The sequence below is a fragment of the Candidatus Rickettsia kedanie genome (assembly GCF_045865205.1).
Taxonomy (GTDB): Bacteria; Pseudomonadota; Alphaproteobacteria; order Rickettsiales; family Rickettsiaceae; genus Rickettsia; species Rickettsia australis.
Map to the genome: position 1 here is coordinate 1 of NZ_BAABMM010000027.1, position 53312 is coordinate 53312.

A 53312-nucleotide genomic window follows, 5' to 3' on the forward strand; every position below is an offset into this window, starting at 1 on the left:
TACGCTCAAGGCATTCAAGGCGAAATGAGAATTATTACTGAAAATCTATTAGCATTTTAATACATAACATATACTACTTTGTAAACCTTCACAAAATAAACTCACAATAACTATTTGTAACAGTGCCTTTAATTGTAATTATGGAAGGCTATCCGCCTGCAATTATAAGACCTCAAGAACGATTGCCTTATATTACGTCTTTAGAAACTGCACAGTTTGGTGGTTCAAAAGAAAAATATGAAAAGATTATTTATAACGCAGCTAACCGTTCACTTAATATTTACTTAAAGGCAATAATAGGCAAAGAGCCGTCAGATATTGGAAAATCAGAAAGATTAATGAAAATCGGGGAAAACTAGCTAAAGCCGCTAACGAAAATGTTTCTACAATCCGCTTTTGGACTAAGATGGGGTTACTTGAAATTGCTGATATTACCGATTCAAATTATCAACTTTATTCTAAAGAAGCACTTGAAAGATGCAAAAAAATTCAGGTATTGAAAAAACAGAGAGCAACTATAAACGAGATTAAAGATAGCTTCTTAGTATAGTACTGGACATTTTTTAAAAAGCTCTCGATGTCATCCATGTGAAAGCAGGGATCTAGGCTAAAAAATATTTAAAATTAAAGATTTTTTATTGGATAATTTTTTAAATAATGCTTTAAAAAGCTGTATTTAATTGGATTCCCGCTTCCGCGGGAATGACATAAAGTAAAAATTGTACGGTACAATAGCCTCTTAGACATAAAAATATCAAGTTAAATATTGCTTATATATTCTAATTAGTGTATTTTCGCTACGGATAAGCATTATAAAAATTATAGATTGGTGGGTTTATCCCACCTTTTTTGTTATAAACATCCAATATGCAAACTATTGAACAACAAATAACAAACGTAATAGAAGAATCCTTGACTGATATGGGATTTGAGTTAGTTCTTGTGAAGTTTAAAGGTGTTAACCATAAAGTAGTCGAGATATTGATTGATAGCTTAAACGGTGCAAAAATATCTGTGGAAGATTGTACTAAAGCAAGTAGGATGATCTCCGCTATTCTAGATGTTGAAGATTTAATAGAAGATGCATATTCTTTAGAGGTAGCATCAAGCGGTCTTGAACGTCCGTTAGTAAAATTTGAAAATTATAATAGATTTTTAGGAAGAGAAGTTAAAGTCAAACTTAAAGCATTATTGAACGGCAAAACTCGTTATCAGGGTAAAATAATTAAAGCCGAAAATAATAAAGTATATTTAAAATGTGAAGAACAAGAAGTACTAATTGATTATGATTTAATTAAAAATGCTAATCTAGTTTTAACTGAAGAAGTATTTAAAAAATTACTAGGTTCTGTGCAGGTTTCTAATTGATTGTCTATTTTGAGCTATTTTTAAAAAATAACCAAAATTAAATCTTTTTAGAAATTGTACGCAAGACCCTAAAGCAATAAGAGATAATGTATGTCTAATATAGGTAATGTAGAAATTTTACAAATTATAGATTCTGTAGCTCGTGAGAAAGGAATATCAAAAGAAATTTTGATTTCAACGGTTGAACAAGCGGTACAAGTAGCAGGACGAAAAAAATATGGTAATGAATATAATATTAAAGCTCAGATAAATAGGAAAACCGGTGAGATAAATCTTTTAAGAATCTTAAAAATAGTAGAAGATGTAGAAGATTACTTAACGCAAATCTCACTTGCAGAAGCTTTAAGAAAGAATCTGGAAGCTAAAATCGGTGATGAGATATATGAATATTTACCACCGATTGATCATGCTAGAGTATCGGCTCAAGTTGCAAAACAAGTTATAACTCAACGTGTTATAGAAGCTGAACGTGAAAAACAATATCATGACTTTAAAGATAGAAAAGGTGAAATTATAAACGGGATAGTTAAGAGAATAGAATACGGTGATATAATAGTTGACTTGAGTCATGCTGAAGCAATAATAAAAAAAGATCAATTAATGCAGGGTGAGAATTTTAAACCTAATGATCGTATAAAAGCATATGTACAGGATGTAAGGCAAGAAACAAAAGGACCGCAGATTTTCTTGTCTAGAGTAGATAACCAGATGCTAATTAAACTATTTAAGTTAGAAGTACCTGAAATTCTTGAAGATATTATTCAAATAAAATCAGTAGCACGTGATCCCGGTTCAAAAGCAAAAATAGCGGTATTTGCTTCGGATAGTAGTATAGATCCCGTAGGCTCATGCGTAGGTATTAGAGGTAATAGAGTAAAAGCAGTAACAAATGAGTTAAACGGAGAGAAAATTGATATAGTATTATGGAGTAATGATCTTGCACAGTTTATAGTTAACGCTCTTGCACCGCTTGCACCTGGAGAAATTACAAAAATTTTGATTGATGAGGATAGGCATAAGGTAGAAGTAGTAGTTTCACAAGAAAATCAAAGTATTGCAATAGGTAGAAGAGGGCAGAATGTTCGTTTAGCTTCTAAGCTTACAGGTTGGAATATCGATATAATGACTGAAGAGCAAGAATCAAAAAGAAGAAACGAAGAGTTCTTAACTTCTACGCAATTATTTATGGAAGCTTTAGATGTTGAAGAAGTTATAGGTCAGCTTTTATCGGTAACGGGATTTAATTCGGTAGAACAAATTGCCAGTATTGAGATTAGTACTTTAACAAGAATCGAAGGTTTTGAGGAAGAACTTGCAGTAGAGATCAAAAATCGAGCTATTAATTACGTCGACCTTAAGAATGAAAAGATTATCAAAAAGTTAGAGGATCTAGGAGTTGAGCAAGAATTAATAGATATATTAGCATTACCGCTTGAATTAATATTAAAATTTGCCGAATATGGTATAAAGACCATAGAAGATTTAGGAGAGATGAGTGTAAATGAATTTAAAAATTTAGTTCCAAATTCTAATATAACGGACGAAAATATTAAATTACTGATTCAAACTGCTAGACAGCACGGTGAATTAAAGGATAGTTAGAGGATGGGAATGTACGTCATTCCTGCGAAAGGGTGGTTGTATGAATCAAAAAACACGCTCGATGTCATTCCAGCGTAGGCGGGAATCCAGCATAAAGTGAGATGAATCGAGCTTTTAATTTCAAAAGCTTGCTATATTTATACTTTTTTTGGATTTCCGATTTCGCGGGAATGATAGCTATGTGGATAACATTTCTACGGGAATGATGTAATAAGTATAGATGGAAAAAACAGAAACACAAAGGTTTTAAATATGACGGATAACCAGGAAATCAAACCCAAAAAGTTGACACTTGGCAATTCAAAATTAGCGCTTAATAAGTCTTTTGACTCTCTTACAGGAGCTCAAAGCTTTGTTAATGCTAAATCTAAAACGCTAGTAGAAGTTAGAAAAAGCTCTACCGGTAGTACTACCCTTTCATTAAATAAAGAAAGAAATAGCTTAGATCAAACTGCTATTGATGCTAATAAGGAAGAATTTAACAGACGTTTATCTATTCTTAAAAAAGCTGCTGAGCAATCTAAATTAAATGACCCTTCACAAATAAGCACTTTAAGTAAACTTGCAAGTATTAACCAGTCTGCTAACTCAAAAATAGAACAGCTAGAAACTGATAAAGAAGTTGAACAAAAACAGCAAAATACCGAAGAAAATAAAGTAGGAGTTAGTGATAAAATCCTTCAAGATAATGAAGATATACCGTCACAAATATCTAAAAAGAAAGAAGAATCTTTTGTAAAGTCTCCTTTAGTAGGCATGCGAACACGTTATGGTATAGAATCAGAGAAAGAATTAGCTAAAACAGCAGATAGTAAAGTAGTTGCTCCAAAGATTAAGTTAGAAGAGCCAAAAAAATTCAAAAAAGCCGATCTTTTCAATATGCTTGGCGATGATGAAAGCGGTAGAGGTAGAACTAGAAGTCTTGCTTCTATAAAAAGAGCTAGAGAAAAAGAAAAGCGTAAATTAGTATCACAAGCACCTGAGAAAGTATATAGAGAAGTGACGATACCGGAAGTGATCGGAGTCGGCGATCTTGCAAATGCTATGTCTGAAAGAGTGGCAGATGTAATTAAGGCATTAATGCAGCTAGGTATTATTGCAAATGCCAGCCAAACAATAGATACCGATACAGCGGAACTAGTTGCAACAAATTTAGGGCATACGGTAAAAAGAGTTCAAGAATCAGATGTTGAAAATGTTTTAATTAGTGATGATAAGGTTGAAGATTTGAGAACGCGTGCTCCGGTTGTTACAGTAATGGGGCATGTAGATCACGGAAAAACATCATTACTTGACGCTCTTAAATCTACGGATATTGCTGCAAGTGAAACTGGAGGAATTACCCAGCATATCGGAGCTTATAGAGTAACTCTTGCAGACGGTAGAGCGATTACTTTTATTGATACTCCAGGTCACGAGGCTTTTTCAGAAATGCGGGTAAGAGGTGCTAAAGTAACGGATATAGTTATTATAGTGGTTGCAGCAGATGATGGAATCAAAACGCAAACGGTTGAGGCAATTAATCATGCAAAAGCAGCGGGCGTTCCTATAATTGTAGCTATTAATAAGATTGATAAGCCTGATATTGATATTGAGCGTATAAAGAATGAATTATATGTCCACGAAATTATAGGTGAAGAGGCAGGGGGTGACGTTATGGTTATTCCTATCTCGGCACTAAAGAAAATTAACTTAGATAAACTTGAAGAAGCGATTTTATTAGTTGCAGAAATGCAGGATTTAAAGGCAAGCCCTTTCGGTTCAGCTGCCGGTGTTGTAATTGAATCGAAAATCGAACAAGGAAGAGGAACGCTAACCACTATATTAGTTCAACGAGGTACTTTAAGAAACGGTGATATTATAATAGCAGGTAGCTCTTACGGTAAAGTTAAAAAGATGACTAATGATAAGGGACTAGAAATCGTAGAAGCAACACCATCTGTTCCCGTAGAAATTCAAGGTTTAAACGAAGTACCTTTTGCCGGCGATAAATTTAACGTAGTACAAAATGAGAAACAAGCAAAAGATATAGCCGAATATAGAATGCGTCTTGCTAAAGAAAAGAAAATATCTATTGCACCGCGTTCAAGTTTAGAAGATTTATTTTTAAAAGCTTCCGGTAATAGTAAAATTAAGGAATTACCTTTAATTATTAAAGGTGATGTTCAAGGGTCAGTTGAAGCTGTTTCAGGTAGCTTATTAAAATTACCGAGTGATGAAATAAAGCTTCGTATACTTCATAGCGGCGTAGGTCCGATCACGGAATCCGATGTATCTCTTGCACATGCTTCTTCAGCTATTATTGTTGGCTTTAACGTTAGAGCAGGGGCAAATGCTTTAACTGCCGCAGAAAAAGAAAAAGTCGATATTAGATATTATAGTATAATATATAATTTAATTGATGACGTAAAAGCCATTATGAGCGGTATGCTTGATCCGATTGTTAGAGAGCAATATATCGGAAGCGTAGAAATTAGACAAATATTTAATATTACCAAAGTCGGTAAAATTGCCGGTAGCTATGTAACTAAAGGGATTATTAAGCAAGGAGCGGGCGTACGCTTATTACGTGATAATGTAGTCATTCATGAAGGAAAACTCAAAACTTTAAAACGCTTTAAAGATGCAGTTAAAGAAGTTAGAGAAGGATATGAGTGTGGTATAGCATGTGAAAATTACGAAGATATTAGAGCAGGAGACACAGTTGAAGTTTTTGAGCTAGTTAAAGAACAGAGACAATTATAGTAGAATTTTTATTATATGTCATTCCCGCTTTTGCGGGGATGACATAAACGAGCCATGCAGGCAACGCCACGTTTCCGTGGGAATAATATTTAGTAGAATATCCCTCTGTGATAAATTAATCAATTTTAAGTAAAATATAATAAAAAGTTAATAATTATTAGCCTTTATCTTGACCTCCTCATAATTTCTATTACAATGCAACGCTGATTATTATAATAAGAAATGAGGAAGTATTATGGCAATAACATCAATGTTTAATAAGTTACAAAATTTAATCCCATATAATACTTATCCAAAGCCAGCCTCCTATCTTGCTAACGATGAATTTGAGTTTATAACTTCTCCAAAGCAAACTACTAATCAAGAAGAAAATACTGATTTTTTAGCAGCGTTAGATAATTAAATTAAGCAGTATGATGAAAAAAGTGCAAGATGTAATAAAAAAATAGTAGAAGCTCAAGCTAAATATCCTTTTTTAAATTCTAAAATAATCTTCCAAGAAGCAGTAAAGGTCAGGCAGATGCTCTAGGCATCTCTCAAATCAAATATACTGACGCTGAAGAAACATTTGATCTCTTAGATCAACTTGAAACTCTTTCTGATAATGAGTTAGTAGAAGAGATTTTAAATATGCCTGAAAATGAATTAGATGAAGTTGTTGAAAAGATGACATATGTAAAATTGGCAGCATTAATTAATAATATTTCCAATGAGCAAGCACAAAAATTAGTTAATTATATTTTGCCTTGGCATCTTGAAAAAGTAATAGATTTAATCACACAAGATAAGTTGGATAAATTATTGAATGAAAACCCTAATAATCTTTCTTTAGAAGAACTTGCCGAGCAGGAACTAAAAAAATTATCAAATGAGGATATTTCTGATGAATGGTTTGAAAATATAATTATTTTAGCAGGAGAAGAAAAATTTGCAGCAAAGCTTGATATTATTCCAAATGAAAATTTAGTAAGCATCATCAGTAATATTTCAAATGATAAGCTAGCAACAATAATTTCTCACGCCTCAGATGAAAGTATAGTAAGAATCATTAATATTAACTTACCAAAGATATTGCCTTGGCTTCCTTTTGAAAAAATTAAACGCATAACAACCTTAATGGACGATGAAGAGGTTGTAGAGCAGCTTGAAAGACAAGGAGCAGAACAGTATAAAAGCTTCTAATGAAGTATATCATGAAAATTTTGTAAATAATAGTTCTAGTGTTGGATTGTTAGGTAATAGTGAAAAAACCGGATATAATTCTGATGATTCTGGCATTGAAAGTGATTTTGACCCTAACGATAATTGGATAGAATACTTCTAATAAATAGGCACAATTACAGAGGATAAGATTCTTTTAAAGCTTATCCTTTTTAGCTATTTTAGCATCAGGTGGGCGTATATAAAGTGGTTCAATAAAGCTATTTAACTTCATACCGCTCGATAATCTACTAGCAATATATCTACAAATAATCCATGCTTTAATTCGTGCAAAACGTGGTAAGGTTATTATATTTGGTAAATGCATAATTTGGTGATATATAAATTCAAGTCCGCTACCGCAGCACACTATATTACCTTTCTCATTTGCAAGCAGCTTTATAGCATACTCGAAATCTATCAATAACGGCTCTTCTATTTCTCCTGATTTATGAAAAACCTGCATATAGAGCTGTGAGCGATAAGCGTTTAAAAAGACATATATTTTATCATAGTCTTTAACTTGAGTTATTGCTCTAAAGTAAGCATATTCAAAATTGCTAACCACTACTGCTTTAATATTTTTCTTGGCGAATAATATACCTTTAGCACAAGCAAGCCCTATTCTAATACCGGTAAAGCTACCTGGTCCGTTAGTTACCGATAAATAATCTAGATCATCATATGAACATTTAGCTGATTTCATCACATCTTCTATCATCGGCATGAGATTCTCTGCTTGCATAGCAGGGCGTAATTCTTCTATATATGCCAAAATATTCTTATTTTCGGATATTGCTACCGATGCAATATTATTGGCTGTGTCAAATGCTAGTATTTTCATAGATTATTATATTATTTGTAGCTACAAGGTGTCATTCCCGTGAGGTATTGTTGCGTGGATACTACCACGTTATTGCGAGCAGCCCGTAGGCTGTGTGTGGCAATCTAGAAAAAATAATAAAAATGCTATTTTATAGCATTTTTAACTGGATTGCTTCGTCAATTACTTCATAATTTCCTCTCGCAATAAAAACCAGTCCATACAACAAGACCGCTTTTAGCTAGCTATAGCACCCATTAAGTATATACTCCATAAAAGCTTGGCGTGCTTCAGGCTGTCTATTATTATGAAATAAATATCTATTAAAAAAATAGTTTGTTAGAGTTAAAGCTTGTCTTTTTTCTTCTAATGTAATCTCACTATCATCTGAAAGTAAAAATTTTGGTAAAATCAATAATTTATCTTTGTAAGGCTTCCCTACTTCATATGATAATGCTCTAGCTGATTTAGGTGATACATAGGTTAAATCAGTTGTAACATGAGTCACGCCACACTTGGTAAGATCAAGCTTATAACCCGTCTTGGCAAGTAAAGCCAGCTCAAAATTAATATAATCACGAAAACAAAAATTTTTTGATAAATTATCTAAATAGTTAAGTAGAAATGAAAAAAAATTAGAATGTCCTTCTCTTTCATGAAATAACTCTTTGATTAAAGATATAACGGAATTAAAGGCATATAATTTAGCTTTATTTATGATCAAATAACCAGTGTAAGATTTGATGAGTTCACATTTAGCCATGCCGATATGTTCGTGTAGTCTTGCCTGCCAAAGGAAATCTACAATATTCCCTTCCTGATATATAAATTTGCTTTTTTTAGAAGATTCTTTTACAACTCCCGAATATAAACCATGATTTTTAGTACAAACCGTAATAATCAATGTATTTTCTTTCAAAGGTTTTTTAGCAATTATTACTCCTACATCTTTGATATTCATAGTTTTTCCTTGGTATCATACCGCGGCTTGACCGCGGTATCCAGTCTTTTTTAATGTTTTTTGGATACCGTGGTCAAGCCACGGTATGACATAGAGTGTTTTTCCACTCCACCCAATAACCCTCTAGCTTCCTTAGAATCCCCTGTATATAATATATTCTTGTATCCTAGTTTGATTGCAGTAAATAACGCGGCGTGATCCTCTCCTACATTTACGGTAAGCTCTAAAACTTTTTTCGGAAATTCTTTAATTAAAGTTTTAAATATGTAATTAATTGCTAGCATACCGTAATATTTTACGCTAGAGGCATGATTTGTTAATATCAGCTGTTCTTCTATACTAGATAAAAAATTACGCGCTTCTTCCAAATTTACTACAACATACGTTTTCATCTAATTAGCTCTTTTAAATCCTTTAAATGTGAGACGGAAGATATAAAGTCATACGTTAAATGCTCAAGTTTAGAGCAGATAATCTTATTAAATCCAAGCTTTACGGCTTCTTTTATTCTTGTTTCTGCTTTTGCAGTTTTTCTTATCTCACCCGATAAGCTTATTTCTCCAAAAAAAACTCTTTGTTCAGGAACTGGTTTGCCTGTTGCGGCAGATATTAAGCTCGCTGCTACTGCGAGGTCCGAAGCAGGATCGACAATTTTAAGCCCTCCAGCTATGCTTAAATATACTTCATAATTAGCAAGATTAAGTCCTATCCTACTACTAAGCACGGCAAGTATCATTGATAATCTATTGGCATCCCAGCCCACCGCAGAGCGTCTAGGAGTTACCATATTTGAAGTTACTATGAGGGCTTGTACTTCCATAAGTAATGGTCTTGAGCCTTCAATTCCTGCAAAAATAGACGTACCTATAACGTTCTGCTCTCGCTTCATCAAAAATAGTTCAGACGGATTTGTTACTTCAATAAGCCCGCTGCCGCTCATCTCAAATACTCCTATTTCACCAACACCGCCAAAACGATTTTTATATGAACGTAAAATACGGAAATGATTATTATGATCTCCCTCAAAATATAGCACGGTATCAACTAAATGCTCAAGTATCTTAGGACCTGCTAGCTGACCGTCTTTAGTTACGTGACAGCTTAATAAAATAATTATATTGTTTTGCTTAGAATAATTAACAAGTTCATTTGCACATGTACGAATTTGTGAAACAGTGCCTGGAGGGGATGATAATTCTTTTGTGGTAATTGTTTGAATAGAATCAATCACTACTAAATTAATATTATTTTTATTAGCTTCTATACTCGCAATAATATCTTCCACATTAGTGGCTGCTAAAATATCGGTATTATAGTTAGTTAGATTTAACCTTATGGCCCTTAATTTTATTTGGTCTAACGATTCTTCGCCCGTTATATATAAGCAATTCATCTTTGGTGCAAAGTTACTTGCTGCTAGTTGTAGTAACAAAGTAGATTTGCCTATGCCAGGGTCTCCTCCTATCAATATAGCAGAACCAAGCACCAAACCGCCCCCTAGTACTCTATTTAATTCACCTATAGGGGTAGGGATGCGTAACTGTGCGGCTACGTGACCTGAAAGTTTATCGAAATCTTGTTTGCTACCTGTTGTAACAATTGCTTTATTTGAACTTACTATCTCTTCGACAATACTACCCCATACACCGCAGTCAAAGCACTGCCCCGACCATTTAAGACTAGTATTTCCACAGTTAGAACAGATATAATGCTTCTTGTCTTTGGTCATATTTATTTTTTAATGTCTTGTTACGTGGTTCTATGTTATTCCCGCCTACGCGGGAATAACATAGAGTAGGTTTTTCGAACCATGCGACAATGCCGATCAAGTCGTGGGATGACAACCATATCGCAAAACCAATAGCTTACTCTTACCATATAGTCTTTCGCATAAAATTTCAATATTTTCATCTAAAACATAATCATCTAGTTTAGCCATCTCAATAACTATTATAGTACCGTCTTTAAGCCAGTTGTTTTTTATCAGCAATTTCATTACTTTAGGCACTATATCCTTATGATAAGGGGGGTCTATAAATACAAGATCAAAAGCCTTATTTGCTTGCGGTATATTTAAGGCATTAATATTAACAAAATTAACTTTATCTTCGATATTTAGAGATTTAGCGAATTCTTCGGCTATTCTTAATGAAGATGTATCAATATCAATTAAGGTAGCAAAATCTGCTCCTCTTGATAGGCTTTCAAAAGCAAGGCTACCGCTACCGGCAAATAAATCGAGAATGTGGGGATTCTCGTTAAATAATTTATTACCGGTAAACTCACCGGAGGTTAATATACTAAATATTGCCTCTTTGAGCTTACCGGTGGAAGGTCGATATTTGATATTTTTAGCGGTAGGTATAATTTGGTTTCTATATTTACCGGATATTATTTTTAACACTTATTTAGTTATATGCTTCTTTTGTTGAATTTGTTTTTTTTGTCTTTTATTTTTTCGATAAATCCTTTGCTTGTAGTGTTAGGCTGAAATTTTGCTGCAAATTTACCAGGCTCTGTTTGTTGTTTTTCTACAGTTTTATCTTTCTTTTCTTTTATTTCTACTTTTGGCGTTTCTTGGTTTAAATTATTTTGTGCTTGTTTTAAAATATCTTGTTCTTTAGCTTTATCAATATTACTATTTACATTATTTAAATTTTTGTCCCTTTCTTTAGATTTTTCTGTCTCAGCTTTTTGTCTTGCTTGTTGTTTTTCTGTTACTAATTCATCAATATTTTCAGGAGGCGGTGAGATATATTTATCTATACTACTAGTTAAGTTTTTAAATGATTTCTGAAGATTGCGTAAAGGTTTTTGAGTAAGTTCATAAGTGCCGATAGCGACTAGACCTCCAGCTAAAATACCTGCTCCTAGAATAACAGCTTTAGTAGCAAGGGCTGTGCCGGTGACCAATAATACAGGCATCGCTACGAAAGGTGCAGCTGCTACTACAAGACCTGCTACTACGGCAAGCCCTACTAAAAATTTCTTACTTGATAAAAAATTTGTTACGCTGCTAATTCCTGATGTAGTAGTTTTAGCAATTTTTGTACAAAGCTGTCCTACTCCGGTTTTCAGAAACCAACCGCTTTTTTCTCTTGCATGAATTTTATCTTGTAATTTAGCATACTCGTTAACATTTGCAGATGTTTTTTTACCGTCTTTATCTTGATGATCCAAATTCCCTTTAGCCTCACCTTTAGTATCATGCATCTTTGTAGCATCGTTGAGTTTTGCTTTATCAAAATCTGCTCCTTCTTTATTAATTCCAGCTAGATTGGCTGCTTTTAGATTTGCTTGTTTTAGAGTTGCTTCTTTAAATATAGCATCACGTGCTTCTACTGCTTGCATATCAGCATTTTCAAGTACCGCTTTAGTGAAATTGGCTTTAGTAAGATCGGCACGCTGCATAATTACATTTTTAAAGTTAGCTTCCTTAGCATTAATATTTTTAGCAATAACATCAGAAATATTTAATCCTTCAGCTTCTGCTTTTTCTAAAGTAGCATTACTTAACTTAGCAAATTGTGCAGTTGCATTAGTAAGCGTAGCGTTTGTAAGATCAGCATATTCAAGATTTGCTTTATCAAGCTTTGCTTTTGTTAAATCAGCATTCTTAAGTTTAACACGCTGTATTATAGCTTCTCTTAAGTCAGCTTCTTTTAAAGATAGTATATTTTCAAATTCAGCATCGCTAAAATAGGCATTCCTTGCAGTTATGCCTTGCATGTTACATTGCTCTTTGAATTTTGCTTCTAACGCACGTGCATTATTCATAAAAGCATTTTCAAGATCAGTAGAAACGATATTTGCTTGATCTAGAAGTGCATTATTTAAAACTACTCCCTGCATTTGAACTCTTTGCATATCTGCATAAACAAGTGATATACCGGTAAGATTAGAATTTTTCCATTCTGAATCTTGAATAATTAACTTTTCGGCATCGGCATTAACCATCATAACAGTATTAAATTTGCTATTTGTTACCTCTGCTTCAGATAAATCTACTTTAGGCATGTAAGCTCTCGACATATCGCTATTTTCAATTTTACTATTTTGAAGATCAGCAAAAAGAAATCCTGCGTTACGAGCCGTAACATCTTGAAAAACAGCATTGTGTAAATTAGCTCCTTCAAAATTAGTAAAATCTAAATTACAATTTAAGATGTTAATATTTTCTAAATTCGCTGAAACAAATAATGTATTCTTCAGGTTAAGATTAGTAAGAGTTTTACCTGATAAATTAATGTCTGAAAGATCAGGAACTATATTTAAATCTTCTGAAAGGTTTTTTTTCTTTCTAACAAAATCGGTAAGAGATAATTTTGTGTCAGATTGTTTTGCTGCTTCAACTAAATATAGATCAAATTCGGCAGAAGTTAATTTTATATATTCTTTTGGTATATCACGTTCTTTGGCTGGCAAACCTATAATATATGACGGATCTAGTTTTACTTGTATTTTTTCATCTTTTAACTGCTCAAAAATATCTGCAAGACCGTTACCGCAGAACATTCTAAGATTATCTAAAGCATATATTTCAGTTTCTAATTTATTTACTTCATGCTGTAACTTATTGATTTTTTTTAGTTTGTTTTGTCGGTTTTGAGCAATAGTTTCTGCACTATTCCAAAAAGCATTTAAAAGATTGGTAACAATCCCAGGATTATCTAGGTTTTGCTTTAGAGTTTCTAACTCTTCTTGCTTAGTCTGTAGCTCTTTTGATTTAACTGTATGTAAAGTTTCTTCGTCTTCCGTAGCTAGAATATATTTCTTTTTATTCGTAACTTCATCTATAACTATTTCTTTAACACGTTCTTTTTCTAAATCCTTATCTATATATTTATTTAATCTTTCAAGATTTGAAAAAGATAGTTTTATATCTCGTATTTTATCTTTTAGATTGGGGATTTTATAGTTATCATAATCTTTATAATTAAAGTTTGTGTAATGAAGATTTGCTCCTCTAAAGTCGGTACCGATAAATGTACAATCATTAAATTTTACATTTGTTAAATCTGAATCACATAATATGGTATTTGTTAAGTCACAATTATTAAATACGGCATCTGTTAATATTGTACCTTGGAAATTAGCATTGACTAAATCTGCGTTAATTTCCATATTTTCTAAGCTAGTAATGATAATTTTATCATTATCTTCAGCGAAATATTTAGCTTTGATAAAATCATTTAATGAGACACTAGGGTTATCTTTTATATAACCAAGATAATCGTTTAAGTCTTTTTCTTCACATTTTTTATATATATTAAGATTTGTCATATGTTTTCTATTATGATTAGTGAAAATACGTTAATAATAACACATTACTAATTATTTTTCCAGTACTTGATTATTTATTTCTTTATAAGCTCCGGGTTTTAGATTATCTATTGTAAAACTACCATATTGAATCCTAATTAATTTGTGCACTTTTAGTCCAAAATACTCGAATATTCTTCTAATTTCACGATTTTTTCCTTCAAATAAAACTACTTCAAACCAGGAATTACTCTTATTTTGCTTAAGTAACTTTATCGAATGAGGATTATAAAATATCCCGTCAATTTCTAAATTTTTATAATCGCTTTTTAGTAGCATATCAGACTGCCCATATGCCCTAACATGATATACTCGCTTTAACCTATTTGAAGGTAGCTCAAACTGACGAGCTAAGTCACCGCTATTAGTTAGTAATAACAAACCTTCGCTATTTAAATCCAGCCTACCTATTGAAATAACACGAGGTAAACCTGTTAGCTGTTCAAAAACCGTTTTACGAGATAAGGGATCTTTATGAGTAGTAATTAAACCCACAGGCTTATAATAAATCCAAAGCCTTGGTTTTTGTATATTATTGATTAATATGCCTGATACTTCAATTTGATTACTAATATCAACATTTGTAGCCGGTGATAAAATTGTAATGCCGTCTACTTTTACCTGTCCTTCAGCTATCAGCTTTTCAGCATCACGCCTAGAACATATTCCTGCATTACTAATTATTTTGGCTAATCTTTGCATTTTTAAATATAGTAAATTTCATAGACATCTTTCTAAACCGGCTTCTAGAGGTTATTTAGAAAGATGTCTAATAAAAACATAACCTTAAAAAGCAATATTAATAATTTGACATAAATAATTAATATAATTATACTACATTGTCAATTGTCACATATATTTTAACAAAATTACACGAATGTTAATTTTACTTATCAAAACCTTTTTCTTTAAAATCTTATCTTCTTTTTTTAGCTGATTTTCTTTTTAGCAAAAATTACATACTTTTTTTCTTTAATCTAAACTTCGTTAAATTATGCAAAAACTTATTGGTTCGATCCTGTTAATGTCCCTATCGGGGATGAGAAATCCCTCGCCTTTAGGCGAAGGGAAGATATAATGAAGTTGCCTTGGCAACGAATTTATAAAGAGATATGAGGAGTTATAGAAATAGTATTCTTATTGTAGTATATCATAATAATCCAACATTTTATCAACAAATGATTACCAGTAATGTAAAAGTCGGAGATTGAATTAAGGAATTAAGTAATATAGCAAAATGGCAGTACGTACAATTATTAGTTTAGATAATTTCAACTCTTGCTATCGCTACCTCAATACTCGGAGTAGGAGTAGGGCTATGTGATTCCCTTAAAACTATGTTTATGAATTCGATACTGAATGTAGTACTTCGTAATATGACCGCTTCTATTGTTACTATATTACTGGCTTATATTATAGCAGTAGTAGTACCTAATGCTTTTATTACAATTTTAGGGTTTGCCGGTATGATTCTTGTAATAATTGCAAAAACGATATCTAATTATTATATGCGTAATTATCGGAATGCTTATAATGGGCTATGAACTTGTTAATATAGTAACTAAATAAACTATTAAATACTATGATAGTAGAAAAAATATTAAAAACAATAAAACAAGTAAGAAATAACGGGCAAATCTCATTAGGAAAAAAATACGCAGGAAAACAGATACAAGTTTTAACCTTAAGTGATGGTACTATAATAATAAAGCCCGGTAAGTTTATTCCTGATAATGAGATGTGGCTTTATAATAACAATAATAATGAGTTGCTTGATAAAGCAATAAAATGGGTAGAAAAAAATAAACGACGTAAAAATTTTGATGAAATAATTGATATTCTCTGGCTTTCCGATGTCATTCCTGCGTAGGCGGGGATCCAGAAAATGACTTTCACCCCGTGGCTTGACCACAGGGTCCAGTTAAAAATACTAAAATTTAGTATTTTAAAGTTGTATTTTTGGATACCGCGATTAAGTCGCGGTATGACAACGGTGGCTTCCCGCGTCCGCGGGAATGACATAAATTGACCCATGCAACAACGCCTTTAGTCGTTCGCAATGACGTTAAGGCAATTCTGATTTAAACAGAATAAAAAGTTCTTTTCTTCAAATTACCAAATTTAGAAAATTGACTATCATAATAAAGCGGAACATTTCCAACCGGTCCGTTACGATGCTTTGCAACAATTATGTCGGCAATATTATATACTTTATTGAGCTTATCTAACCATTCGGCATGTTTAGCATCGCCTGCTGCCGGTTCTTTTCTAGTTAAATAATATTCTTCACGGTAAATAAACATTACTATATCTGCATCCTGTTCTATAGTTCCTGATTCTCTAAGGTCAGATAGCATAGGTTTTTTGTCCTCACGCAGTTCTACCGCTCTTGAAAGCTGAGATAAGGCGATCACCGGAATATTTAACTCTTTTGCTATCGCTTTTAAACCTTGTGTAATCTCTGAAATTTCGCTAACTCTATTTTCGGATTTAGTCGCTCCTCTAATTAATTGTAGATAATCGATAAATAATATACCAAGATTATGCTTGCGTTTCATTCTTCTAGCTCTTGTTCTTATAGTGGAAATAGATAGAGCAGGGGTATCATCGATAAAAAATTGTAATTCCGATAAAGTATTTGCTTCTTTGCGAAGACGGTTATATTTTTCTTCACCTAGAACCCCCGTACGAAGAGAAGTAGAATCAATTTCTGCACACATTGAAAGTAGACGTGTGGTTAGCTGTTCTGAGGACATTTCTAACGAGAAAAAACCTACCGACTGAATTTCTTGATTATCCATAATATTTTTAAGACGCATATTATTACAGGCGTTAAGTGCAAGATTTATAGCAAATGCCGTTTTACCCATCGACGGACGTCCTGCAAGAATTATAAGATCGGAATTATGAAAGCCGAATAATTTATTATCGAGATCAAGCAAACCGGTAGATATACCGATTACGTGATCATTATTTTTCATAGCCCTATTAATATTAGCTAGTGACTCTGAAATAGATATACCGATTTTGGTAAAACTTTTTTCATTCAAGCCTTCGCTAGCTAAATCGTAAAGTTTAGCTTCGGCATATTCAATCTGTTCCTTTGCTTCAACTTCTAATGAAGAATTATAGGCATTATTTACTACTTCTTCACCGATATTTATTAAATTACGCTTTATTGCTAAATCATATATTATTTTACCGTAATCAACCGGATTTATTACCATCATTGACATAGTGATCAATTTTGCTAAATACTCCGCTCCTTCTATTTCTTGAAATAGTTTATCTTGAGTTAACATACTACGTAAAGTAATAGGTGTAGCTATCAAACCTTTTTCGGTAATTTTTTCAATTGCGTTATATATTTTTTGATGAATAGGTTCAAAAAAATGTTCCTCACGTAAAAATTCCGATACGTAATTTAGTAATTCATTATTGGTTAAAATCGCCCCAAGTAGCATTTGCTCTGCTTGAACATTTGAAGGTAAAACCCTTGGTACGGGTAAATTATCTTCATCATCAGTTAGTATATTTTTGTTGTTATTTATTTTATTATGTGCCATTTTGTTTGTTAAAGTTTATTGGGGTTTGAAAAGTATACAGTGTCATCCCGTGATTTATTCACGGGATCCAGTTAAAAGTACTAACAATGTTAGTACTTTAGTTATTTTTCTGGATACCGTGGTCAAGCTACGGTATGACATCGAACGCGTTTTTCGATCCACGCAGGAATAACATCTACTTTACCTAAACACTCCTCCAGCGTTTAATTAAATTAGTTTCAATATCAAAAAAATCTAAAACTCTACTAATAGAATGGTTCACTATCTCATCTATTGCTTTAGGATTATTATAAAAAGCCGGCACGGGCGGTGCTATGATACCGCCGTAATTCGCTACTTTTAACATATTTTCTAAATGTCCAATATGCAAAGGCGTTTCACGAGTCATTAAAATAAGTTTTCGTCTGTCTTTAAGTACAACTCCTGCCGCTCTACTAATTAAACTATCTTCCATTGAGTGAGCAATACTTGCTAAGGTCTTCATACTACAAGGGGCTATTACCATCCCCAAAGTTTTAAAAGAACCGCTTGAAATAGCAGCTCCTAAATCTTTATCATCATAACAATAATTCGCTAGAAACTTAACTTTATCTATAGAATATTTGGTTTCGAGCTTTATAGTAAGAGCTGCTCCCTCTGAAATAACCAAATGAGTCTCGATATTTTGCTCTTTTAGTACTTCAAGCAAACGAATACCGTATATAGCACCTGATGCTCCGGAAATTGCTATAATAATCTTTTTATCTCTTATCATCTAAATTTCTACAATCCATTAAATTTAGTATATAGTATATAATAAAAAAAAAATTATAAAATACATTATATATGCGAATAGCAAAAATATTATTACCGGCAGCAAAATTATTCCCTTTAGATTATTTAATAGCTGAAGATTTAGAGCTAAATATCGGTGATCTTGTTGTAGTGCCTTTTAGAAATAAGGAATTAACCGGCATAATATGGGAGTTCACCACTATTCCTGAAGCAAAAAAGCTAAAAACCGTAAAAGAAAAAGTACCTTTAAATTTAAATATGACTTTAGAAGTTGTAGAATTAATTAAATGGATGAGTAGCTACTATATGTCAGAACTTGGGAGCATAGCTAAGTTAGTATTACCTATAGATATTGCTGAAAAACCGATTAAAGTTAAAGAGCAGAAAGTAAATAATAACTTTGTGCTACCTAATTTGTCAGAAGAGCAGAATAGGGCAGTAACAGTCTTAAATGAAAGCCGTAAGCCTGTGATTATTAAAGGTGTTACGGGGTCAGGTAAAACGGAAATATATTTTCATCTAATAGCAGACTACTTAGCAAAAGGCAAACAAGTGCTTGTTATGTTGCCTGAAATTGCTTTAAGTACACAAATTATTAATCGTTTTATAGAGCGATTCGGTTTTGAGCCTATCATATGGAACTCAAACGTTACCAAAGCTCAAAAGAAAATGATTTTAAGAGGTATATTAAGCGATAAAGTTAAAGTAGTAATTGGGGCTAGAAGTAGTTTGTTTTTACCTTTTAAAAATCTCGGTTTAATAGTGATAGATGAGGAGCATGACGATTCCTATAAACAAGATGACGGTATATTATATAATGCTAGGGATACGGCTATCGTAAGAGGTAGATTTGATAAAGCACAAATCGTTTTGTGTTCGGCAACACCATCTATTGAAACGATATATAATATAGAAACAGGTAAATATCAACGAGTTACATTGGTTAATAGATATAAAGATGTCGATTTGCCAAATATAGAAATAATTGACATGACTAAAGAAAAGCTAGCTAAGAATTCCTATTTATCCAAGATTCTTATAGAAGCTATCAAAGATAATTTAGATAATAAAAAGCAAGTATTATTATTTCTTAATAGGCGTGGTTATGCTCCGCTCATGCTATGCAAAGCTTGCGGTTACAGATTTACCTGTAAATTCTGCTCTTCTTGGATGGTAGTACATAAAGCCACTAAAAAACTTGAATGTCACCATTGCGGTTATCAAAGTAAAATTTTTAGTGCTTGTCCTGAATGTCTAGAGGGTGAAACATTAACTATCTGTGGCCCAGGAATAGAAAGGATAGAGGAAGAAGCAAAGGCACTTTTTCCTGAGAGTAAAATTGCGTTGATAAGTAAAGATCATGCTAAAAATCCGGAAAAAATAGTACAACTTCTACATCAAATGGAAAATCTAGAAATTGATATATTAATAGGAACGCAAATGATAACGAAAGGCTATCATTTTCCGAATCTTACTTTAGTTGGAGTAATAGATGCTGACCTTGGCAGTAATAATGCCGACCTTAGAGCATCTGAGCGAACTTTTCAGCTACTGCATCAAGTAGGCGGTAGAGCGGGTAGGGGAGATAGTAAAGGTGTAGTATATTTACAAAGCTATTATCCTGATAATATAATTTTTAGTTATGTTAAAGCCGGTGATGAAGATAGTTTTTTTGCGAATGAACTTGAAATAAGAAAATCAGCAGATATGCCGCCATTTTCTAAAACAGCATCGATAATTTTATCAGGTTCTAGTGAATCTAAAATTCTAGAAATAGCACGCGATATGGTACGAATTGCACCGAAAGCAAACGTGAAAATTTTAGGACCGGCAAGCTCATTAATGTCAAAGCTCGCTGGTAAATATCGTTACCGGATACTCATTATAGCTGGTAAGAAATTTAATTTGCAGAAATATTTAAAATTTTGGCTAAGCCTTATAAAAATTCCTTCTTTTTGCCATCTAAAAATAGATATCGATCCTAAAAGTTTTTATTAGCTTCTATATCTTTCTCCTTTATTCTTTGACGGTGGAACATTAGATGAATGAGGAGAAGGATTAGTAAGAGATTTTTGTATTTCTGCTATAGCTTTTTTAGTATTTTGAGTAGAATTTTTTATAGCGTCTTTATAAAAATATTTTTCCAAATAGGATTATTATCCATTTTTGTAGTTTCTTCACACCATTTACCTAACTCTTTCAGTTTTGCTTCAACTTTAGTTAGCAGCTGGATTATGTTTATTATCATCATAAATTTGAATAAGGTTGTTTACTTTTTCTTGAAATTCAATGTGTTTTCTACTGTGTTTTAAATTAGCTATTATATCATCACTGTTTACTAATTCTCTAAGATTATTAATTATATCAGATAATTTAGGTGGCTCAGGTAATTTATAATGTTGATTGATTTTCTCAAATTTATCTTTATGTGGATGATTCTTTATTAGCTCATCTTCTATAAAAGAAACAAACGCTTTTTGATGTACTACTACTTGATTTATTAGTTGTCCTAATGATTGTTCATAAGCTTTAACAGTAACGTCAAGACGCTTTCCTGCCATAGCAATTGCTTAATTCTATATAGCGGCTAAATTCCAGAATAAAAGCATCTTTGGTATCAATATTATGATTTTAAAAAATTTCTCTATTTTTTCTTGTACGGTTAAATTGGATTGTTTTTTAGGTGTTTCTTCCGGTACTTTTGTTCGTTCCGGAAACGGTTTTGAAAAAATAATAGGCTTTTGGGTTTCAACTTGTGGAGATGGGGTATCGACAAATATATCAAGTGCTTGGGAATGTGTAGTTAAGTCAGTCTGTTTTTTTATGTTCCTCGTTCCATGCCTTGATTTTCTCAGGAGTAGGTTTTGGAGGAACAGCCGGTTTTGTATTTTTTTTGGTGGGGTATCTGACGTATTTGTTTTGTTGTCCCACTCTTTTATTCTATCTTTTACTGATTTTGGCATATTATCTTGTGCCATATTAAATTCCTATATTTATTTACATAATTAAACCATATCTTTATTTTCGTTAGTTTGCTTAAATTTTTTATAAATTGCAGAAAAATTTCTTTTTGTAATGCAATATTTTTACTATAAGATAGTTAAGTTATATATTTTATACATTAGAATCCAAGTTATTAACTAAAATGAGATATGAATTTTATGTACCCCCATATTAGACTTAGAAGAAATAGAAAAGCTTTTTGGCTTAGAGAGTTAATAGCCGAAAGTAATTTATCGATTAGTGATTTAGTATTGCCTTTATTTGTTGTTGAAGGACATAATGAAAGACAAGAAATTAAGACTATGCCCGATATATATCGTTTATCGATCGATCAAATAGTAGCAACGGCAAAAGAAGCAGCAGAGCTTGGTATTAATGCTATTGCATTATTTCCGAGTATTGATCAAGGTCTAAAAAGTGAAAATGCCGACGAGGCTTATAATTTAGATAATTTAATATGTAGAACTATTAGAAGCATCAAAAACGCTAATATCGATATCGGTATAATATGTGATGTAGCACTTGATCCTTACACTACAAGCGGTCATGACGGTATTGTGCATTACGTGGAAGTGGATAATGATAGATCGGTAAGAGCTTTATGTAATCAAGCATTAGTACTCGCAAAAGCTGGAGTAGATATTGTTGCACCTTCCGATATGATGGATGGAAGAATCGGGGCTATAAGGGAATATCTTGACAAAGAGGGATTTATAAATGTTGGAATTCTTGCTTATGCCGCTAAATATGCTTCAAGCTTTTACGGTCCGTTTCGTGATGCTGTTAAGAGTAATAAAAAGAATTATTTAGATAAATCAAGCTATCAAATGGATGTACGTAATGTTAAGGAAGCAATGCTTGAGATTGAGCATGATATAGCAGAGGGAGCCGATATGGTAATGGTTAAACCGGGTATGATGTTTTTGGATGTTATTCGTGAAGCGGCCAATAATTTTAATGCTAAACTTTTTGCATATCAGGTTAGCGGAGAATATGCAATGTTAAAATTTGCAGCAGAAGCAGGAGTAATTGATTGGGAGAGAGCTTTGATGGAGTCATTAATTAGTTTTAAACGTGCCGGTGCAACAGGTATATTTACCTATGCTGCTCTTGAAGTAGCTGAAATATTAAAGAACAATAAAATTAAGTAGCAAACGGCTTCTATCTTTAATATAAAATAAATAATATATTTTATAATTATATCAAAATTATCAATTTTATGTAAATCATTATAAAGAGGCGAGGATGACTCAAAACAAGAAATCAGTATTTAAAGGTTGGAATTTTTTAAAGCCTAAAGGAGGCGGAGCTAATGAAGCAGGAGAGCATGGCGGAGTATATCAAAGCTTAGACGGTAAAGTTACAGCGATGATAAAAAAAGAGGCTTCAAGCTCAAAAAATATAGCCGAGTTTTTAGGATCTCAAATTTTTGAAGCTATAAGTCCTGGAAATGGAGCAAAGGTTAATTTAATTGCTCCTGATGATTTTAATAAATCTAAAGCCGTTGATTCACAAATATATGTCAAATCTGAATTTTTTGAGCATTATAGTAGTGATATGTATTTGGACATGGATAAACATATGTCTGCTAAAACTAAACCTAGTTCTTGGTTTAGAAAGGATGGCAGTAGACCGCTTTTTATGGGGGCTAGAAATAAATTATTTAGAACCTTAGAAAATGCTTTTAAGGAAATTAAGTATCAGAACTTTGAAAACATTATGCCTGCAAGTTTATTGATCGGCGATTTTGATATACATGTTGGAAATATAGGAGTTATCAGAGATCAAAAAAATCCAAAAACTTTACCTAAATTAGTAAGAATTGATTTTGCCGGTAGTTTTGATAATTTAACAAATAATATATATCCGCATTCAAGAGCCAAACATTTGCCTGGATTCGGACCTACTAACCATTTTAGAGAATTTCCTTCTAATTTAAGAACAAAGAATCCTAATTTTGCCGATAGCTTACTTGCAGTTTCTCAAATTGATTTAAGCAAAACCATTGATAAAAGTTTTGATGAATTAACTAAATATTATAGTAATGAAGCAATTGCAGAATTTGCAAAACAAGCAATGCCAAAGAAATTTAATAATAAAAAATCTAAAGAAATAATGCTTGAAGAAATTAAGGATAGTTTAATAGATACAATAAAAAAAAGGCAAGAATCCTTAAAGAAATACGGCTTAGAAATTAAAGTAAACAGTTTAATTTCTAAAAAATATAGTTTTCCTTATTATGAAGTGAAAGAGCAAGGATTAAAAATATTAATGAAAGAATATCCTGATTATTTTAAGAAAATTCTTAATTATGAAGAAAGAAAAAAAGGAGGGCAAAAACTTAAATTAAGAAATAAAATTACTACTAGTTTTGCAAGAATTTTAGAAATACTTGGTATTAGAGATAGCGCAAAAAAACATTTAATAAAGACAATAAAAAGTTTAAATGAAGATATGCAAGATGAAAGAAATTTAGCTGATTCTTCTGATAAAATAAAGAAAGAACTAAAACAAAAAGCAGTAAAGACAAATATAGACGCAGATAGAGAAGATGTAGACACTCTAGCAAAATTCAAGAAAGAAGTCGGAACGGATGATATTGTTAGTATTACTCCAAGTCAATTAGGTCTAGCTAAAAAAGCTAAACAGAAAGACCAAGATTTATTAAAATTAGATGAAGAAGATCTAAAACATATAAAGAATCTAAAAGAAAAGGTTATGAATCCTACAAAAATTACTTCGGCTAGTGTTGTTAATAAAAAGTCTAAACCGGCTAAAACGAGATAATAAATGAACCAAGCAACAAGAAGCCTACCACTAAGTAATTAATCAGTAAAAGCCCATATTGCATAGGTAGCTTAATTAGCTCAATCTTTTTAGAAAAATACATAGCTTTTACTACTTTAAGATAATAAAAAGCAGCAACTACGCTGGTAAAAATACCACAATAAGCTAATGCGAATTCTTCTTGATTAATTGCTTGGTGCAAAAGGTAATATTTACCGAAAAATCCTGTGAGAGGAGGAATTCCGATCATCGAGAACATAACTATGCTAATTACGGCAGCTATAGTTTTATGGTTCTCTGCAATTCCTTGTATAGTTTTAAAACTAGCTTTATCGACGTCTTTACCGAGCAACATGATTAAGCAAGTTAAAAACCCTATATTCCCTACCGCATATATTAGAATATATAGTAGAGCTGCTTTATACCCTTCTTGATTATGCAGAAGAACGCCGATTAACACATAACCGATATTTAAAATAGTACTATAAGCCATCAATCTTTTTAAAGAAGTTTGACGAATAGCTCCAAAAGCTCCGAACAGCATAGATAATATAGCAATTATCTTTATTAAATTATAGTTAATAGGATAGTAATTACCTATAATTAATTTGCTAATATTTAATAAAACAATAACCATACCTATTTTGGAGGCAGCTGTGAAATAAGTAACCGAACTAATCGGTGAGCCTTCATATACGTCAGGGACCCAAAAATGGAGTGGAACACTTGAGAGTTTAAAGAAAATACTACTTAAAAATAGTACAATACCGATGATTAAACCAAGATTCATCCCAGAATTATTATTTAGTTTATATAAGATATCCTCAAATTGTAGGCTTCCACCAAATCCGTATATAAAAGAAATCCCGAATAATGATAAACAACTAACTAAACTACTCAAGATAAAATATTTTAAAGCACCTTCCGAGGATTTAATATCATTTAATTTGAATCCTGCAAGTGCATATGAAGTTAAAGCAGTAAGCTCCATACCGCAGAATAATAATAGAAAATTCCGTGATGAGATTGCAACAAAAAGACCTACGACCGATAATAATATTAAAGTGATAAATTCAAATTTTAATTTCTCAGCAACAAGAATAGAGTAATCACGGTATATAATCATGGATATAATAGTGAATATCAGTACTATGCTTTTACCAATACCGATATTTATTCCGGTAGCAAATGAGTACCATACTCCTTCATAGCTTGAGTACTTAAAGGTAAGAAAAATTGATAATATACATAATAAAATAATGCTATTAGCAATAATTCTATTTTTATTTGGGATCATTACGGCAAAAAACTGCCCTAAAAGTGCTATTAAAGTCAAAGTTATTTCAGGAAGTAGCAGTAGCATATAAAACTAATATTATTTATGGCAATATAGATATTAGTAAATAAATCATTTTTTATCAACAAACTTATATATAATATTGCATTTTAATACTACCTACAATTAAAATTATTTTCTTCGTAAAATTTTACTTAGCTCTAATCCCATAATAATTATTGCAACTTGATAATTATTAGTTGCAATAAATAAAAATAAATTATTTTGGTTAATCAATTTTAAATTGCTTAAATAAATTAAATTCTTAAACTCACACCTATAATTGTTTTAATCTAATTAGGTTTTCTAATAAAAATATATTTTCTACCATTAAGTAAAAATATGAAGCCTTCTACTTTAAAATCATTAACTGACAAGTAGAGTTGCTTAGTAAAGATCTGCCTAATAAGGATGATGAGATTGATAATATAATTAGGTTGTTCAAGGCAGAAAAAAATAAGATAGATGTACTTTATGGAAATTTACCTAATACAAGTGAATCGGAAATAAAAAATATAGCTGAATCAATAAACAGAATTCAAGCGGATGTCGGTAAAGTATTGTTATTCGGTAGTGCAGGAATAGATAAAACTACGTTAATGCATTATCTATCTTATAAATGGGGAAAAGGCAATTTATGGAATAATAAATTTGATTATGTCTTTAGAGTTAAGTTAAAGGAATTATTAAGCAATTGGACAGTACGTTACGGTACTAACATAGATGACGATATACTAAGTTGTTTTATCCATTATTGTCTAGCTTCTAAAGATATAAAACTTGAGGATATAAAAAACATACAAGATAAAGATAGGATATTATTACTACTTGACGATTATGATGAGGTGGCGTTTTTATCATATAGCAATCGTAATTACCGAGATATTATATGGATTCGGTATTTCAGTATAAGAACGTAATAATGAGTTCAAGACCTAACGCAATTATGGAAAAAGTAAGCAACGAGTTTGAACGCATAGTAGAAAATACAGGTTGGGATAGTGAGGCAATATGTAAATAAAAATTTTGAAAAGGATACTCATAGCCAATAAAAGCAATATGTGAAGTTCCTATCAAGACTGCATTAATATGTTTGGTTTGGAGCAATAAAGATATAAGGGATAAATTCAAAAAAAACAGTGATGAAGATTTTAATATAAGTCAGTTATATCATGAAGTAGTAATATGACTTGGAAAAAATATTTTCAGAAATTTGAAAATAAAAGAATAGTAAATATTACCGATGAACAAATATTATATACTCCTGAATTTCAATGGTTACAAGAAATAGCTTTTGAAGCTTTGGTAGCTACAGGCAAGCTAGTAACACATCAATTAATAAAAGCAAAGTTAAATGATAAGGATTTTACAATTCTTAATATAGAAAAAAATAAGCTTGGGTTGCTTAAAGCAGAAGGAACAGGCTAAAGCATAATAAATCTAAATCATCAATTTATTCATTTAACATTTCAAGAATATCTAGCTGCATGTTATTTAAAAAATCAGTTATCAGATCATCAGACTAAAAGCAAAACAGCGCGTTTGATAGGTAAGCATAGAAACAACCCAAAATATCTAATGACTCTGAAGTTTTTGGCAGGGATAGTAAATAATGATAGTAATCAAGAATTAACAGAAATATTTTGGGAAGCAGCCATCTGCAATGTTAACGGTATATTAGAGCTAGGGATTGAAAGAAAGATTATACTCTTAATGTATTGATTAGCTCAAAGCAAAATTAATAGGAAATTTGATAACAGAATACCGTATTTAAGACAAATAAAAGAATTGATAGATGAGATTGTACTACAAGATATTACAATTTGGGAACAGCGCATAATAGAGAGCGGTTATTTATCGGAAGAGATAATTAAAACAGTAAATGAAAAATTACGAAATATTAAAGATAATGTATATGACAATGAAATTTTATTTCAAGAATTAAAAACAGTTATAGAAATAATTATAAGCTTAGTAAATAGAAATGAATGGGTCAGTAAAACTAAAGTTTATGAAAAATTGGTCAATTCTTTAAGAGTTGAAGATACACAATTACAAAAAATAATATTGCAAAAATTAGAACAAGTATTAGACGAGACAATAGATGAGATTGTAATACGAGAAAGTTTAGATAAAGTATTATCGTTATTAAATATTTGGGAATTAAATAGCTGTGTAAATATAATATTGATTTAAATAATTAACATTATACCTGATTTAGACGAGGAAATGCTAAATCAAAGGAAAATATTAAATACTCAAAACCTACTGGCTAATACTCTAGATGAAGCAGCAAAAGTACTACCTAATTTAGCAGAAAAAGAATTTAAAGAATTATTTAAAGGGTTTAATAATAATAGTACTAAGTTTACAGAGGCTTTAACTTTAATTAAAGCAATAAGAATAATACCTATACAAGAAGCAACTACAACATTGGAAGAATACATTACAAGTTCTGACACTGATAGTTATACGAAATCTGCAGTTGTTGTAGGTTTGGTTGAGGTAATAAAAACAAAACCTAATTTAGCAGAAGCAATATTTAAAACATTGAAACAATTATTTATAAACCATAAAACTTATATACGTATTAAATCTACAATTGCTTTAACCTTAATTAAAATATTAAAAGCAATGAGTATAGCTCCACCATGTAGAACATTTAAGGAATTAACTGGGATGCCTAAAATTGATAAGTACATAAAGTATAAGGCAATTACAAGTTTAGTTGAAATAGTGAAAGAAATACCAGTTGATTGTGTAAACTATATGAATATAAACGAATTATTAACAATAATTGATTTAACTAAAACAACAGACCATTACGAAGAACTATACCTTGACACCAAAATCGTCTGACACAAAATAACCCATCATCTTACTCAAGAATATGAGAAAGGTAAAAATCCTGAAGTAATAGAATGGTTTACTAAGAGTTTTAACGAATTACCGAATATACGCGAAACACGAATATTGTTAAAAGAAATATGTAAAAGCATATTAAGAGGTAGGGTTATAAACGAATCGGAAAGTAAGTTTATTTTGAGCTGTATAAAGAAATATAATTTTACTTTTACGGTATCGGTTAGTAAAGAATCAGGAATAGAAGGCAAGATAATATTTGAAGAGGAAAGTTATGAAATATTTAAAACCGATAATTCAGCAAGCGAGATAGTAAGTTTAGAAGAGTTTACAACTAAATTACTTGCGGAAACAGATGATCCATTAGCAGAGCAATATAAAACGCATACCCCTTTATTCTTAAACAAAGGAATAGGGCTTTAAGATAGCGGCAAGCGATATTAACAATGTAAGTAGTATTACAAATGCAAAGACCAAACTTGCCACTGAAAACTATCTTTTATCTTATGCAGGTGATAATAAAGATAAGTTCGGAATGTTGTTAGAAAACAGAAGTATTTTCGGTGATCATCTAATATATAAATTTGGTGAGGATAATTTAAAGAAAATAGCCACTATTTATCCAGTAGAAATTAGCCAAGAATTAAGAGGGCAGCTATTTAATGAATTAGAATCCAAAGAACAATTTGATTGCTTTATTAAGAATGAAAAGCTTAAACTTGAAGAAGAAAAGCAGATATTTAAATGCCCTAACAAACTAAAGTTTGCAACCGAAATAATTCAAGATACGAAAATAAGGTTGGAAACCAGTAATTTTAAATTACTAGATGCCGGGGCAAATAAAAGATTAGATGCCCATGAAATTCAGATAGATAGCCACAATAAAATACTAAAAGACAAAAGTAGAAATGTCCAGAGAAGTTGAAAGTTTAGCACAAGAAAGCCCATTATTATACGATTACTGTAATACATGTTATTGGAATATAAAAAATATCATAAATGCTTGCTGTATTGCTGAAACTAAAATATTTAAAAATAATATTAATGAGAAAGAGGCTATAATAAAAATATTGTCGAAAAGTCTAGATTTAATAATAAAAAATCTCTTAAGAGATGAGTTAAAAATTTGGCTTGCAGTATAGTAGAAGCGAGGTGTGAGAGAAAGCATGGGAATTAAGTAACTAGTGTAAACGATATTATTCGCAATGCAATTGGCATGGAAGATTTAGACGATAGCTTAAAGAAAATAGCTATTAATAAAACGCAAGAACGTAAAAACGAAATAATAAATCCCCAAAAAATGCAAGAAATACATATATCAAATTCTTATTCCTGGAAATTTCGAGCTTATGTACAAAAAACATTTAATAAGGTTAAAGAACTTGTAAGTCCTAAAGCTTTAAAAAGACATGACATGGATAATTTAGCCGTGCAACTAGCTTTAAAGGACTCTATTTTATTTATTGAATCTTTATATACAAACCATGATGATATATTGAATAAAAAAATGATTTTTACGTGCAGGATGAAAAGGGTGAAAATAGTAATATTGTTTAATGTTAATCTCTGCTGATACCCAATAAATGCAAAGTCATAAGCGCCAATTGTAACTCTCCTAAGAATCGTGCATAAGGATCAGATATCTTTATCATGGGAATTACTCTTACGCGATTTTCCCTATGCTTAACGGTATTGCATCACATTGTCAGGTTAGCTCTTTTATTCATATTAGATTCATCTAGTGACATGGATAGTGTCCTGCCTAGCGGACACAACTCTTTGATACAACCTCGTGTCACACACTATTATATGGCTTTTCGGTTATTTAGGTATATGTTAAATATTTATGAATATCATATAAAAGTAATAAAAAACAAAAAATTTTCTTTCATATATCCTTTAGTGTTTTATAATGGCATACAAAATAGAGTTAATTTGATTCTACACTTTGACCAAATTTGGTCAAAATGATATAATGGAAATAGAAAAAATATTTAAATCATAATTAATATAGCCAAAAATTTAATCAAAGCCTGTGCAAGAACTGACGTAATAGCTAACCTCAACCGGATTAAAGAAGGAAGAGAGTGAGGAACTTAAATAAATTACTTATACATGTATTTATTATCATTTATATTAGGAGGATTAAATGCATTAATCCGTCAATTACGCTTATCAATTAGCTCTATAGAGTTTTATAAAGACGTATATAAAAACTATCAAGGGTACGGAATAAGATATTTATTTACCTTATCTTTTATCCCATCAATAATTTATTGTATTTTTATATTAAATTACATAATAACTTTAAAAGATTATTTTAACGGGATACAATCATCAAAAGTTACAGACAACATTGAATATATTATCAATCAATTACCGGAAATTAAATATAATAATTCAAAAATTTCAGTTGAAGAAGTAGAGCCTATATATTTATATAGCAAGAATAACAATAAAATAGTTGTCATTGATACAAAAAATCAAGTTTCTAACACAGAAAAAAGCAAAATACCGTTTGTACTTGAAGAGAATAAGCTGAAGATAAATTTAATTGTAGCCAATACTAAGCAACATTTCCTCAGTACTGTTAACTATGCTGAGATATTCAAACAAAATGAAGTAATTTTAACTCCTGAAATAATAAAAAAATATTTTGCCGATAATTTATTATATGCACCAAATTTATTTATTTATTTCGGTATGCCGGCTATTATATTATTTTGGTTTGTAACATTCTTATTAGAGAGAAGTATTATATCTTTGTTAGTATATAGCTTAGCTAATTTACTTACTACTAAAACTTCAATACAAACTGCTATAAGATTAGTAATGTTTTCAAGCGGAGTCCCAATAATATTACAACCGGTTATTATTATATTAATACCAGAATTAAGCATATTATTACAGCTACTACAAATGTTTACAACTTGTTTAGTATTTGTCGCTATTTGGCAAATTAACAAGAGCCTATCGCATTATATATAAGGAAGAATTCATTTAAAGTTATTTATGATATTCTGATCATCTTTTCTACTTCTACTTGACTCTATATAATTAAAGGCAGCATAACGAGCTTGAATTTCATTTGAAGAAAATCCAGCTTCAGCAATGTTTATATACTGTGTCCCTGTATATTGTACATCTTTGTTTATCGTGCTACAAAATTGTTGAGCAAGGTTTGTAGTTTCTTGTAAATCATTTAAAGAGTAATTTATAACTACGTTTGCCGGCGTGAAACTTATTACTGTTGGATGATAGCGAGGAGATTCAGGAGTTATTATACATGAAGTTAATGCAAAACAAAAAATTAAATATAATAAAACCTTTAATTTTTCTAAAATATAGATGTTTTGAGTCATAATTATAATAGTTTATATTAACAAGCTAAATTTTTATTAAATAATATAATTATATACTTGACTAAATTACTTGGGTATTGTAGATATAAAACAGTTTTAAGTTTTAATAGGTTGGTTATATGATGCTGACGACGAAAGGAAGATATGCCGTAATGGCAATACTTGAAATGGCTACAAAATCAAGTGCTGAACCGGTCACTTTGAATGAAATTTCCGTAAAACAAAATATATCGCTTAACTATTTAGAGCAGATATTTGCTAAACTTAAAAAAGCTGATCTAGTTAAGGCTATTAGAGGCTCGAAAGGTGGATATGTTTTAATAGGTAACCTAGAAGAAATAAAAATTTCCGATATTATGGATGCTGTTAACGAAAATTTTATAATGACTACCTGCTATAAGAAATCGGTTAAAACTTGTGTACCTGATACAGTAAAATGTAATTCGCATAAATTATGGAAAGGTCTTGGTAAACATATTAGAGATTATTTTGAAAATATTTCCATTAAAGATACTCTAAACTTAAATATAAATATATGATATACCTAGATCATAATGCAACCACCTTTATCGATCCCAAGGTAAAAGAATATATAATAAGTTTGATGGATAAAGAGCTTAACCCTTCGTCAATACATAGATCAGGTGTATTTGCTAGGAATGTTATAGAAGAAGCACGTTTTCAATTAGTTGCAGCTCTTGGTATAACCTTATCATCTAGAGAATATGACATTACTTTTACATCATCGGGAACTGAAAGTAATAATTTAATAATGAAAAATTTTTATGACGGCGATATTTTTATTTCAGCTATTGAACATTTATCGATTTATAACCATGTAAAACATGCTCCAAATATTAAAATTATAAGAGTTAACAATCAAGGTTTGGTTGATTTAGAACATCTAGAAGAGTTATTAGCTCAAAGTAACGCTGCTAAAAAACTAGTTTCCGTAATGATGGCTAATAACGAGAGTGGGGTGCTGCAAGATATAACCACAATAAGTGAAATAGCTAAAAAATATGATGCAAAATTTCATAGTGATTTAGTACAAAGTTTTGGCAGAATATCTATAAATATCAAAGAGTTGGGATTAGATTTTGCAACAATTTCAGGGCATAAAATAGGAGGGGGGCAGGGTGGTGGTGCTTTAATCTCTAACTCTAACTTTCAAGTTACTCCTATGATTATAGGAGGAGGACAAGAAAAAGGAATAAGATCAGGTACAGAAAATGTTTTAGCTATTGCAGGGCTTGGTTTGGCAGCTGAGTTAATAACAAAAGATATCTCAGAAAAATATATAAAAATCAAAAGCTTACAAGAAAATTTAGAGAAAAAATTAAAAAAATATCCTAATGTAAATATTGTTAGTAATAATATCGCAAGATTGCCTAATACTACTTTATTTACTGTACAAAATACAGATGCACAAGTGAAATTAATCGGGTTTGATTTACGTAATATTTGCATAAGTTCCGGCTCTGCTTGCTCATCAGGAAAAATATCTAAATCACACGTATTAAACAATATGGGTGTAGGGGAAGAAGAGGCAAAATCCTCTATTAGAGTATCTTTGAGCCATGCTAATACAGTAAGTGATATAAAGGCTTTTATCAAAGCTTTTGAGGAAGTGTATAATATACTCGTTTAATTTGAAAAATTGGCGTCGTTGTTTCATATTTTTGATCCTCACGTACTAGTATGTACGCTGCGGTCAAAAAATATGAAACGCCTTGCCCTTTTCCAATTCATCTATCTTTAGGCTTTGTATACAAAAAATTAATTTAATAAACCATATGAACCAACAATTAAACAATTTAACCTTGCCTATATATATGGATTATCAGGCAACAACGCCACTAGATCCAAGAGTAATGGAGGCAATGTTGCCATATTTTACTACCAAGTTTGGGAATCCTCATTCACGTAGCCATTCTTTTGGCTGGGAAGCAGAACACGCCGTTGAAGAGGCAAGGAGTAGAGTAGCAAGGTTAATAGGAGCAGATACTAAAGAAATTATTTTTACCTCTGGTGCAACTGAGTCTAACAACCTTGCAATAAAGGGAATAGCAAAATTTTACGGCAATAAGAAAAATCATATTATTACCGTAGTCAGTGAACATAAATGCGTACTTGATGCTTGCAGGCATTTAGAGCAAGAAGGGATAAAAATCACATACTTACCGATTAAACCAAATGGAATAATCGATTTAGAAACTCTAAAAAATGCCATTACCGATCAGACTGTGTTAGTGTCAGTTATGGCGGTTAATAATGAAATAGGTGTTGTTCAGCCTTTAAAGGAAATCGGGAAAATTTGCCGTGAAAGAGGTGTTTTCTTTCATTCCGATATTGCTCAAGGTTTTGGTAAAATTCCAATTGACGTTAACGAGTTTAATATTGATCTTGCCAGTATCTCAGGGCATAAAATTTATGGTCCGAAAGGAATAGGGGCCTTATATGTAAGGAAAAAACCTCGGGTGCGTGTTACGCCGCTCATAAACGGTGGTGGACAGGAGAGAGGTATGCGTTCGGGTACGCTACCTACTCCTTTAATCGTAGGGCTTGGCATGGCTGCTGAAATAGCGTATAGTGAGATGGAAAAAGATACTAAGCATGTAAATTACTTATTTGACAGATTTTTAAATAATATATATAGTCGAATTTCAGAAGTTTATTTAAACGGTGATAAAGATCCAAGATATAAAGGTAATCTAAATCTAAGCTTTGCTGGAGTAGAGGGAGAAGCAATTATCCTTGCCATTAAAGATTTAGCGGTTTCTTCCGGTTCTGCTTGTACTTCTGCCTCTTTAGAGCCTTCATATGTTTTACGTTCCATGGGAATAGGTGAAGAGCTTGCCCATACTTCGATTAGGTTCGGCATAGGTAGATTTACTACCGAGCAGGAAATTGATTACGCAGTAAATTTAATATGCTCAAAAATCGATAAATTAAGGGAATTAAGCCCTCTTTGGGAAATGATGCAAGAGGGGATTGATTTGAAAAAGATTAAATGGGCTGTACATTGAGAATATTAATGTCATCCCGTGGTCCCATGAACCGTATGTCATTCCCACTTTCGCGGGAATGACATAACACTATGGGGAATAACAAAATTGAAAATAAATTTTAGAGAATAACAATGGCTTATAGCAAAAAAGTGATAGATCATTATGAAAATCCTCATAATGTCGGGTCACTTGATAAAGAGAAAAAAAACGTCGGAACGGGACTAGTTGGAGCTCCTGCTTGTGGTGACGTGATGAAGTTACAAATCGAAGTTGATGATGACGGGATTATTACAGATGCTAAATTTAAAACATTCGGCTGCGGTTCAGCTATTGCTTCAAGTTCTTTAGTAACGGAATGGGTTAAAGGAAGATCAATAAATGATGCTGGAGAAATTAAAAATACTGAGATAGCACAAGAATTATCGCTCCCGCCGGTAAAATTACATTGCTCACTACTTGCTGAAGATGCAATAAAAGCAGCTATTGCCGATTACAAACAGAAAAAAGAAAGCAAATAAAGACTCTTAAAACATGAAAAATGTTATTTCATTAACCGATTCTGCTGCAAAGCAAGTAAAATTGCTAATAGAAAAACGAGCCAAGCCTACCTTTGGTGTTAGGGTACGGGTTAAGTCAGGCGGTTGTGCCGGTCAGACTTATTATGTTGAATATGCTGATAGTAAAAATCAATCCGATGAAGTAGTTGAAGAAAAGGGTGTACGGATACTAATCGACCCAAAAGCATTAATGTATATTCTAGGTTCTGAAATAGACTATGTAGAGACTAAATTCAAATCCCAATTCACTTTCACCAATCCTAACAAAAAAGCAGGTTGCGGCTGTGGCAAATCCTTTAGTGTGTGATAATCCCACTTGATTAATTACCCACCATATGTTATTCTTCTATTCTAGAATGCAAGGAAAGTAATTTATATGGCACAAGCATGTATATTAAAACCTGGTATAAAAGGAAGAATAACGCTTGGTAAATTAAAGGAGTAAGTAGTTTTCTATTGTTAATAGTAAAAAAGGACAAATTATTTTAGACCCTTATACGGAAATACCTTTAAAAGAAAGTTGGCTATTTAATAACAACAAGGTTTTAAGCAATTAAATAACGGTATTAAAGACTCTGCTAAAGGACAAGTTAAATTTATAGAAGATTTCAGCAAATATTTAGATGAGGACTTTTAAAATTCTTTTCACTATTCAGGCTAGTAAAGATTTGGCAGAACTTGAAAATAACAAAGGATTAGAAAAACGTTTAAAATCAGTAAAAAAAACACTAGCATATTTACAAGCAAATCCTCGCCATTCTAGCTTAAATACCTATAAATATAAATCTATTAAAGGAAACTAACGGAGAAGAAATATTCGAAGCTTATGCTGAAAATAATACTCCTGCTGCTTATAGAATTTTTTGGCATTATGTACCAAACAAAGATAACATCACTATTCTAGCAATTACGGCACATCCATAAAAAGCGGGTTGCGGCAAATCCTTTAACGTATAACACTTAATATAATTTAAAATATGTTTAACTGGATTTATAATAAAATATTCTCTTATCCTTCACCTAAAATTGAAAGCTTACAACAAGAACTAGAAAAAATACTTCAGTTATTTCCTAAGTTTAGTGAAGAAGAAAAGAAAATAAGGGCTAAAATTAGACTAATGAGAGATAGTGATATAGAAGATGATAAAAAATCTATTCTAGAAGCAATAATAAAATCGCTACAAGACATTAAACCAAATGACTCTTACATTCTGCTTGATCTTCAGCATTATAAACAGATCCATTTAGGTAATATGATGTTTTCTCACTTTTCTTCTGATTCGGCATTGTGGATTTTTAAATATTATCCAAATTTCATCAAGAGCGGTTTATATTATTTAATAAAAATGAGCATGGAATCAAAATAATTCAAGGTAATAAAATACATGACCTTGATCAAATAAATGGGATAGAGATTGAACAAGAATATGGATATTTGGTTTATAATATTAAAGTTGATGGATTAGAATCTGCTGAATATGTTTTAAATTTCAGCGATTCTGATAAAAAAAATGCCGTTGTTGGAGGAAATCTTAAATTTAATAATCAAGGAGTCCCTTTCTCTATTATCGCAGAGAATGTAGGAAATATAGGTTTTGATTTAAGAGCAGCCTCTACTTTTCAAGAGATATTCGCAAAATGTTTTCGTACTTTTGTTGTTCTATGAAAATATATGATTTTAAAAATAGTCATATTGTAGGAGGAAAAGATACTAGTGGACATTATGGATATGTTAATGATACGAATACAACCGGATTTTTAGACAAGTTTCAGAATAATGAAGTTGTATTCTATGAAAATCCCAATGGTAATTATTGTTTAGGTAATCAGCCTGATATATTAGGATAAATTAATGGATTGCATGATAGGGTAGATTACGAATCCCACTGCATGTTATTCTATTAATATTTTAGACCTCAAAATGTCTTACTGGATTCCTGCTTTCGCAGGGATGACATCTAAGGCTATTTATTGCAAGAAAAATCATGCAAATCACCGGAAAATGAAATCTCCCAGCCTACCTCCTCGCTATGATTAGGACCGCTTATACTATTATATTTAACTAAATTCTGAATAGAAGTACCGTAATTTTGTGAAATTTTTGATAAAGTATCTCCTAATTTTACTGTATGCTTACCTTTACTTTATTCCCTGGATAAATCTTATCAGGATTAGCTTTAAATTGTTCATTACTTGGAATAGTTAGCAATTGATTAACTGTTAGCCCATTTTTTGTAGCAATATGTGATAAAGTGTCTCATGATTTCACTGTATAAACTTTAGCGGTGCGATTTGGCATATTAACTCCTAAGATTATTTTTGATAGCTTAAAAAAGCTATCAATCTTTTGTTTAGCAATCAAGAGTAAAATAGTTATAGTAGTTTTAACTATTGCTAAAAATCATTATTTCAGCTATTTTAAAGCTATTTCTTTAAATCAAATTATTATGTCGCAAAAATTAGGTTTCTGGGCGGTTTTTGCCTTAGTAACCGGCAGTCAAATCGGTACTAGCGTTTTTATATTACCGCTAAGTTTAGCACCGTTCGGTATATATAGCGTTTGGGGCTGGGTACTTTCATTATTCGGTGCTATGAGTATAGCCCTTGTATTCTCATCCTTATGTGCAAAATTTCCTAAAACAGGCGGTCCTCATGTTTATGTACGAGAGAGTTTTGGGGATAAAATAGCTTTCTTCACCGGTTTCACTTATTGGGTTATATCGTTTGTCAGTACAAGTATAGTTGTCATTTCGGCGATAGGTTATCTAACGCCTTTTTTTCAATCACAAGCGATTTTGGATTTAATATTACAGATAATATTATTAACTGCTATTACAATTTTAAATTTAAAAGGTCCTAAAGTAGCAGGAAAAGGAGAGTTTTATTTAACTCTCTTAAAATTTGTTCCGCTGCTTGTAGTAGGTTTAGCTGCATTATCTCATTTTAATATAGATAATATAGTTATTGCTAAGGAAGTAGAGAATTTAAGTATTACGACTATTATGGGAAGAGTTGCACTGCTTACTTTTTGGGGATTTATTGGGGTAGAGTGTGCAACTACCACGGCAGGAGCGGTAAAAGATCCGGCAAAGACTATTCCAAGAGCCATAATAGTTGGCACTTTTTGCGTAGCGGTGTTATATATTATTAATAGTATAGGTATAATGGGATTAATCCCTGCTTCTGAACTTATTAATTCTAAAGCTCCTTATGCCGATGCCGCTGCATTATTGTTCGGTGGTAAATGGGCAAGCGTAATTGCAGTTATAGCCTCGATTATATGTATAGGTACGCTCAACGCTTGGGTGCTGACTAGCGGACAGATTGCTCTAGGACTTGCAGAAGACGGGTTATTGCTGAAATTTTTTGCTAAGAAAAATAGCAATAACGCCCCAACTTACGGAATTATTGTAAGCTGCCTTGGCATTGTGCCATTATTAGTCTTTACGTCAAATGATAATTTTGCCGAGCAGATTACGCAAATAATAGATTTTTCGGTAATAGCATTTTTGTTTGTTTATTTAATTTGTAGCTTAGCTTTCTTAAAGGTAATTCTTAGTTCAAAAGAAAATTTTTCTTATTATTATTTACTTATAGCCCTAATATCGATTATCTTTTGTGCATGGATTATCTATGAAACACCTGTTAAAACTCTAATTATAGCTTGTTCTTTTACTATAGCAGGTGTTCCTTTATATTATGGGTGGTATAGAGGGAGGAATAGAACCAAATTGTAGCCTATGTCATACCGTGGCTTGACCACGGTATCCATTGAGTATTTTTTTAGATACCGCGATTAAGTCGCGGTATGACAGGTAGTGAATATGACAAAAACCCGCATTAATCTACTTAGAAGCTTATTCACAGAATATGATATAGACAGTTATATAATTACGTCTAACGATAAATATATGAGCGAATATGTACCTGAGTATGCCAAAAGGCTTGAATATATAACAGGTTTTACCGGTTCAAACGGTATAGTTATTATCTGTAAAGATATAGCATTATTCTTTACCGACGGGCGTTATTTAGAGCAAGCACATAAAGAGCTGGATTTAGAGCTTTTTAAGATTTTTGACTTAAAAGATATATCCACAACCTTAAATCAAGATACCAAAATAGGATATGATCCTCAATTATTTACTTGTCCAGCTATATCAAATTTAAAGCTCAATTTTCAGAAGATTAACGGAAATTTAGTTGATAAAATTTGGCATAATCAGCCATCAGAGCCAAACTCTAAAGTTTATTTACATGATATTAAATTTGCGGGTGTTAGTCATAATGATAAAATAAATAAATGTCGTAAAACCTTATTGTCATCCCGCGGCTTGACTTCGGGATCCAGTAATTATAATGAACAATATGCTCTAATCATTCTCGACAGCTCCTCCATATGTTGGTTACTAAATTTGCGGGCTAGTGACGTTGCTTATACACCTTTAATGTTTGCAAAAGTAATCGTTACGTCTACAAAATTATATCTATTTATTGATCTCGTAAGAATTGATGCCGCAATTATTAATGCACGTCCTGAAATAACAATTTTACCGGAAGAAGAATTTGAAAATATTTTAAAGGGTCATGACAATATTTTTATTGATGATACTATAGCCTCTGTTCATATAATGGACTTAATAGCTGATAAAAAAGTACAAAAAATTACCGATCCATGCTTAACGCTTAAAGCTTGTAAGAACGATGTAGAAATTAAGCATGCAATCGATTTTCATATTAAAGATGCAGTAGCTTTATGTGAGTTTTTTGCTGATTTTTCTCAATGTCATATCCGTGAAAACGGGGATCCAGAAAAACATAATATGGATTCCAGCTTTCGCGGGAATGACATATGGGATAATGAGAATGACGAATTGAACGAGTATTCCCTCGGTTTAAAACTTACAGAGTATCGAGCTAAACAAGAGGGCTATGTTTCAGATAGTTTTCCTGCTATTTGCGGATTTCAGGAGAATAGTGCCATTATTCATTATAGAGCTGTTCTGGAAAATGCTAAAAAAATTATAGGGCAGGGGATATTACTGATAGATTCCGGCGGTCAATATAGTGGTGCTACTACCGATATAACAAGGACAATCATGATAGGTACACCGACTGATGAGCAGAAAAAGCGTTATACACAAGTACTTAAAGGACATATTGCTTTAGCTAACGCCAAATTCCCAAAACATATCATCGTAGGAGCTAATCTTGATATACTAGCTCGGCAATATTTATGGCAAGAAATGCTAGATTATCCACACGGTACAGGGCATGGAGTAGGGAGCTTCTTGACTGTTCATGAAGGACCCCAAAGCATAAATCTTCGTAATAGAACCGTACTTCAAAAAGGTATGATTCTATCTAACGAACCTGGTTTTTATATTTCTGGAAAATACGGAATTAGAATAGAAAATTTAATGTATGTAAAAGAAAATAGCGGATGGCTTGAATTTGAAACCTTAAGCCTAGTACCTTATGATAGTAAATTGATTGATACGAAACTACTTAATATTGATGAAATAAATTATATTAAGGAATACTATAACAAAATTAGAGCTAAAATTTATGATTTATTATCTCCGCACGCGAGGGGTTGGCTTAACAATGAAATAAATTTATTTTTACAATAATGATTGTAATTGACGCTCCCGCTATTTATTGGTATAAAGTCTATACATTCTAATTTATACATTGGGACGTCGCCAAGTGGTAAGGCAACGGTTTTTGGTATCGTCATTCGGAGGTTCGAATCCTCCCGTCCCAGCCATTCGTCAATTTTCAATATTTCTCTGAGCATAATCTATTAAATGTTCTATAATCTATATTATGGAAAATAAATGATATATTTATGGTGCATTCGATTGGATTTGAACCAACGACCTTTGCCTTCGGAGGGCAATGCTCTATCCAGCTGAGCTACGAATGCAAATGTTGTCATTGTTAATGTTGTCATTAGATTGCGAAATAACAACGATTAATACGATTAATAAGAACGGTCTAAAATAAATCTAATAATCGAAAACAAATAATCTTTATAGATATTCTGAACCGGAATTTTATTTAATAATTTATTTATTTCATTTTCTAAGTTACTCAAATAATTAATTGTTTCATTGTAGATTTTATGCTTTACCATTAAGTCACGTATTTGCATAAACTCATCATTAGTACGCTTATCGCATTTAATTATATTTTCAAGCCAAAGATGCTTATCTTGCTCTAGCTTATTATATAAAAAAATCAGTGGTAACGTAACTTTTCCTTCTAAGAAATCATCGCCGATATTTTTGCCTACCTGTTTATCATTACCCAAATAATCAAGTAGATCATCTATAACCTGAAATATCGTTCCGAGTAATTTCCCAAAGTCCCGCATATCTTTAGAAATATGGTCTACCTGCTCTGCTATAATAGCTCCAACTTCACAAGAAGCACCAAATAACTCAGCAGTTTTAGACTTAACTATTTGGCGATACTCTTCTATAGTTATAATACGTCGCTCATTGAGCTTAACTAGCTGTATTACCTCCCCTTCGGAAATAATTGCTGAAGCTTTAGCTAGAACATTCATAGCTTTAATAGAGCCGGAAGCTACCATTAACTTAAAAGACTGACTAAATAGGAAATCACCGACTAAAATACTTGTTTTACTTCCCCAAATAACGTTAGCCGTAGGTTTGAATCTTCTTAAAGTGCTGTCGTCTACCACATCATCATGAAGCAATGTAGCGGTGTGAATGAATTCAACGGCACTTGCGAGCTTTATATGATTATCGCCTTTATAATCAAATATTTTAGCGGTTATTATAGTTAAAAGCGGACGAATTCTTTTACCGCCCGCCTCTAGTAAAGATTTACCGACCTTTTCTATTAACTCTTCATCACTTTTTAAACAGCTAATGATTAAATCGTTTAACTTAGTTACTTCATCTTTTAAATCTTGCTGTATTTTTACTATAATATTCATGGTATTTTTTTTCATTGCTAGAGTCCTGTTAGTGTCATACTGCGGCTTGACCGCGGTATCCAGAAAGTACTAATAGACCCTGTGATCAAGTCACGGGGTAACAATCTCAGGCAACATACATTCCTCTAATATTTTTTGATTAACACTCGGAATTAACTCCATAATTTTTTCTTTTACGTTTTCTCCGGGTTTCACTTTTTTTACTGCTGCTTGGTATAAAGATAAATAATATAAAGGTATAAGTTTATTTATATTATCTATAGTACCTATTTTAGCTTTGTTTAAATCGGATAAATCAAACTCATACTCAATGCTAGCGTCAATTAAATTAGATGAATTCGGGTGATCGGAAATGGTTTTTAAAAATGATTTTAGAGCATCTCCGTATACTTCTTTGCTCTCGTTGGATAAGTTTTTAAAATCACCTACCCCATATACATATAGACTTAAAACATCTATTATTTTAGAGTAATCATTAATTACTATCGTACCTTTACTGTAAGAATCTTTAAGAGCATTTACTATAGTTTCATTTGTTATATTAAATCCTGATGCGTTTGAATATAGACTTAAAGCATTTATCTGTGCTCTAGTTAATTGATTTAATTCAGTAACTAAATTAATATTTAAATTGAAATTATATTGCCTATCTTCAAAAATATTAAATTGTTTACTATTATTTAAAATATAGCTTAGTTCATTATTAAAATCTTTATATAGATTATTATCGGAAAGTTTAAACAGATAGGTTTGCCTATCGTAATATTTCTTTATAAATTCTAAAGAACCTATTATAAAACCAGGTTTTAGCTTAAATTGCGAATCTACCAAAAGATCAATATTATTATTGCCGAAATCGTTTAACTTACCTTTATATAGTAAATTAATATTATTTTCAAAGTTATTACTATTTATTTTTGCATTAGTAACTTCAATTGTTAAATCTTTAGCAATATCTTTAAAATGTAAACTACCAGTACTAATCAAGAAATTACCGGAAAATTTGAAGTTATTATTCCAAGCTGGTCTATATAATAATAAGCCGGCAGGTATTATTCTATCTTCAAGGTTACTTTTTACTATTTCGGTTTCATAATAAATTTCTAATTTTTGCGGTATATTATCAAGGAAATCTTGTTTACTTGTATAATACTTACTTTTGTCAAATAACATAGTAAGCATAGTATGATCTTCTTCATATAATTTTTGATTATCGACTAAGTCAAAAATGTCTGTTTTACTGGAAGTAAACTCAATATTTTCTATTAAATTTATAATTTCAAATAAATCTTTTTTTGATCGTACTATTTCAAATAATTTAAAATTTAACGGTATTTTTGTTGACAATATACAGTTCTCATTATAGAATCTTACTCCGAAACCTCTTTGAACCGGCTTAAATTTTCCTAATGCTTCTCCGGAAAAATTTATAAATAATTTCTGCTTAAGTAAATCATAACCAATATTTATCGGTGTAGTAAATTCAATTGCTCTATTAATACTCTCTTCTTGCCAATTAACTACTGAAATACCCCATTTAAAAGGAAAACCATAGGGCTGAACTTTAGAAAATTTAATAAGATATTGCTGATTAGGATTATTATTAGCCTCTTCTATATTAAGGTTAGTATCGGCATATTTTTGATTTATGGAGTGTGATAAAGAGAACATAATAGTAAACCACAGACCACTATATGCGAGTATAATAAAGATAGTTATAAATAATATTATTTTAAGAATTTTTTTCATTTTTTTAGGTATGTTTATATATATGTCATCCCTGCAAAAGCCTTTTTAGGCATTGCCTGCATGGATCAAAAACCTACGCGAGAATGACATGGCTGCCCTGCAACAAAACCCTTTCGCAGGAATGACATATATCTTCTACTTACACAGCTCTATATATTCCTTATTCAATTTTATAACGTTCCAAATCCATAAACTCATTATAACTATAAAAATTACCAATAAATATATTATAATAGAATCAAAGGTAGCAGTCGGAATAATAATAAATATCAAAGACTGGATAAATGCTCCAAGCGATTTACCGAATTTAGTACCTATTACCTCTACGGCAGCTTTTCCCTTAGTTCTAAGCTCTAAGGATAAGGGGATATACGCCATTTCTTTTGTTGAATCGAATAATGAATATTTGGACGATTTACTAAGTATGTTCTGAATTGCTCCAACAATAATCGCTGCATATAGAAGATTAAAATCACCGAAACATGCTCCTATTTCTTCAATAAAAATTATAAAAATAAAAAACATCAAGCCGGTAATAGACAACATAATAGGGGTTAATAATGCAGAAATGAGCCAACCGAGTCTTCTAAGAATATTGCTGCCTATTATCATGAAGGTAACGCATGATATCCCCATCCAAATATTAAACCTGCCCATAAAGTTAACATAGTCTATAGTGTTTGGGTATAATTCTTTTATTTTTGCTTTCCAAGGTCCTTCGACTATATTTATTAATAATCCATAACAAATTATTAGTAAAGCAATACGACCTATATCTTTTGAGTGAATTACTAATTTGATACTTTCAATTACCGAAAGTTTTGTTTTCGTTTTAGCCGTAACTTTTTTTGTATCTAAAACATTTATGGAATCCGTTAAAATAAATCTATTTATTATTCTAAATAGAAGCATAGCCATTATTCCTGCAGTAACAATAATTGACATGAGTGGCTGAAGCATTATAGCATTTCCGGCAGATGCATTAAAAAAATCTGGTAATAATTCTGAATCAATGACATCCTGCCCACTTGAGAACAAGACAAGTACGCTGCCTGCTATTATAAGACCGATATTGCCGACCATGCCAAGAACTGGATAGAATCTTTTAGCTTTAGAAGTATCAAAAATGTGATTGGCAAACTGCCAAAACATTAAGTTTATGACTACTGCACTCCATAATTCCGAGAAAATATACATCAATGCATAACTCCATTTATTACCTATTTTAATGAACCATTTAAAATTAGGGTATGAAGCCATTAAATGATTTATCATTTCATCGTTAGGATGATAAATATCTTGATTGGGATAAATAATATAGGCAAATAATAAGAAAAATAGTAAAAAACTGCCGACTATAATGTAGAAAATATATTCAAAATTTAATTTATTACTAAGCTTAACATAAAGTACGGTAAAAATTACGCAGGAGGGTAATACTAACCATAATTTTAAGAAACTAATAATTTCAGCCCCCATAGAAGGTACTACTAAACTATCTTTGATAGATCTTAAAGCCCCAAAATTAAAAAGGATACATAACATCATTAAAGCCATAGGTATAAATAGCTTTAATTCTTGCCTTTCTATAGGCCAAATTATTTCTTTAACTTTTTCAAAGAAAACTTTATGCGGTGACATTTTTATTGTAACCTTACATATTAAAGTTAAATTTTAAATATCTTAAGTGCTAAAGTCAATTCAAATAATTAATTTATACTACTCCAAGGTGTTATGTCTCTATATCGCCAGTAGTATTTTGTCATTTTATCTAATTTGTCCTGATTTGTCTTCCATAGTTCATGCTTATCGGTAGTCCATGGCTTAGGTCCTGCATAGTGTAAAATGAAGTAAGAAAAATAAGGGCTTTGATTCTCAAAATATGTCAAAAAGTTCCATCTCATTGACAAAGGATAAATGTAATCATGAAAAGCTATATTGAACACATCTTGATCAGGAAACAAAAAGTCACATTCTGATTTTTTTATAGTTTCTAATATCATAGATTCAGTTTGTTTTTCTCGCATATTTTTTAAGTTTAAAAATACTACCCCGCTATTTTTGTAAGAATGAGCCATATTCCCTTTACATTCTTTTATCAATTTATGATTACAATATGTAATACCTGTATCTATGCTACCTGCGGCAATATAATTACTCATATCTATTTTTTTAAGAGCATTCAAATCATGCAACACTACAATATCCGCATCAAGATATAATATAGAGTCTAGATGAGGAAAGATTTGATCAAAATATAACCTATATATTACTAAACTAGGCCAATTATCCGAAAATTTTATTTTCTTATCAGTTAAAACTTGATTTAATATATTTTCAGGAAAAGTAGTAAAGTCTATAGAATAATCTCTGAGATATTTCATGGAAGCTAATTTTTCCATTGATTCTTGACTAATAGGGTCATTAGAATCCATAACAACATGAAATCTATAGAAACTATCTAAATCGCTATTCAGTAAACTAGAGGCTATTACTGCACCGGCATGAATAGCAAATTGATCATTAATAGTTAATGCTATATCGAGTATGTTATTTTGCCTTATACCAGTTAACTTAATTACATTTTGTATTGCTTCTATGGCAAGCTTATAATCAGTTTGTATAGTTTTTTCATTAAAAGATGACCTGCCTAGTAAATGAATTAAGCTAAGCCTATATAAACATCTAGCAGTAAGTTCCGGTATATTAAGAGAGATTAAACTATTTAAAAAAGGAATCTCATCGACTGTATAACCGCTATAATATTTTAGGAAATCATCATCATTTTTTATTTCTAATATTTCTTTTACTTCCCCTTCGTGACCTAAAATAATGAGTTTAGCTAAATTAACCGCAGCTTTTTTAGTATAGAAAGTATCTAAACCGTAACTACCGTTTTTAATCGCTTTATATTGCTGGACTAAAGTAGCATTGTTGTCTAGATAAAGACGTAGTAAGCAATCATAACCCTTTGCTACCTCTAAACGCATCATTCCGTCTTCTACTTGAAAAGAGCAAATTTTTTCTAATCTTGCTTTATCTCTTGAGTTTAAAGATTCACTATCTTCTAATTGTTCAAGTGCTAGATCAAAATTTAATTGATCTTCACGTATGGTACTATAGAACTTTTTATAACTATAAGTCCTAATATCCATAATACAACTTGTATTTTTATGCATTCTGTAATTACTTATGAAAAAAGTAGCAATAACTATTATCATTAGAAAAATACAAAAGGATAATATTAAATTCGTACGAGACATTATATATTTATAAAAAATTAATGTACAGATTTTAACAATTAATAACAAAAAGAACAATATGAGATTGCCACGTCGTTGCTAGTGCAACTCCTCACAATGATGGTGATTTGATAAAAAATTAAAAGCAAAAGTTTGGTCCGGCATCTTGCAGTTTGTTTTTAAACATATTTACGCACGAGATTTATTAAAGAGATGGCAAGAAGTAGCTGATCTTTTACCTGAATTTATTAAAATGAATATTGGTATAGATTATATAGAGCTATTTTGTCCTACACCTTGAATAAGATTAAGGACAATGATAAAATAGAAATAGAAAAAATGCTTAAATCGCATTTAAACCCTGAAGTAGGAGGAAAACTTATGAATAGCTTAGCTCATAGCTGGAAACACGAAAGTATTGAAGAAGGTAGAAAAATAAAGAGAAAATTATTATAGCTAAAAAGATGCTATCTATAAAAGAGCCTATAAATAAGATTATAAACTTTGCAGGTTTAAAAAAAAAGAAGAAATTGAGAAATTAAAATAACATAATTACATTACATGCTGCAAATAAACAGAATAATCACATTTTTGTATAGCTACAGGTATATATAAAATTCATGTCAAATAACTCTCGTTCATGTATTATTTGGTTGTTTGGACTTATTAGCGGTTTTAATCTAATGATTACCAGTAATACTTTAAATTATTGGCTTGCTAAAGAAGATATAGCACTGCAAACAATCGGTATATTATCATTCATAACGCTTCCCTACTCTATTAATTTCTTGTTAGCACCGATTTTTGATGCAGTGCAAATTAAATATTTAAACAAAATATTTGGTCATAGATTATCTTGGATTTGCTTAACTAGTACTGCGTTAATATTTCTTATATATATTTTCAGCTTTCTAGATCCTCGTACTAATCTAGTATTATTTACCTTTATGGCTTTAATTATTTCTTGTTTTAGTGCTGCCCAAGATACTATATTAAGTGCTTTAAGAACGGAAATAGTACCTAAAGAATCGCTTGGGTTTACTTCAGGAATATATATATTCGGTTATCGGGTCGGTATGCTTTTAGCCGGTTCCGGAGCTATTTATTTATCTATTTATTTTACATTTAATGAAATATATAAAATCTTTACCGGCTTAGTATGTATTTATTTAATTTTATTGATTGTAGCTGCTAGATATACTAATTCTTTTGGTCTCGTTGAAGAAACAATATGTCATTCCTGCGGAAGCGGGAATCCAGAAAACAACGAAAATAAGAATGAATTTTTTATAAAACGTTATTATTCTAATTTCTTAAAGGTCTTTCTGGATTCCCGCTTCCGCGGGAATGACATCAGCCGCGCATACTTCATTATTCTTATATTAATTTTCCTAGTATTATATAGATTACCGGATAACTTAATCAATGTTATGATTAATCCGTTTTTGCTTCATCTTGAGTATGATGCTTTTGAAATAGCAAGTGTTGGAAAGTTTTGGGGTGTTGTAGGAGCTATAATCGGCGGACTACTCGGCGGCTTTATTATGAAACATAAAAATATATTAAATAGTATATTTTTATTTGGGATTATTCATGCTGTAGGACATATTTTATTTATTTTTCTTGAAATAAACGGTAAAAATTCTTTGTTATTATTTATCACGATAGGAATAGAAAGTATTACCGGTGGTATGACGATGACTGCTTATATAGTTTTTATTTCTTCGCTATGCCAAGGTAAATTTCGAGCTACTCAATATTCTTGTCTTTCATCGATGATGGGAATTTCACGCTCAATTTTTCCTATAATTTCAGGCTATATGGTAGTAAATTTCGGTTGGCAAAATTTCTTTTTATTTACTACAATTATTACTATCCCATCTTTATTAATATTATTAAAGATAAAAACTAAATTACAATAATGAATGATATATTAAGTGCTTTTTTACATGGTATTGTTTTAGCTCTTGTTTTATATTTAATCAAGGAGCAAAATAGCCAAAGTGTAGTAAGGCTTCACCTAGCATAATTGCAGCCTCAATATGTGATATTATCCTTATATATGTATGGCAGTTCTGGGGATATCTTTGTTAATTCTTGAAATTTCTTGGTTAAAATTATCTATATTTATTGTTGGATTTATTTTCTTAATTTATATGGGATATAATACTTGGAATCAGCCGCTTACAATGAATTCTGGGGCTTTTTCAGCTAAAAAACAAATTTTATATGCTATATCGGTGTCAATATTAAATCCGCATGCAATTATGGATACGATTATAGTAATAGGTACTAGTGCTTTAAAGTATAACGGTATTGCAAAAATTATGTTTACCTTAACTTGTATATTTATATCTTTAATATCAGAAAGCTAAATAAAAGTAGTACGATTTTAACTATAATTAATAAGATCGCTGCTATTATTATTTGGGCAGTTGCTTTTTATATTGGAGTACAAATATTGTATGAAATCGGTTTTATTAACTAGAAATATTGAAGAAAATAATGAAACTATAAAAGAAATAAGTAAATATAATTTAGATTTACGTTATATTCATTGTCCTTTAATTAAATATGAAATTCTAGATTTTAATTATTATATTTTAGATAATTACTCAAATATAATAATTACTAGTAAATACTCAGCAAATATCTTAGTCGGTTATAACTTAAAACAAGATATTTGGGTAGTAGGTAGTAAGTCAAAACGATTATTAGGCAAGAAAGTAATTTATACTGCTAAAAACGTGGAAGATTTGATTAAGCATTTTCCTCCTGATTTATATGAGCAGACTATATATTTATCTTCAAATGAAATTACTAAAGATTTACCTAATAAAATAGCTAGACATATCATTTATAATGTAGAATATTTGAATGAGCTGCCCATATCTATTATAAAAAAGTTAGAAAAAAATATTGATTTTATATTACTTTATTCTCAGAATAGTGCTAAGACTTTTATAAGATTATTACTTCAAAATAATTTACTAGAATACTTACAAGATAGCCTAGTTGTAGCCATAAGTTTGAAAGTAGCAAATATAGTTAGACCTTTTATAAAAAATGTGGTTTATTGTGATGACCATAACCCTAATTATATAATCAAGTTATTATCTGAAAATGCAAAAATTCGATAGTTTATTTAAAAGCAAAAACATCTTTTGTATAGCAATAGTAATATTTGTCTTATCTTCTTTTACTTTTTATCATAATAGAGCCGATATTTTCAAATTGTTTAAAAGTGAAAATAAAGATTTAAGCCAAATTCCTGATCAAGCAGTAAAAAATAAAGAAAATACTACCTTAGAAGAAAAGGAAGCAGCCCATCTATTATCTACTAAGTCGCTTTTAAATTACGTAAGTTCTTTAAAGTTTCCTGAAGCACCGGAACCGGGTTCCTCGGTCAAGCTACGGGATCATAATTTAGAAGCTCCTATTAAATCATGTTCAGTGGATTATATTAATTACTTATTAAATATAAATCTGTTAGTATATAATTTCATGCAGGATAAAGACTATAGTAAGGAGTTAAGAATAGTAAAATCCCGCCTACTGCCTCAAGATATAAGAAATATTTTAAATAACTTAGAAGCATATAATAATAAGTATCTTTTTGCTAAATCAAGTAGTACGGAAGTAGTTTTTCCTACCAACCATAAGTGGCTGGAGAAATTTATCAAAATTGAGAAAAAACCTTCTGCTATGATGATAAAAGAACAAGATAAAATTCTAATTTTAGAGAAATTAAACTATCTAATCAATTTTCTTTATTCAGAAAAATTTATGCAGGAGTGTGTAAATAAAGATGTTTAGGTTATTATTAATATGTGCTACTTTTTTACTGCTTTATTTAGGGTTTACTTTAATAGAGAGCTTTGATTCCAAAGTTTTTATTAGTTTATATGATTATAATATTGAGACTACCTTGTTCTTTAGTCTTATTTTATGGCTTTTATTACTAATTTCTTGTTTTATTGTAATTAGGTTTTTAATATTAATTATCGCTTTACCGTCTACAATACATAATATTTTTAATAAACGAAAAATTAATCATGAGAGATATGCTTTAATTTTAGCTTTTGCCGAGTATATTATGAATAATAAAGCTAAATCTGCTTCAATTGCTCGCAACAATTTATCTTCTGAAGATTTAAAAGATTCTCAAGAATCCCATAATTTAATCTTAGCCGTAACTGAAGAGGATATAGATAGAAAAATTTCCTATTTTCAAAAACTTATTACATCTAAAGAATTTGTTTTTTACGGTAGCAAAAACCTAGCAAAACTTTATTATGATAAATCTTTGTATGAGAAAGCAGAAAATTACGCAACAAAGGCTTATAATTTTAATGAACTTGATAGTGACAATTTAATTACTTTAATGCGTTGTTATGCTAGACTTTCTCTATGGACAAAATTTATTTTTATAACAAACAAGCTCGCAAAATTTCATAAACATGATTCTATGCCGGAAATTGCTGAGTATTATTTATTAGCAGCAAAGCAAGAAGTAGAAAGTAATAATACGGCTAATGCTATAGATTATTTAGAAACAGCTATAGATTTAAATTTTTATAACGATGAATTACTAGAATGTTACTTTAATTTAAATGATAAGCTTAATGTTAATAAAAAGACCAAAATATTAAAAGATGCTTTTCGTATTATCCCCTCTTTAAAATTAGTGCAGCTATTTAAAAACTTTACTTCTCTATCAGATAGGCAAATTTACGAAGAATTAACTAGGGAGTTAGATGCTACAAAAGATGAAATATTAATTTTGGCAATAGAAGCTTATTTAGAATTATAGGTGTTGTTGTATCATGTCATTCCTGCGAAAGCAGGAATCCAGAAAAAAATAGTCTTAGATTCCCGCTTTCGTGGGAATGACATAAAACGAGCCATGCAACGAAGCACTTCACTACGGCATTGTTGCATGGCTCGAAAAACCTGCTGGGCGTCACCCCGTGGCCAAGCCACGGGATGACCAAGGTGAAATTGATCAACGTGGGCAACGCCTACTCGTAATGACGGATAAGATAAAACCTAATATAAAAATAGTTTCTTTTGGCTCTTACTAATTGCTTTATTTACATTGTTATTATAGTGATGATAATTAGATTGGATCGTTATTAAATAATCATTTATTGCTTTAGAAAATTCTTCAGTTTTATAACGAAAGAAATGGTCCGCCCCATTGATAATTTTATAATCAACTTTAATATGGGATTGTTGCTTAGATAATCTATTTGCTAGGTCTTTTACATCATCTGCCGATACTATACTATCATTATCTCCCTGTAATATAAACCCTGGAATAGGACAAGGTGAAAGGAATGAGAAATCATATTTATGAATTGTATTAACCGGCGGCGAAATAGCAATAAAGTGATTTATTTCCGGACGTCTCATTACAAGCTGCATAGCTATCCACGCTCCGAAAGAAAAGCCTAATATCAGGTTGGACTTAGCATTTGGGTTATTCTGCTGTAACCAGTCGATGGCTGCCCCAGCATCAACAACTTCACCGACTCCATTATCAAATTTACCTTGCGATCCCCCTACTCCTCTAAAATTAATACGTAAGACGGTATAACCGTTATCTGCTAAAATTTTATAGGCATTATAAACTACTTTATTATTCATATTACCCTCATATAAAGGATGAGGATGAAGAATTAATGCAATAGGGGCATTAGGTGCGGTAGCTTTTGCATATCTGCCTTCAATCCGTCCTTCCGGACCGTTAAAATAAATTTGCGGCATAATTATTCATAATATTTAATTTGTTCGATATGATATTTTACCACTTTTTCTTATTAGTGCAACTATTCTTATATTTTAAAACACTATCGCTAAATAATCGATTGTATTGACGCATGCTGCCATATATACTAAAATAGCGGATAATAATAACTGAATGGAGCTATATTATTATGAATCATACGCGTCAAGTTAAGGGATGTTTATAAGTTTAAGAGAAGATAAAGTAGATTTTTTTGTTTTCCTATATTTATCTTTTAAGCAAAAACTTACCCAAGCTATTCGTAAATTTTTAAAGAAGTTTTT

General features: G+C 31.1%; 54 protein-coding genes, 2 tRNA genes and 6 pseudogenes. 42 read left to right on the top strand and 20 right to left on the bottom strand.

The window, feature by feature from the left end:
- Positions 1-140 precede the first annotated feature (140 nt).
- From ACKTSD_RS03620 to ACKTSD_RS03645, 6 genes and pseudogenes are all read left to right on the top strand, one after another.
- Positions 141-359 carry a hypothetical protein gene (locus ACKTSD_RS03620; protein WP_412708046.1) on the top strand — a complete coding sequence of 73 codons (219 nt, stop codon included), beginning with the start codon at positions 141-143 and terminating at the stop codon, positions 357-359.
- 47 nt (positions 360-406) lie between these two features.
- Complete coding sequence (locus ACKTSD_RS03625; RefSeq protein WP_412708047.1) at positions 407-550, top strand: MerR family transcriptional regulator; 144 nt, start codon at positions 407-409, stop codon at positions 548-550.
- A 317-nt stretch (positions 551-867) separates the two neighbouring features.
- The gene (gene rimP, locus ACKTSD_RS03630) at positions 868-1368 is read left to right on the top strand and encodes a ribosome maturation factor RimP (protein ID WP_412708048.1); all 501 of its coding nucleotides are present in this window, start codon (positions 868-870) and stop codon (positions 1366-1368) included.
- 90 nt (positions 1369-1458) lie between these two features.
- The gene (nusA, locus tag ACKTSD_RS03635; protein WP_412708049.1) at positions 1459-2970 is read left to right on the top strand and encodes a transcription termination factor NusA; all 1512 of its coding nucleotides are present in this window, start codon (positions 1459-1461) and stop codon (positions 2968-2970) included.
- A gap of 252 nt (positions 2971-3222) precedes the next feature.
- The gene (gene infB, locus ACKTSD_RS03640) at positions 3223-5715 is read left to right on the top strand and encodes a translation initiation factor IF-2 (protein WP_412708050.1); all 2493 of its coding nucleotides are present in this window, start codon (positions 3223-3225) and stop codon (positions 5713-5715) included.
- A 235-nt stretch (positions 5716-5950) separates the two neighbouring features.
- Positions 5951-7039, top strand: a pseudogene (locus ACKTSD_RS03645) (hypothetical protein).
- Between the two features lie 33 nt (positions 7040-7072).
- Here the strand turns inward: ACKTSD_RS03645 and tsaB are convergent.
- The 7 genes and pseudogenes from tsaB to ACKTSD_RS03680 all read right to left on the bottom strand — a co-directional run bounded on the left by tsaB (position 7073) and on the right by ACKTSD_RS03680 (position 14723).
- On the bottom strand, positions 7073-7759 hold the full coding sequence (gene tsaB / locus ACKTSD_RS03650) for a tRNA (adenosine(37)-N6)-threonylcarbamoyltransferase complex dimerization subunit type 1 TsaB (protein ID WP_412708051.1): 687 nt from the start codon (positions 7757-7759) through the stop codon (positions 7073-7075).
- A gap of 220 nt (positions 7760-7979) precedes the next feature.
- On the bottom strand, positions 7980-8699 hold the full coding sequence (recO, locus tag ACKTSD_RS03655) for a DNA repair protein RecO (protein WP_412708052.1): 720 nt from the start codon (positions 8697-8699) through the stop codon (positions 7980-7982).
- Between the two features lie 50 nt (positions 8700-8749).
- Positions 8750-9091: a hypothetical protein gene (locus ACKTSD_RS03660; RefSeq protein WP_456237195.1), complete on the bottom strand. Its 342-nt coding sequence runs from the start codon at positions 9089-9091 to the stop codon at positions 8750-8752.
- Positions 9088-10428, bottom strand: a complete 1341-nt coding sequence (gene radA / locus ACKTSD_RS03665) for a DNA repair protein RadA (protein WP_412708053.1) — start codon at positions 10426-10428, stop codon at positions 9088-9090. The genes ACKTSD_RS03660 and radA overlap by 4 nt, the downstream gene beginning before the upstream one ends.
- Before the next feature lie 96 nt (positions 10429-10524).
- On the bottom strand, positions 10525-11103 hold the full coding sequence (gene rsmD / locus ACKTSD_RS03670; protein WP_412708054.1) for a 16S rRNA (guanine(966)-N(2))-methyltransferase RsmD: 579 nt from the start codon (positions 11101-11103) through the stop codon (positions 10525-10527).
- 4 nt (positions 11104-11107) lie between these two features.
- Positions 11108-13982: pseudogene (locus ACKTSD_RS03675) on the bottom strand (pentapeptide repeat-containing protein).
- Positions 13983-14033: 51 nt separating this feature from the next.
- Positions 14034-14723, bottom strand: coding sequence for a pseudouridine synthase (locus ACKTSD_RS03680; protein WP_412708055.1), 690 nt, complete (start codon positions 14721-14723; stop codon positions 14034-14036).
- Positions 14724-15316: 593 nt separating this feature from the next.
- Between ACKTSD_RS03680 and ACKTSD_RS03685 the strand changes: the two genes are divergently transcribed.
- Together ACKTSD_RS03685 and ACKTSD_RS03690 are read left to right on the top strand one after the other, a co-directional pair.
- Entirely contained in the window at positions 15317-15565 is a 249-nt protein-coding gene (locus ACKTSD_RS03685) for an aromatic amino acid transport family protein (protein WP_412708095.1), read from the top strand.
- A 38-nt stretch (positions 15566-15603) separates the two neighbouring features.
- Positions 15604-15807, top strand: a pseudogene (locus ACKTSD_RS03690) (hypothetical protein); the annotation flags it as partial.
- Positions 15808-16102: 295 nt separating this feature from the next.
- Here ACKTSD_RS03690 and ACKTSD_RS03695 read toward each other — a convergent pair.
- Together ACKTSD_RS03695 and ACKTSD_RS03700 are read right to left on the bottom strand one after the other, a co-directional pair.
- A complete protein-coding gene (locus ACKTSD_RS03695) occupies positions 16103-17587 on the bottom strand; it encodes a replicative DNA helicase (RefSeq protein ID WP_412708056.1) in 1485 nt (494 codons plus the stop codon).
- A 184-nt stretch (positions 17588-17771) separates the two neighbouring features.
- Positions 17772-18341: a UbiX family flavin prenyltransferase gene (locus ACKTSD_RS03700; protein WP_412708057.1), complete on the bottom strand. Its 570-nt coding sequence runs from the start codon at positions 18339-18341 to the stop codon at positions 17772-17774.
- A gap of 71 nt (positions 18342-18412) precedes the next feature.
- On the opposite strand from ACKTSD_RS03700, the gene ACKTSD_RS03705 reads away from it, so the two are divergent.
- On the top strand, positions 18413-20359 hold the full coding sequence (locus ACKTSD_RS03705) for a primosomal protein N' (RefSeq protein ID WP_412708058.1): 1947 nt from the start codon (positions 18413-18415) through the stop codon (positions 20357-20359).
- Here ACKTSD_RS03705 and ACKTSD_RS03710 read toward each other — a convergent pair.
- The 3 genes from ACKTSD_RS03710 to ACKTSD_RS03720 form a co-directional block, all read right to left on the bottom strand.
- Positions 20356-20508, bottom strand: a complete 153-nt coding sequence (locus ACKTSD_RS03710; protein WP_412708059.1) for a hypothetical protein — start codon at positions 20506-20508, stop codon at positions 20356-20358. The genes ACKTSD_RS03705 and ACKTSD_RS03710 overlap by 4 nt on opposite strands.
- A 69-nt stretch (positions 20509-20577) precedes the next feature.
- Complete coding sequence (locus tag ACKTSD_RS03715) at positions 20578-20922, bottom strand: hypothetical protein (protein ID WP_412708060.1); 345 nt, start codon at positions 20920-20922, stop codon at positions 20578-20580.
- A gap of 15 nt (positions 20923-20937) precedes the next feature.
- Complete coding sequence (locus tag ACKTSD_RS03720) at positions 20938-21339, bottom strand: hypothetical protein (protein WP_412708061.1); 402 nt, start codon at positions 21337-21339, stop codon at positions 20938-20940.
- Positions 21340-21522: 183 nt separating this feature from the next.
- On the opposite strand from ACKTSD_RS03720, the gene hemB reads away from it, so the two are divergent.
- Both hemB and ACKTSD_RS03730 read left to right on the top strand, forming a co-directional pair.
- Positions 21523-22515 (top strand): porphobilinogen synthase, encoded by a 993-nt coding sequence (hemB, locus tag ACKTSD_RS03725; protein WP_412708062.1) that lies wholly within the window; start codon positions 21523-21525, stop codon positions 22513-22515.
- A gap of 94 nt (positions 22516-22609) precedes the next feature.
- Complete coding sequence (locus ACKTSD_RS03730; RefSeq protein WP_412708063.1) at positions 22610-24151, top strand: hypothetical protein; 1542 nt, start codon at positions 22610-22612, stop codon at positions 24149-24151.
- Here the strand turns inward: ACKTSD_RS03730 and nuoN are convergent.
- The gene (gene nuoN / locus ACKTSD_RS03735) at positions 24138-25514 is read right to left on the bottom strand and encodes an NADH-quinone oxidoreductase subunit NuoN (RefSeq protein ID WP_412708064.1); all 1377 of its coding nucleotides are present in this window, start codon (positions 25512-25514) and stop codon (positions 24138-24140) included. The genes ACKTSD_RS03730 and nuoN overlap by 14 nt on opposite strands.
- A gap of 356 nt (positions 25515-25870) precedes the next feature.
- Between nuoN and ACKTSD_RS03740 the strand changes: the two genes are divergently transcribed.
- The 11 genes from ACKTSD_RS03740 (at position 25871) to ACKTSD_RS03790 (ending at position 31337) form a co-directional block, all read left to right on the top strand.
- On the top strand, positions 25871-26407 hold the full coding sequence (locus ACKTSD_RS03740) for an NACHT domain-containing protein (protein ID WP_412708065.1): 537 nt from the start codon (positions 25871-25873) through the stop codon (positions 26405-26407).
- 265 nt (positions 26408-26672) lie between these two features.
- On the top strand, positions 26673-26915 hold the full coding sequence (locus ACKTSD_RS03745) for a hypothetical protein (RefSeq protein ID WP_412708066.1): 243 nt from the start codon (positions 26673-26675) through the stop codon (positions 26913-26915).
- A 150-nt stretch (positions 26916-27065) separates the two neighbouring features.
- Positions 27066-27209, top strand: a complete 144-nt coding sequence (locus tag ACKTSD_RS03750; RefSeq protein ID WP_412708067.1) for a hypothetical protein — start codon at positions 27066-27068, stop codon at positions 27207-27209.
- Positions 27210-27275: 66 nt separating this feature from the next.
- On the top strand, positions 27276-27683 hold the full coding sequence (locus ACKTSD_RS03755; protein ID WP_412708068.1) for a hypothetical protein: 408 nt from the start codon (positions 27276-27278) through the stop codon (positions 27681-27683).
- A 33-nt stretch (positions 27684-27716) separates the two neighbouring features.
- Positions 27717-28346: a hypothetical protein gene (locus ACKTSD_RS03760; protein ID WP_412708069.1), complete on the top strand. Its 630-nt coding sequence runs from the start codon at positions 27717-27719 to the stop codon at positions 28344-28346.
- Positions 28347-28460: 114 nt separating this feature from the next.
- Positions 28461-28772 (top strand): hypothetical protein, encoded by a 312-nt coding sequence (locus ACKTSD_RS03765; protein ID WP_412708070.1) that lies wholly within the window; start codon positions 28461-28463, stop codon positions 28770-28772.
- 112 nt (positions 28773-28884) lie between these two features.
- Complete coding sequence (locus tag ACKTSD_RS03770; protein ID WP_412708071.1) at positions 28885-29274, top strand: hypothetical protein; 390 nt, start codon at positions 28885-28887, stop codon at positions 29272-29274.
- On the top strand, positions 29258-29491 hold the full coding sequence (locus tag ACKTSD_RS03775) for a hypothetical protein (protein WP_412708072.1): 234 nt from the start codon (positions 29258-29260) through the stop codon (positions 29489-29491). Before ACKTSD_RS03770 ends, ACKTSD_RS03775 begins: the two co-directional genes overlap by 17 nt.
- 74 nt (positions 29492-29565) lie before the next feature.
- On the top strand, positions 29566-29922 hold the full coding sequence (locus tag ACKTSD_RS03780) for a hypothetical protein (RefSeq protein WP_412708073.1): 357 nt from the start codon (positions 29566-29568) through the stop codon (positions 29920-29922).
- A 236-nt stretch (positions 29923-30158) separates the two neighbouring features.
- Complete coding sequence (locus ACKTSD_RS03785; protein WP_412708074.1) at positions 30159-30320, top strand: Rpn family recombination-promoting nuclease/putative transposase; 162 nt, start codon at positions 30159-30161, stop codon at positions 30318-30320.
- A 144-nt stretch (positions 30321-30464) separates the two neighbouring features.
- Entirely contained in the window at positions 30465-31337 is an 873-nt protein-coding gene (locus ACKTSD_RS03790) for a DUF1189 family protein (RefSeq protein ID WP_412708075.1), read from the top strand.
- A gap of 8 nt (positions 31338-31345) precedes the next feature.
- Here ACKTSD_RS03790 and ACKTSD_RS03795 read toward each other — a convergent pair whose 3' ends face one another.
- A complete protein-coding gene (locus ACKTSD_RS03795; protein WP_412708076.1) occupies positions 31346-31711 on the bottom strand; it encodes a hypothetical protein in 366 nt (121 codons plus the stop codon).
- 119 nt (positions 31712-31830) lie between these two features.
- Between ACKTSD_RS03795 and ACKTSD_RS03800 the strand changes: the two genes are divergently transcribed.
- From ACKTSD_RS03800 to ACKTSD_RS03860, 12 genes are all read left to right on the top strand, one after another.
- Positions 31831-32250: a Fe-S cluster assembly transcription factor gene (locus ACKTSD_RS03800; protein WP_412708077.1), complete on the top strand. Its 420-nt coding sequence runs from the start codon at positions 31831-31833 to the stop codon at positions 32248-32250.
- Positions 32247-33362 (top strand): cysteine desulfurase family protein, encoded by a 1116-nt coding sequence (locus ACKTSD_RS03805; protein ID WP_412708078.1) that lies wholly within the window; start codon positions 32247-32249, stop codon positions 33360-33362. Before ACKTSD_RS03800 ends, ACKTSD_RS03805 begins: the two co-directional genes overlap by 4 nt.
- A 145-nt stretch (positions 33363-33507) precedes the next feature.
- Positions 33508-34740 (top strand): IscS subfamily cysteine desulfurase, encoded by a 1233-nt coding sequence (locus ACKTSD_RS03810; protein ID WP_412708079.1) that lies wholly within the window; start codon positions 33508-33510, stop codon positions 34738-34740.
- Between the two features lie 113 nt (positions 34741-34853).
- The gene (gene iscU, locus ACKTSD_RS03815) at positions 34854-35240 is read left to right on the top strand and encodes a Fe-S cluster assembly scaffold IscU (protein WP_412708080.1); all 387 of its coding nucleotides are present in this window, start codon (positions 34854-34856) and stop codon (positions 35238-35240) included.
- A gap of 13 nt (positions 35241-35253) precedes the next feature.
- Positions 35254-35586, top strand: a complete 333-nt coding sequence (locus tag ACKTSD_RS03820) for an iron-sulfur cluster assembly accessory protein (protein WP_412708081.1) — start codon at positions 35254-35256, stop codon at positions 35584-35586.
- A gap of 316 nt (positions 35587-35902) precedes the next feature.
- A complete protein-coding gene (locus tag ACKTSD_RS03825) occupies positions 35903-36082 on the top strand; it encodes a hypothetical protein (RefSeq protein WP_412708098.1) in 180 nt (59 codons plus the stop codon).
- A 174-nt stretch (positions 36083-36256) separates the two neighbouring features.
- The gene (locus tag ACKTSD_RS03830) at positions 36257-36646 is read left to right on the top strand and encodes a hypothetical protein (protein WP_412708082.1); all 390 of its coding nucleotides are present in this window, start codon (positions 36257-36259) and stop codon (positions 36644-36646) included.
- 68 nt (positions 36647-36714) lie between these two features.
- The gene (locus tag ACKTSD_RS03835; RefSeq protein WP_412708083.1) at positions 36715-36945 is read left to right on the top strand and encodes a hypothetical protein; all 231 of its coding nucleotides are present in this window, start codon (positions 36715-36717) and stop codon (positions 36943-36945) included.
- Positions 36942-37127, top strand: a complete 186-nt coding sequence (locus ACKTSD_RS03840; RefSeq protein ID WP_412708084.1) for a hypothetical protein — start codon at positions 36942-36944, stop codon at positions 37125-37127. Before ACKTSD_RS03835 ends, ACKTSD_RS03840 begins: the two co-directional genes overlap by 4 nt.
- 599 nt (positions 37128-37726) lie before the next feature.
- Positions 37727-39016, top strand: coding sequence for an amino acid permease (locus ACKTSD_RS03845; RefSeq protein WP_412708096.1), 1290 nt, complete (start codon positions 37727-37729; stop codon positions 39014-39016).
- 87 nt (positions 39017-39103) lie between these two features.
- Positions 39104-40912, top strand: a complete 1809-nt coding sequence (locus tag ACKTSD_RS03855) for an aminopeptidase P family protein (protein ID WP_412708085.1) — start codon at positions 39104-39106, stop codon at positions 40910-40912.
- A 62-nt stretch (positions 40913-40974) separates the two neighbouring features.
- Positions 40975-41049: transfer RNA gene (locus tag ACKTSD_RS03860), tRNA-Gln, on the top strand.
- Between the two features lie 82 nt (positions 41050-41131).
- On the opposite strand, the gene ACKTSD_RS03865 is transcribed toward ACKTSD_RS03860, so the two are convergent.
- From ACKTSD_RS03865 to ACKTSD_RS03885, 5 genes are all read right to left on the bottom strand, one after another.
- Positions 41132-41208 (bottom strand) — tRNA-Arg (locus tag ACKTSD_RS03865).
- Positions 41209-41265: 57 nt separating this feature from the next.
- Positions 41266-42249: a polyprenyl synthetase family protein gene (locus ACKTSD_RS03870; RefSeq protein ID WP_412708097.1), complete on the bottom strand. Its 984-nt coding sequence runs from the start codon at positions 42247-42249 to the stop codon at positions 41266-41268.
- A 90-nt stretch (positions 42250-42339) separates the two neighbouring features.
- Positions 42340-43998, bottom strand: coding sequence for a hypothetical protein (locus ACKTSD_RS03875; RefSeq protein ID WP_412708086.1), 1659 nt, complete (start codon positions 43996-43998; stop codon positions 42340-42342).
- A gap of 135 nt (positions 43999-44133) precedes the next feature.
- A complete protein-coding gene (gene tlc3, locus ACKTSD_RS03880) occupies positions 44134-45639 on the bottom strand; it encodes a nucleotide exchange transporter Tlc3 (protein WP_412708087.1) in 1506 nt (501 codons plus the stop codon).
- 68 nt (positions 45640-45707) lie between these two features.
- A complete protein-coding gene (locus ACKTSD_RS03885; protein ID WP_412708088.1) occupies positions 45708-47177 on the bottom strand; it encodes a glycosyltransferase family 8 protein in 1470 nt (489 codons plus the stop codon).
- Between the two features lie 229 nt (positions 47178-47406).
- On the opposite strand from ACKTSD_RS03885, the gene ACKTSD_RS03890 reads away from it, so the two are divergent.
- The 8 genes and pseudogenes from ACKTSD_RS03890 (at position 47407) to ACKTSD_RS03925 (ending at position 52053) form a co-directional block, all read left to right on the top strand.
- Positions 47407-47541: a hypothetical protein gene (locus tag ACKTSD_RS03890; protein WP_412708089.1), complete on the top strand. Its 135-nt coding sequence runs from the start codon at positions 47407-47409 to the stop codon at positions 47539-47541.
- Positions 47538-47696 carry a hypothetical protein gene (locus ACKTSD_RS03895; RefSeq protein ID WP_412708090.1) on the top strand — a complete coding sequence of 53 codons (159 nt, stop codon included), beginning with the start codon at positions 47538-47540 and terminating at the stop codon, positions 47694-47696. Before ACKTSD_RS03890 ends, ACKTSD_RS03895 begins: the two co-directional genes overlap by 4 nt.
- Positions 47697-47860: 164 nt before the next feature.
- Positions 47861-49162 carry an AmpG family muropeptide MFS transporter gene (locus ACKTSD_RS03900; RefSeq protein ID WP_412708091.1) on the top strand — a complete coding sequence of 434 codons (1302 nt, stop codon included), beginning with the start codon at positions 47861-47863 and terminating at the stop codon, positions 49160-49162.
- A pseudogene (locus ACKTSD_RS03905) lies at positions 49159-49728 on the top strand (LysE/ArgO family amino acid transporter). The gene ACKTSD_RS03900 and the pseudogene ACKTSD_RS03905 overlap by 4 nt, the downstream one beginning before the upstream one ends.
- Entirely contained in the window at positions 49706-50380 is a 675-nt protein-coding gene (locus tag ACKTSD_RS03910) for a uroporphyrinogen-III synthase (protein WP_412708092.1), read from the top strand. Before ACKTSD_RS03905 ends, ACKTSD_RS03910 begins: the two are co-directional and overlap by 23 nt.
- Positions 50364-50627 (top strand): annotated as a pseudogene (locus tag ACKTSD_RS03915) (hypothetical protein); the annotation flags it as partial. The gene ACKTSD_RS03910 and the pseudogene ACKTSD_RS03915, both read left to right, overlap by 17 nt.
- Positions 50628-50690: 63 nt before the next feature.
- Positions 50691-51056: pseudogene (locus ACKTSD_RS03920) on the top strand (hypothetical protein); the annotation flags it as partial.
- The gene (locus ACKTSD_RS03925; RefSeq protein WP_412708093.1) at positions 51049-52053 is read left to right on the top strand and encodes a tetratricopeptide repeat protein; all 1005 of its coding nucleotides are present in this window, start codon (positions 51049-51051) and stop codon (positions 52051-52053) included. The pseudogene ACKTSD_RS03920 and the gene ACKTSD_RS03925, both read left to right, overlap by 8 nt.
- A gap of 236 nt (positions 52054-52289) precedes the next feature.
- Here the strand turns inward: ACKTSD_RS03925 and ACKTSD_RS03930 are convergent, their stop codons facing one another.
- On the bottom strand, positions 52290-53009 hold the full coding sequence (locus tag ACKTSD_RS03930; RefSeq protein ID WP_412708094.1) for an alpha/beta hydrolase: 720 nt from the start codon (positions 53007-53009) through the stop codon (positions 52290-52292).
- Between the last annotated feature and the right edge of the window lie 303 nt (positions 53010-53312).

Bases quoted from the DNA above. Each gene is read 5' to 3' on its own strand.
- ACKTSD_RS03775 (WP_412708072.1), top strand. From the start codon at position 29,258: ATGTCCAGAGAAGTTGAAAGTTTAGCACAAGAAAGCCCATTATTATAC.
- ACKTSD_RS03660 (WP_456237195.1), bottom strand. From the start codon at position 9,091: ATGAAAACGTATGTTGTAGTAAATTTGGAAGAAGCGCGTAATTTTTTA.
- ACKTSD_RS03810 (WP_412708079.1), top strand. From the start codon at position 33,508: ATGAACCAACAATTAAACAATTTAACCTTGCCTATATATATGGATTAT.
- ACKTSD_RS03780 (WP_412708073.1), top strand. From the start codon at position 29,566: ATGGAAGATTTAGACGATAGCTTAAAGAAAATAGCTATTAATAAAACG.
- ACKTSD_RS03770 (WP_412708071.1), top strand. From the start codon at position 28,885: ATGTTGTTAGAAAACAGAAGTATTTTCGGTGATCATCTAATATATAAA.
- rimP (WP_412708048.1), top strand. From the start codon at position 868: ATGCAAACTATTGAACAACAAATAACAAACGTAATAGAAGAATCCTTG.
- ACKTSD_RS03805 (WP_412708078.1), top strand. From the start codon at position 32,247: ATGATATACCTAGATCATAATGCAACCACCTTTATCGATCCCAAGGTA.
- ACKTSD_RS03830 (WP_412708082.1), top strand. From the start codon at position 36,257: ATGTTTAACTGGATTTATAATAAAATATTCTCTTATCCTTCACCTAAA.
- ACKTSD_RS03930 (WP_412708094.1), bottom strand. From the start codon at position 53,009: ATGCCGCAAATTTATTTTAACGGTCCGGAAGGACGGATTGAAGGCAGA.
- ACKTSD_RS03705 (WP_412708058.1), top strand. From the start codon at position 18,413: ATGCGAATAGCAAAAATATTATTACCGGCAGCAAAATTATTCCCTTTA.
- nusA (WP_412708049.1), top strand. From the start codon at position 1,459: ATGTCTAATATAGGTAATGTAGAAATTTTACAAATTATAGATTCTGTA.
- hemB (WP_412708062.1), top strand. From the start codon at position 21,523: ATGTACCCCCATATTAGACTTAGAAGAAATAGAAAAGCTTTTTGGCTT.
- ACKTSD_RS03695 (WP_412708056.1), bottom strand. From the start codon at position 17,587: ATGGCACATAATAAAATAAATAACAACAAAAATATACTAACTGATGAT.
- tsaB (WP_412708051.1), bottom strand. From the start codon at position 7,759: ATGAAAATACTAGCATTTGACACAGCCAATAATATTGCATCGGTAGCA.
- ACKTSD_RS03720 (WP_412708061.1), bottom strand. From the start codon at position 21,339: ATGGCACAAGATAATATGCCAAAATCAGTAAAAGATAGAATAAAAGAG.
- ACKTSD_RS03715 (WP_412708060.1), bottom strand. From the start codon at position 20,922: ATGGCAGGAAAGCGTCTTGACGTTACTGTTAAAGCTTATGAACAATCA.
- ACKTSD_RS03730 (WP_412708063.1), top strand. From the start codon at position 22,610: ATGACTCAAAACAAGAAATCAGTATTTAAAGGTTGGAATTTTTTAAAG.
- ACKTSD_RS03820 (WP_412708081.1), top strand. From the start codon at position 35,254: ATGAAAAATGTTATTTCATTAACCGATTCTGCTGCAAAGCAAGTAAAA.
- ACKTSD_RS03825 (WP_412708098.1), top strand. From the start codon at position 35,903: ATGAGGACTTTTAAAATTCTTTTCACTATTCAGGCTAGTAAAGATTTG.
- ACKTSD_RS03750 (WP_412708067.1), top strand. From the start codon at position 27,066: ATGACTCTGAAGTTTTTGGCAGGGATAGTAAATAATGATAGTAATCAA.
- ACKTSD_RS03680 (WP_412708055.1), bottom strand. From the start codon at position 14,723: ATGCAAAGATTAGCCAAAATAATTAGTAATGCAGGAATATGTTCTAGG.
- ACKTSD_RS03785 (WP_412708074.1), top strand. From the start codon at position 30,159: ATGGCTTTTCGGTTATTTAGGTATATGTTAAATATTTATGAATATCAT.
- ACKTSD_RS03875 (WP_412708086.1), bottom strand. From the start codon at position 43,998: ATGAAAAAAATTCTTAAAATAATATTATTTATAACTATCTTTATTATA.
- ACKTSD_RS03840 (WP_412708084.1), top strand. From the start codon at position 36,942: ATGAAAATATATGATTTTAAAAATAGTCATATTGTAGGAGGAAAAGAT.
- ACKTSD_RS03885 (WP_412708088.1), bottom strand. From the start codon at position 47,177: ATGCATAAAAATACAAGTTGTATTATGGATATTAGGACTTATAGTTAT.
- tlc3 (WP_412708087.1), bottom strand. From the start codon at position 45,639: ATGTCACCGCATAAAGTTTTCTTTGAAAAAGTTAAAGAAATAATTTGG.
- ACKTSD_RS03620 (WP_412708046.1), top strand. From the start codon at position 141: ATGGAAGGCTATCCGCCTGCAATTATAAGACCTCAAGAACGATTGCCT.
- nuoN (WP_412708064.1), bottom strand. From the start codon at position 25,514: ATGCTACTGCTACTTCCTGAAATAACTTTGACTTTAATAGCACTTTTA.
- ACKTSD_RS03800 (WP_412708077.1), top strand. From the start codon at position 31,831: ATGATGCTGACGACGAAAGGAAGATATGCCGTAATGGCAATACTTGAA.
- ACKTSD_RS03870 (WP_412708097.1), bottom strand. From the start codon at position 42,249: ATGAATATTATAGTAAAAATACAGCAAGATTTAAAAGATGAAGTAACT.
- ACKTSD_RS03925 (WP_412708093.1), top strand. From the start codon at position 51,049: ATGTTTAGGTTATTATTAATATGTGCTACTTTTTTACTGCTTTATTTA.
- ACKTSD_RS03900 (WP_412708091.1), top strand. From the start codon at position 47,861: ATGTCAAATAACTCTCGTTCATGTATTATTTGGTTGTTTGGACTTATT.
- infB (WP_412708050.1), top strand. From the start codon at position 3,223: ATGACGGATAACCAGGAAATCAAACCCAAAAAGTTGACACTTGGCAAT.
- ACKTSD_RS03910 (WP_412708092.1), top strand. From the start codon at position 49,706: ATGAAATCGGTTTTATTAACTAGAAATATTGAAGAAAATAATGAAACT.
- ACKTSD_RS03745 (WP_412708066.1), top strand. From the start codon at position 26,673: ATGACTTGGAAAAAATATTTTCAGAAATTTGAAAATAAAAGAATAGTA.
- iscU (WP_412708080.1), top strand. From the start codon at position 34,854: ATGGCTTATAGCAAAAAAGTGATAGATCATTATGAAAATCCTCATAAT.
- ACKTSD_RS03790 (WP_412708075.1), top strand. From the start codon at position 30,465: ATGTATTTATTATCATTTATATTAGGAGGATTAAATGCATTAATCCGT.
- ACKTSD_RS03855 (WP_412708085.1), top strand. From the start codon at position 39,104: ATGACAAAAACCCGCATTAATCTACTTAGAAGCTTATTCACAGAATAT.
- ACKTSD_RS03845 (WP_412708096.1), top strand. From the start codon at position 37,727: ATGTCGCAAAAATTAGGTTTCTGGGCGGTTTTTGCCTTAGTAACCGGC.
- ACKTSD_RS03700 (WP_412708057.1), bottom strand. From the start codon at position 18,341: ATGATAAGAGATAAAAAGATTATTATAGCAATTTCCGGAGCATCAGGT.
- recO (WP_412708052.1), bottom strand. From the start codon at position 8,699: ATGAATATCAAAGATGTAGGAGTAATAATTGCTAAAAAACCTTTGAAA.
- ACKTSD_RS03760 (WP_412708069.1), top strand. From the start codon at position 27,717: ATGCTAAATCAAAGGAAAATATTAAATACTCAAAACCTACTGGCTAAT.
- ACKTSD_RS03795 (WP_412708076.1), bottom strand. From the start codon at position 31,711: ATGACTCAAAACATCTATATTTTAGAAAAATTAAAGGTTTTATTATAT.
- ACKTSD_RS03625 (WP_412708047.1), top strand. From the start codon at position 407: ATGGGGTTACTTGAAATTGCTGATATTACCGATTCAAATTATCAACTT.
- radA (WP_412708053.1), bottom strand. From the start codon at position 10,428: ATGACCAAAGACAAGAAGCATTATATCTGTTCTAACTGTGGAAATACT.